Source organism: Campylobacter gracilis (assembly GCF_001190745.1).
Lineage (GTDB): Bacteria > Campylobacterota > Campylobacteria > Campylobacterales > Campylobacteraceae > Campylobacter_B > Campylobacter_B gracilis.
Genome location: NZ_CP012196.1, coordinates 1079035 through 1136256 on the forward strand (window position 1 = coordinate 1079035; position 57222 = coordinate 1136256).

The 57222-nt window shown below is 47.9% G+C and carries 55 protein-coding genes, 1 tRNA gene and 3 pseudogenes (1 of these 59 only partly in view); 36 read left to right on the forward strand and 23 right to left on the reverse strand.

The window, feature by feature from the left end; genetic code table 11:
- From CGRAC_RS05435 to CGRAC_RS05455, 5 genes are all read left to right on the forward strand, one after another.
- Nucleotides 1-898 carry the 3' portion of a diaminopimelate dehydrogenase gene (locus CGRAC_RS05435; RefSeq protein ID WP_005870674.1) on the forward strand. It extends 89 nt beyond the left edge of the window, so 898 of the gene's 987 nt are visible here — the last part of the coding sequence; its start codon lies off the left edge, out of view; it ends in the stop codon at nt 896-898.
- A 43-nt stretch (nt 899-941) separates the two neighbouring features.
- The gene (locus CGRAC_RS05440) at nt 942-1931 is read left to right on the forward strand and encodes a methionine ABC transporter ATP-binding protein (RefSeq protein ID WP_005870673.1); all 990 of its coding nucleotides are present in this window, start codon (nt 942-944) and stop codon (nt 1929-1931) included.
- A 1438-nt stretch (nt 1932-3369) separates the two neighbouring features.
- Entirely contained in the window at nt 3370-3603 is a 234-nt protein-coding gene (locus CGRAC_RS05445; RefSeq protein ID WP_005870662.1) for a hypothetical protein, read from the forward strand.
- The gene (locus tag CGRAC_RS05450) at nt 3603-4265 is read left to right on the forward strand and encodes a response regulator transcription factor (RefSeq protein ID WP_005870660.1); all 663 of its coding nucleotides are present in this window, start codon (nt 3603-3605) and stop codon (nt 4263-4265) included. Before CGRAC_RS05445 ends, CGRAC_RS05450 begins: the two co-directional genes overlap by 1 nt.
- On the forward strand, nt 4258-5430 hold the full coding sequence (locus CGRAC_RS05455; protein WP_005870658.1) for a sensor histidine kinase: 1173 nt from the start codon (nt 4258-4260) through the stop codon (nt 5428-5430). The genes CGRAC_RS05450 and CGRAC_RS05455 overlap by 8 nt, the downstream gene beginning before the upstream one ends.
- A gap of 4 nt (nt 5431-5434) precedes the next feature.
- Here the strand turns inward: CGRAC_RS05455 and CGRAC_RS05460 are convergent, their stop codons facing one another.
- Nucleotides 5435-6394: a permease gene (locus CGRAC_RS05460; protein WP_005870655.1), complete on the reverse strand. Its 960-nt coding sequence runs from the start codon at nt 6392-6394 to the stop codon at nt 5435-5437.
- 101 nt (nt 6395-6495) lie between these two features.
- On the opposite strand from CGRAC_RS05460, the gene CGRAC_RS05465 reads away from it, so the two are divergent.
- Nucleotides 6496-6831 carry an ArsR/SmtB family transcription factor gene (locus CGRAC_RS05465; RefSeq protein WP_005870653.1) on the forward strand — a complete coding sequence of 112 codons (336 nt, stop codon included), beginning with the start codon at nt 6496-6498 and terminating at the stop codon, nt 6829-6831.
- Nucleotides 6832-7076: 245 nt separating this feature from the next.
- Nucleotides 7077-7571: pseudogene (locus tag CGRAC_RS05470) on the forward strand (MetQ/NlpA family ABC transporter substrate-binding protein); the annotation flags it as partial.
- Nucleotides 7572-7656: 85 nt separating this feature from the next.
- Here CGRAC_RS05470 and CGRAC_RS05475 read toward each other — a convergent pair.
- The gene (locus CGRAC_RS05475; protein WP_005870651.1) at nt 7657-7851 is read right to left on the reverse strand and encodes a hypothetical protein; all 195 of its coding nucleotides are present in this window, start codon (nt 7849-7851) and stop codon (nt 7657-7659) included.
- A 121-nt stretch (nt 7852-7972) separates the two neighbouring features.
- Here CGRAC_RS05475 and CGRAC_RS05480 point away from each other — a divergent pair, with 121 nt between their 5' ends.
- Nucleotides 7973-8185 (forward strand): hypothetical protein, encoded by a 213-nt coding sequence (locus CGRAC_RS05480; RefSeq protein WP_005870642.1) that lies wholly within the window; start codon nt 7973-7975, stop codon nt 8183-8185.
- Nucleotides 8186-8368: 183 nt separating this feature from the next.
- On the opposite strand, the gene CGRAC_RS05485 is transcribed toward CGRAC_RS05480, so the two are convergent.
- Together CGRAC_RS05485 and pta are read right to left on the reverse strand one after the other, a co-directional pair.
- On the reverse strand, nt 8369-9601 hold the full coding sequence (locus tag CGRAC_RS05485; protein WP_005870640.1) for an acetate kinase: 1233 nt from the start codon (nt 9599-9601) through the stop codon (nt 8369-8371).
- Complete coding sequence (pta, locus tag CGRAC_RS05490; protein WP_005870637.1) at nt 9602-11200, reverse strand: phosphate acetyltransferase; 1599 nt, start codon at nt 11198-11200, stop codon at nt 9602-9604.
- 112 nt (nt 11201-11312) lie between these two features.
- Here pta and CGRAC_RS05495 point away from each other — a divergent pair, with 112 nt between their 5' ends.
- The 9 genes from CGRAC_RS05495 to CGRAC_RS11870 all read left to right on the forward strand — a co-directional run bounded on the left by CGRAC_RS05495 (nt 11313) and on the right by CGRAC_RS11870 (nt 19074).
- The gene (locus CGRAC_RS05495; RefSeq protein WP_005870635.1) at nt 11313-12050 is read left to right on the forward strand and encodes a helix-hairpin-helix domain-containing protein; all 738 of its coding nucleotides are present in this window, start codon (nt 11313-11315) and stop codon (nt 12048-12050) included.
- Between the two features lie 442 nt (nt 12051-12492).
- Nucleotides 12493-14187, forward strand: a complete 1695-nt coding sequence (locus CGRAC_RS05500) for an acetolactate synthase large subunit (protein WP_005870632.1) — start codon at nt 12493-12495, stop codon at nt 14185-14187.
- Between the two features lies 1 nt (nt 14188).
- Entirely contained in the window at nt 14189-14659 is a 471-nt protein-coding gene (ilvN, locus tag CGRAC_RS05505) for an acetolactate synthase small subunit (protein ID WP_005870631.1), read from the forward strand.
- Nucleotides 14660-14690: 31 nt separating this feature from the next.
- Complete coding sequence (gene lpxD / locus CGRAC_RS05510; protein WP_005870630.1) at nt 14691-15641, forward strand: UDP-3-O-(3-hydroxymyristoyl)glucosamine N-acyltransferase; 951 nt, start codon at nt 14691-14693, stop codon at nt 15639-15641.
- A 372-nt stretch (nt 15642-16013) separates the two neighbouring features.
- A complete protein-coding gene (locus tag CGRAC_RS05520) occupies nt 16014-16634 on the forward strand; it encodes a Type 1 glutamine amidotransferase-like domain-containing protein (protein ID WP_005870629.1) in 621 nt (206 codons plus the stop codon).
- Between the two features lie 137 nt (nt 16635-16771).
- On the forward strand, nt 16772-17350 hold the full coding sequence (locus CGRAC_RS05525) for an NAD(P)H-dependent oxidoreductase (protein ID WP_005870628.1): 579 nt from the start codon (nt 16772-16774) through the stop codon (nt 17348-17350).
- Between the two features lie 599 nt (nt 17351-17949).
- The gene (locus CGRAC_RS05535; protein ID WP_005870626.1) at nt 17950-18417 is read left to right on the forward strand and encodes a hypothetical protein; all 468 of its coding nucleotides are present in this window, start codon (nt 17950-17952) and stop codon (nt 18415-18417) included.
- 275 nt (nt 18418-18692) lie between these two features.
- Nucleotides 18693-18833: a hypothetical protein gene (locus CGRAC_RS11865; protein WP_005870624.1), complete on the forward strand. Its 141-nt coding sequence runs from the start codon at nt 18693-18695 to the stop codon at nt 18831-18833.
- Nucleotides 18805-19074 carry a hypothetical protein gene (locus CGRAC_RS11870; protein WP_143297849.1) on the forward strand — a complete coding sequence of 90 codons (270 nt, stop codon included), beginning with the start codon at nt 18805-18807 and terminating at the stop codon, nt 19072-19074. Before CGRAC_RS11865 ends, CGRAC_RS11870 begins: the two co-directional genes overlap by 29 nt.
- Nucleotides 19075-19289: 215 nt before the next feature.
- Here the strand turns inward: CGRAC_RS11870 and CGRAC_RS05540 are convergent, their stop codons facing one another.
- From CGRAC_RS05540 to CGRAC_RS05570, 7 genes are all read right to left on the reverse strand, one after another.
- The gene (locus CGRAC_RS05540) at nt 19290-19964 is read right to left on the reverse strand and encodes an alpha/beta hydrolase (RefSeq protein ID WP_005870621.1); all 675 of its coding nucleotides are present in this window, start codon (nt 19962-19964) and stop codon (nt 19290-19292) included.
- A 436-nt stretch (nt 19965-20400) separates the two neighbouring features.
- Entirely contained in the window at nt 20401-22119 is a 1719-nt protein-coding gene (locus CGRAC_RS05545; RefSeq protein ID WP_005870617.1) for a proline--tRNA ligase, read from the reverse strand.
- Nucleotides 22109-23665, reverse strand: a complete 1557-nt coding sequence (gene hemA, locus CGRAC_RS12500) for a glutamyl-tRNA reductase (RefSeq protein ID WP_050346323.1) — start codon at nt 23663-23665, stop codon at nt 22109-22111. Before hemA ends, CGRAC_RS05545 begins: the two co-directional genes overlap by 11 nt.
- Nucleotides 23665-24657 (reverse strand): polyprenyl synthetase family protein, encoded by a 993-nt coding sequence (locus CGRAC_RS05555; RefSeq protein WP_005870615.1) that lies wholly within the window; start codon nt 24655-24657, stop codon nt 23665-23667. Before CGRAC_RS05555 ends, hemA begins: the two co-directional genes overlap by 1 nt.
- The gene (locus CGRAC_RS05560) at nt 24657-24902 is read right to left on the reverse strand and encodes a DUF2018 family protein (RefSeq protein WP_005870614.1); all 246 of its coding nucleotides are present in this window, start codon (nt 24900-24902) and stop codon (nt 24657-24659) included. Before CGRAC_RS05560 ends, CGRAC_RS05555 begins: the two co-directional genes overlap by 1 nt.
- A 932-nt stretch (nt 24903-25834) precedes the next feature.
- Nucleotides 25835-26749, reverse strand: coding sequence for an HAD family hydrolase (locus tag CGRAC_RS05565; protein ID WP_005870607.1), 915 nt, complete (start codon nt 26747-26749; stop codon nt 25835-25837).
- Entirely contained in the window at nt 26750-27106 is a 357-nt protein-coding gene (locus tag CGRAC_RS05570; RefSeq protein ID WP_005870606.1) for a hypothetical protein, read from the reverse strand. It abuts the gene before it with no gap.
- Nucleotides 27107-27300: 194 nt separating this feature from the next.
- Between CGRAC_RS05570 and CGRAC_RS05575 the strand changes: the two genes are divergently transcribed.
- The 5 genes from CGRAC_RS05575 (at nt 27301) to CGRAC_RS05595 (ending at nt 32910) form a co-directional block, all read left to right on the forward strand.
- The gene (locus CGRAC_RS05575) at nt 27301-28572 is read left to right on the forward strand and encodes an O-acetylhomoserine aminocarboxypropyltransferase/cysteine synthase family protein (protein WP_005870605.1); all 1272 of its coding nucleotides are present in this window, start codon (nt 27301-27303) and stop codon (nt 28570-28572) included.
- A complete protein-coding gene (locus tag CGRAC_RS05580; protein ID WP_005870604.1) occupies nt 28572-28985 on the forward strand; it encodes an RrF2 family transcriptional regulator in 414 nt (137 codons plus the stop codon). Before CGRAC_RS05575 ends, CGRAC_RS05580 begins: the two co-directional genes overlap by 1 nt.
- Nucleotides 28986-28994: 9 nt before the next feature.
- A complete protein-coding gene (gene cysK, locus CGRAC_RS05585) occupies nt 28995-29909 on the forward strand; it encodes a cysteine synthase A (protein WP_005870603.1) in 915 nt (304 codons plus the stop codon).
- Between the two features lie 702 nt (nt 29910-30611).
- The gene (locus CGRAC_RS05590; RefSeq protein WP_005870600.1) at nt 30612-31799 is read left to right on the forward strand and encodes a replication-associated recombination protein A; all 1188 of its coding nucleotides are present in this window, start codon (nt 30612-30614) and stop codon (nt 31797-31799) included.
- 94 nt (nt 31800-31893) lie between these two features.
- Entirely contained in the window at nt 31894-32910 is a 1017-nt protein-coding gene (locus CGRAC_RS05595) for a hypothetical protein (RefSeq protein WP_005870599.1), read from the forward strand.
- Nucleotides 32911-33174: 264 nt separating this feature from the next.
- On the opposite strand, the gene CGRAC_RS05600 is transcribed toward CGRAC_RS05595, so the two are convergent.
- From CGRAC_RS05600 to lolA, 5 genes are all read right to left on the reverse strand, one after another.
- Nucleotides 33175-33939 (reverse strand): hypothetical protein, encoded by a 765-nt coding sequence (locus CGRAC_RS05600; protein WP_005870588.1) that lies wholly within the window; start codon nt 33937-33939, stop codon nt 33175-33177.
- A 96-nt stretch (nt 33940-34035) separates the two neighbouring features.
- Nucleotides 34036-34965 (reverse strand): hydroxymethylbilane synthase, encoded by a 930-nt coding sequence (hemC, locus tag CGRAC_RS05605; protein WP_005870584.1) that lies wholly within the window; start codon nt 34963-34965, stop codon nt 34036-34038.
- Nucleotides 34962-35414, reverse strand: coding sequence for an FxsA family protein (locus CGRAC_RS05610; RefSeq protein WP_005870582.1), 453 nt, complete (start codon nt 35412-35414; stop codon nt 34962-34964). Before CGRAC_RS05610 ends, hemC begins: the two co-directional genes overlap by 4 nt.
- A 65-nt stretch (nt 35415-35479) precedes the next feature.
- Nucleotides 35480-36040 (reverse strand): low molecular weight protein-tyrosine-phosphatase, encoded by a 561-nt coding sequence (locus CGRAC_RS11875; RefSeq protein ID WP_005870581.1) that lies wholly within the window; start codon nt 36038-36040, stop codon nt 35480-35482.
- Between the two features lie 6 nt (nt 36041-36046).
- Nucleotides 36047-36559, reverse strand: coding sequence for a LolA-like outer membrane lipoprotein chaperone (gene lolA / locus CGRAC_RS11880; RefSeq protein ID WP_005870579.1), 513 nt, complete (start codon nt 36557-36559; stop codon nt 36047-36049).
- A 120-nt stretch (nt 36560-36679) separates the two neighbouring features.
- Between lolA and secA the strand changes: the two genes are divergently transcribed.
- From secA to CGRAC_RS05680, 14 genes and pseudogenes are all read left to right on the forward strand, one after another.
- A complete protein-coding gene (gene secA, locus CGRAC_RS05625; RefSeq protein ID WP_040303709.1) occupies nt 36680-39298 on the forward strand; it encodes a preprotein translocase subunit SecA in 2619 nt (872 codons plus the stop codon).
- Between the two features lie 760 nt (nt 39299-40058).
- Nucleotides 40059-41249, forward strand: a complete 1191-nt coding sequence (locus CGRAC_RS05630) for an ABC transporter permease (RefSeq protein ID WP_040303707.1) — start codon at nt 40059-40061, stop codon at nt 41247-41249.
- Nucleotides 41250-41589: 340 nt separating this feature from the next.
- Nucleotides 41590-41724 (forward strand): hypothetical protein, encoded by a 135-nt coding sequence (locus CGRAC_RS12735; protein WP_005870571.1) that lies wholly within the window; start codon nt 41590-41592, stop codon nt 41722-41724.
- A 301-nt stretch (nt 41725-42025) separates the two neighbouring features.
- Nucleotides 42026-42883, forward strand: a complete 858-nt coding sequence (folD, locus tag CGRAC_RS05635) for a bifunctional methylenetetrahydrofolate dehydrogenase/methenyltetrahydrofolate cyclohydrolase FolD (protein ID WP_005870570.1) — start codon at nt 42026-42028, stop codon at nt 42881-42883.
- A complete protein-coding gene (gene lepB, locus CGRAC_RS05640; protein ID WP_005870569.1) occupies nt 42884-43729 on the forward strand; it encodes a signal peptidase I in 846 nt (281 codons plus the stop codon).
- 9 nt (nt 43730-43738) lie between these two features.
- A pseudogene (locus tag CGRAC_RS11525) lies at nt 43739-43906 on the forward strand (RpiB/LacA/LacB family sugar-phosphate isomerase); the annotation flags it as partial.
- 294 nt (nt 43907-44200) lie between these two features.
- Nucleotides 44201-44455, forward strand: a pseudogene (locus CGRAC_RS12505) (RpiB/LacA/LacB family sugar-phosphate isomerase); the annotation flags it as partial.
- 653 nt (nt 44456-45108) lie between these two features.
- Nucleotides 45109-45351: a hypothetical protein gene (locus tag CGRAC_RS05650; protein WP_005870567.1), complete on the forward strand. Its 243-nt coding sequence runs from the start codon at nt 45109-45111 to the stop codon at nt 45349-45351.
- Nucleotides 45348-45896, forward strand: coding sequence for an adenine phosphoribosyltransferase (locus CGRAC_RS05655; RefSeq protein WP_005870566.1), 549 nt, complete (start codon nt 45348-45350; stop codon nt 45894-45896). Before CGRAC_RS05650 ends, CGRAC_RS05655 begins: the two co-directional genes overlap by 4 nt.
- Before the next feature lie 2 nt (nt 45897-45898).
- Nucleotides 45899-46516 (forward strand): DedA family protein, encoded by a 618-nt coding sequence (locus tag CGRAC_RS05660; RefSeq protein WP_005870565.1) that lies wholly within the window; start codon nt 45899-45901, stop codon nt 46514-46516.
- Nucleotides 46491-47951: a leucyl aminopeptidase gene (locus CGRAC_RS05665; protein ID WP_005870564.1), complete on the forward strand. Its 1461-nt coding sequence runs from the start codon at nt 46491-46493 to the stop codon at nt 47949-47951. Before CGRAC_RS05660 ends, CGRAC_RS05665 begins: the two co-directional genes overlap by 26 nt.
- Nucleotides 47952-49055 carry a redox-regulated ATPase YchF gene (gene ychF / locus CGRAC_RS05670; RefSeq protein WP_005870563.1) on the forward strand — a complete coding sequence of 368 codons (1104 nt, stop codon included), beginning with the start codon at nt 47952-47954 and terminating at the stop codon, nt 49053-49055.
- A gap of 1066 nt (nt 49056-50121) precedes the next feature.
- A complete protein-coding gene (locus CGRAC_RS05675) occupies nt 50122-50328 on the forward strand; it encodes a hypothetical protein (RefSeq protein ID WP_005870556.1) in 207 nt (68 codons plus the stop codon).
- A gap of 95 nt (nt 50329-50423) precedes the next feature.
- Entirely contained in the window at nt 50424-50867 is a 444-nt protein-coding gene (locus CGRAC_RS05680; protein ID WP_005870553.1) for a hypothetical protein, read from the forward strand.
- Nucleotides 50868-51138: 271 nt separating this feature from the next.
- Here the strand turns inward: CGRAC_RS05680 and CGRAC_RS05685 are convergent, their stop codons facing one another.
- The 7 genes from CGRAC_RS05685 to CGRAC_RS05715 all read right to left on the reverse strand — a co-directional run bounded on the left by CGRAC_RS05685 (nt 51139) and on the right by CGRAC_RS05715 (nt 57091).
- Nucleotides 51139-51726: a hypothetical protein gene (locus CGRAC_RS05685; protein WP_005870551.1), complete on the reverse strand. Its 588-nt coding sequence runs from the start codon at nt 51724-51726 to the stop codon at nt 51139-51141.
- A gap of 316 nt (nt 51727-52042) precedes the next feature.
- On the reverse strand, nt 52043-52669 hold the full coding sequence (gene tmk / locus CGRAC_RS05690; protein WP_005870549.1) for a dTMP kinase: 627 nt from the start codon (nt 52667-52669) through the stop codon (nt 52043-52045).
- A gap of 842 nt (nt 52670-53511) precedes the next feature.
- On the reverse strand, nt 53512-54594 hold the full coding sequence (locus CGRAC_RS05695; protein WP_005870547.1) for a hypothetical protein: 1083 nt from the start codon (nt 54592-54594) through the stop codon (nt 53512-53514).
- Nucleotides 54595-54666: 72 nt separating this feature from the next.
- Nucleotides 54667-55143, reverse strand: coding sequence for a pantetheine-phosphate adenylyltransferase (gene coaD, locus CGRAC_RS05700; protein ID WP_005870546.1), 477 nt, complete (start codon nt 55141-55143; stop codon nt 54667-54669).
- Nucleotides 55143-55697, reverse strand: coding sequence for a UbiX family flavin prenyltransferase (locus tag CGRAC_RS05705; RefSeq protein WP_005870545.1), 555 nt, complete (start codon nt 55695-55697; stop codon nt 55143-55145). The genes coaD and CGRAC_RS05705 overlap by 1 nt, the downstream gene beginning before the upstream one ends.
- 76 nt (nt 55698-55773) lie before the next feature.
- A tRNA-Gly gene (locus CGRAC_RS05710) sits at nt 55774-55848 on the reverse strand.
- Nucleotides 55849-55909: 61 nt separating this feature from the next.
- Nucleotides 55910-57091, reverse strand: a complete 1182-nt coding sequence (locus tag CGRAC_RS05715) for a molybdopterin molybdotransferase MoeA (RefSeq protein WP_005870544.1) — start codon at nt 57089-57091, stop codon at nt 55910-55912.
- Nucleotides 57092-57222 lie beyond the last annotated feature (131 nt).

A 57222-nucleotide genomic window follows, 5' to 3' on the forward strand; every position in this document is an offset into this window, starting at 1 on the left:
GCTTTCGGCAGTGTTTTCTCGCCGCGAGCCGCACAGCGTGCAAACGTACGGCGCTCCGGTATTTAGCGCGGATGAAATTTTATCGCACAAGGGCAAATTTGACGTTTTGGTGCTTTGCGGCGGTAGTGCGACGGATCTACCGACTCAGACGCCAGAGTTTGCAAAAGAATTTAATGTAGTTGATAGCTTCGATACGCACGCAAAAATCCCTGAGCACTTCGCCGCGGTAGACGCCGCAGCCAAAAAGGGCGGAAATGTAGGCATCATCGCCGTTGGCTGGGATCCGGGGCTATTTTCGTTAAATAGACTGTTCGGCGAGAGCGTGCTGGAAAACGGCAGCAGTTATACGTTTTGGGGCAAAGGCGTGAGCCAAGGCCACTCAGACGCTATCCGCAGGATCGAGGGCGTCGTGGATGCGCGCCAATACACCGTGCCGATAGAAAGCGCCTTAGAGCGAGTCCGCACGGGCGAAAATCCGAAACTTAGCACGCGCGAAAAACACTTGCGCGAGTGCTACGTCGTGGCCGAGGACGGCGCCGATAAAGCACGCATAGAAAAAGAGATAAAAACGATGCCCAATTACTTCGCCGACTACGACACGAGCGTGCATTTTATAGATCTTGCGACGCTTAAAAAAGAGCACGGCGGCATCCCTCACGGAGGATTCGTCCTGCGAAGCGGAGCGACTGGCGAGCACGGAGAAAATAAACACTTGATCGAGTTTTCGCTAAAGCTTGACTCAAATCCGGAATTTACCGCAAGCGTGCTCGTAGCCTACGCCCGCGCGGCGTATCGTTTGGCGCAAAAGGGCGAACGCGGCGCATTTAGCGTGTTTGACATCGCTCCGGCGCTTCTTTCGCCAAAGAGCACAGATGAGCTAAGGCGCGAAATTTTATAAATTTTAGTAGCGCTTCGGCGGAATTACGAACGAGGAAATTTGAGTGATAAAGATAGAAAATTTAAAGAAATTTTACGGAGCGACGCAGATCATAGACGGCGTCAGCCTAACCGTAGAAAAAGGCGAAATTTTCGCCATCGTAGGTCACAGCGGTGCGGGTAAATCTACCATGCTTCGCTGCATAAACGGCCTAGAGGACTATCAAGAAGGAAGCCTTAAGGTGGAGGGCAGGGAGGTAAGAGAGCTAAGCGGCGCTCAGATCCGCGAGCTGCGCAAAAATATCGGTATGATTTTTCAGCACTTCGCGCTTATGAGCCGCCGCAGCGTCGCGCAAAACGTCGCCACGCCGCTTGCGTTTTGGGGCCATCCCGAGGACCACACGAAGCGCCGCGTAGCCGAACTTTTGGAGCTCGTGGGGCTTGCGGATAAAGCAAACGCCTATCCCAGCGAGCTTAGCGGCGGACAGAAGCAGCGCGTGGCGATTGCGCGTGCGCTTGCATTAAGCCCTAAAATTTTGCTTTCCGACGAGGCAACCTCGGCGCTTGATCCCAATACTACCGCTCAAATTTTATCACTTCTGCGCCGTATCAATCGCGAGCTAGGCATCACGATCGTGCTCGTTACGCACGAGATGGAGGTCGTAAAGGGCATCGCGCAGCGCGCGATCCTGCTTAAGGGCGGGCGCGTGAGCAACTCGGGCGATATCGTCTCGCTGTTTTTGCACCCGGATGAGAATATGAAGGAGTTTTTGGGCGAGGAGGAGGTACTGCCTGCAAGCGGCGTGAATATCAGGCTCTTTTTTCCGCCCGCGGTCGCGTTTGACAGCGTGATCACGCACATGGCACGCGCTTTGGAGATAAATTTTAACATCGTCTGGGGCAAGCTCGAGCGGCTTGATAAAAATGTCGTCGGAAGCCTCGTGATCAACGTAAAGCCCGCACACGTCGCGCGCGTGGAGGAGTTTATCAAAAACGCGGGCGTAATCTATGAGATCGTAAACGAGGACGAGATCAAAGATTATGCTCTTTCGTAAGCGTTAAATTTTATCTTTTTGCTATCGCCTAAGGGGTATCGGGCAGTGCGGCATTGTCGCCTTTTTCGGCCGTTAAATTTTACTTTTTTGCGCGCTTTTTGCGCGCTTGCGCCGGATAAAATTTATATGGGCGGTATCTGAAATTTAAATTTATAAGAGCGCCGAAGAGCATGAGCGATGCGCGCGGGCGTTAAAATTCCTCGTGTTCGCATTAAATTTTGCCGTGCGGACGGCGGCGGGAGTACGGATAGCGCGAAGCGGCGAGAGAAATTTTATCTAAGACGCCGGCGCGGCCGTCGTATCTTGGGGCGTTAAATTTTTTGGCTCAGAATTTTAAAGCGCGAAATTTTAAAATTTGAAATTTTACGGCACGCCGTTTAGAAGAAGATTGCGTGTGCAGGGGCTCGGAATTCTGCGGCATGCCGTTTCGGAGTGCAAAATTTTAGCGCAGGATTTAGGGCGCGGGTTTGCGGTGCAGAAATTCGAAGCGTGAAATTTCAAAAGGCTACCTCAGGCTCGCGCTGAAGTAAAATGACGACGCATAGAAGTCTGAAGCATAAAATCTCGAAGTGCTTTGATTTACAGCTTAGAGTAAGAATATGCGTAGGTGCAAATTCCCAGCATCAAATTTCAAAATGCGGTGCGAAATTTATTTTTTGACTCTGCGTAGGCGTAGCGCGAAATCTGCTTTTGATTTAGTGCGAGTGCGGTGCTTCGGCATGTAAAATTTTGCCGTCTTGCGGGGCTTTAAAGCGTATAATTTTATCGCCGTACAAGTAATTTTACTATCGGTGAGGCTTTAAAGCGTGAAATTTTAATTTCGCATCTCTGCGTGGCGCGTTGAAGCATGAAATTTTAAATTGCTTCGCCGTGCGTGGAATTTCAAAGCGCAAGATTTTGCTTTGGTGCGGTCGCGACTTTAAAATTTAAAATTTTGCTTTATTTTATCGGCAGCAATGCCTGCGGCGAAGGGCGATTTGGAATTATTAACCGCCGTGGTTAGTGGATTTAAAAATTTACGCGCCGCAGTAAACGCGCCGCACTAAATTTAAGGGCTTATGCGGCATGGCTAATTTAAAAGCTCGGGCGAGATCGCGGACTCAAAGGCTGGCTCGGCGTTTTTGATTTGACGTGCGCGTCGTGGCATTATAAATTTAATTAGTTTCGCCGGCGGTTTAAATTTCTATTTTGCCTCGATTAAAGTAAGCTCGGCAATGCGCTGTTGGTGTGCGCCCGCTAGCTTTGATTTGCGTTTAGAATTTGACTAGCCGTAGCGAGCGATTTAAATTTCAGAGATCGCGACCGACCGAGCGCATTTAAGCCGCGCCGCGTTTGAAATTACAGGCGTTTAAATTTAAATTTGAATTTTTTCGGAATTTCACACATACTTCACTTTTACGGAAGTATAATTCCGCTAATTTCTTTTAAGGAGTACGTAATGAAAAAACTTACTTTGTTTGCGCTTAGTGCGCTATTTGCTGGCACTTTTGCCGTAGCTGCCGACATGGGCATGAAAGATGAGATGAAGGACGCCAATACATCAATGCATAATAGTGCGAAAGAGATGAAAGGCGATATGAAGGATATGCACAAGGATGCTATGAAAGAGGGTAAACATATGAAGGATGAGATGAAAGGCGAAATGAAAAAAGAGATGAAAAAAGAGATGTAGTGAGTAAAATTTTACTCGTAGAGGACGATGAGACGCTTTGCGATCTCATCGGTGAATATCTAAAAGACGCGGGCTTTGACGTATGCGTTTGCAGCGACGCTCAAAGCGCCGCGGATCTTGCTTATGAGCAAAAATTCGATCTTTTTATCTTTGACGTAAAAATCCCCAAAGGTGACGGATTCTCACTTTTAAAAGAGCTGCGCAAGAGCGGCGATCGCACCCCCGCGATATTTGCCACGTCGCTAAATACGCTCGATGATCTTGAGGTCGGTTTTAAAAGCGGCTGCGACGACTATCTCAAAAAACCGTATGAACTAAAAGAGCTGCTGCTGCGCGTTAATTCGCTCATAAAGCGAAGCTTCAGCCACAATTTTGATGAATTCGTAACTATTGACGACGAGTTTAAATTTTACTTTGCAAGCAAAGAGCTACGCAGATCGGGCGTGCCCGTCGCGCTTTCAAACAAAGAACGTGAGCTGCTGGCGCTTTTTTTGCAAAATAAAAACAGACTTTTGAGCAAGGATGAAATTTTCTCCGCCATCTACGCTTTTGACGAGACACCGAGCGAAGAGGCGCTGCGAACTTATATCAAAAATTTGCGCCGCGTCCTAGGCGAAGAGCACATCATAAACCGCCGCAACGCAGGGTATCTGTATGTCTGAAAAGACCGCTTTAACGCTTAAAATTCTATCTTTATATCTCATTTCAAGTGCATTGTTTTTAGGATATTTTTTCAAAATAAATTACAGGATGAACGAAGCCGCGCTACTTTCGCACAGGATAAAAGAGCTAAAAGAGATCAAAATGATGATCTATATGAAAGCAAGCATGGACGGGCTGGAATCGCTAGCGGACTTTGAGCGCGAAAAGGGCGTGAGTGCGTGTATATTTAAGCCAAACTCTGATGAAATTTACGGCTGCGGCGGTGAGCTCGGAGCACTTGATAAAGCGAAGCTAAAGGCGGAATTTATAAGTGGCGGAAGGCTAGGAATTTATGAGAATCTGCAAAATATGGAGGAGCGAAATGCCTTTTCCAAGGCTAAAATCATTCTGCTTGGAAGTAGCGTGCAGGGCGAAATTTTAACGCTTCGTATCAAAACCGCAGCGATGATGACAGCGCTTTTGGGCGTGATATTAGCCGTGGCGTTTTATCTGGTGCGGCTAGGCACCAAGCCGCTTTACGATAAGATCGACACACTAAATCGCTTCATCAAAGATAGCACCCACGAGATCAATACTCCGCTTAGCATCATCTCGATGAGCGTTGAGACGATGCGGCACGCAGAGCTTGGAGAATACAACGCCAAGCGCGTCGCTAATATCGATCTTGCCGCTAAGACGCTTTCGCGCATCTACGAGGATCTCGTGTTTTTAACCTTCGGTATGAATAAGGAGGGCGAGATTAGCTCGATCGATCTAAAGAGCCTCGTCGCTTCGCGCTGCGAATACTTCGCGCCGTTTATCCAAAAACGCAGACTAAGCCTTAAAACCGATCTTTCGGATGCGAGCATGAGCGCAAACGTCTATGAAATTTCGCGCCTGATCGACAATCTGCTAAGCAACGCCGTAAAATACGCCGACGCAGGCGGCTACGTGGATGTGCGGCTAAGGCGCGGCGAGCTGGCGATCTCAAACAGCGGCGAGGGGATCGATAAGAAAAAAGGCGACGAAATTTTTAGGCGTTTTGCGCGCTTTAACTCGAGCGAAGGCGGTTTTGGCATCGGGCTTAGCATCGTAAGCGAGGTCTGCAAAAAATACTCCTTTTCTATCTCCTACGACAGCGTGCCGGGCGAAGTAACGACCTTCCGCCTTACGTGGCGCGAATAAAATTTCAAAAAAATGATTTTAAAAACATTGCAAATGCTAATGCCACACATAAGATAAAAGCGATAAAAATTGCCATAAATTTTGGCCTAAAAAACCTATTAAGAAGTATGATTTCCGGTAGGCTAACCCCTGCCGCCGTTATTACAAACGCTCCAAATGCGGCCGCACTAGCACCCGACGCAAGAAGCGCTAAGCCAATTGGCACTAACGCTTCTACTCTAACATAGAGTAAAATTCCAAAAAATGCCGAAATAAGTATCGAGGTGATGTCGCTAGAACCAAGATAGTTTGAGATAAGCTTTTGCGGAACAAATCCGTGTATAGCGGCGCCGATAAACATCGCAAGCAGTATGTAATAAAATAGCTTTTTATACTCTTTTACTGAGTTTAAAAGTGCCATTTTGTAAATATTTTTATTATTTTTTATATCCTTGCAAGAACAAGCTCGCGTCTGATTAACGGGCGTAAAAACAAAGCTTTTAGTTGGATTGTTTGGGCTAAATTTTGGTTTTAAAAAATCATCTTTTAAAAATAGATTTTGATCTGCTTTTGATAACAAAAGACCAAAAGCAAGCGATGAGATGAAAATGACCGTAAAATAAATAATGCCAAATTTAAACCCAAAGCTCATAAAAAGAAGCGTTAAAATTACAGGATTAACAAGCGGAGAGCTTAACAAAAATACGCTACTAACGCCAAGTGATACGCCGCTTTTTAAAAACCCATTTAAAAGCGGTATAGTAGAGCACGAACAAAACGGCGTAATAGCGCCAACCAAAAACGCCTTGATAAAGCTTGAAATTTTTGTGCTTATAAGGTGTTTTTTGAGTTTTTGACTAAATTTTTCAGATACGATAAACACCAAAAAAGAGACACAAAAAAATAGTAGTGAAATCTCTGTAAAATAAAGTATGAAAAATTTGATAAACTCAAATATATTGTGTTGATTAAAAAGATCGAGCATTTTTTACCTTTAAATTTTTTATATGATTATATACTAATATAGGAATATAGTCAAGTGTAAATTTAGTTCTTTTAAGTTAAAATCATAAAAAAGGTATAAAAATGCAATATGTTGATATTCTTGCGCTAAAAAGCGAATTTATGAGAGTTTTGGCTCATCCTATTAGGATTGGGATAGTTGAGATTTTAGGTGATAAAAAGATGAGCGTAGGTGAAATTTGTGAGCTTTTAAACAAAGAACAAGCAACGGTTTCAAAGCATCTTGGGGTATTAAAAAATGGGGGAATTTTAAAAAGCGAGAAGTCCGGACTTAATGTTTTTTACTCGGTTGATATTTGCTGTTTGCCAAATTTTTTGGAATGTTTAAAAAATATTTTAGAGGAAAAAGCAGCCAAAAACTCAAAAAATGCAAGAGGTGTCATAAAAAGTCTAAGATAAATTTCTAAAGTTTATTTTTTTAAACTTTTTTTATTTACAATGCGCGAAATTAATTTAACCGAAAGGATCTAAAATGAAATCAGATATGTGCGAAATGCGCCGTTATGAAACCAAGTCGTCGAAAGACTAACGCTAAGCACAAATTTCTTTTTAAGCGCTTAGTTTCGCTAAGCATTTAAAAATAAATTTAAGCCTCCGCTCATATCCTTTTTTAAATGCTAGCCAAATTTTAAAAAGGATATAAAATGAAAAATCTACTCAAATATTCTCTAGTCGCTCTAAGCCTAACAGTCGCAGCAAATGCAGCCGAGAAAATCGTCGTAGGCGCTACGCCAGTTCCGCACGCTGAAATTTTAGAGGTCGTTAAGCCGATACTTGCCAAAGACGGTTTTACTCTTGAGATCAAAGAATTTAACGACTACTCTACTCCAAATTTAGCCACCGAGGACGGCGATCTAGACGCTAACTACTTCCAGCACCTACCGTATCTTGAGGAATTTAACAAAAACAAAGGCACTCATCTAGTTAAAACAGTTGGCGTTCACCTCGAGCCTATGGGCGTTTACTCTAAAAAGATAAAAGATATCAAAGAGCTAAAAGACGGTAGCACCGTAGCGATACCAAACGACCCTACAAACGAGAGCCGAGCGCTTGACGTGCTAGCTAGCGCAGGCCTGATCAAACTAAACGACAACCCTTTAAAAACTCCGCTTGATATCACGGAAAACCCCGCGAGGCTGATCCATAATGCCGCGACGTAAAATTCCGCAAGCTGCGTGTGCGGGCTTATTTTGCCGATCGCGGCGATGTTTGGAAAAAACTGCTTCATAATTTAACGAAGTCCGCGCATGCCGCGCTTGCGTCTAAAATATTTTCGGGCAGCACGAATACGCTAAGCGCCGTGATCGCAAACAGCACAAAAACCGCCGCGTAAAGTCGCCCGAAAAATTTAGTAAATTTCGTATCGGGATACGGCGCCTCTTGCTCTTGCGCGCCTTGAGAATTTAGCAAATCGCTCATAGTTCGCTCCTTTAATAAATCTTTACGGCAAAACCCGGCTTGTGCTAAATTTTAAAATTTTATGCCTTATTATCCGGTAAATTTCACAATAAGGACCTGTTTTGGAATTTTACGGTCTAATTTGAAACCAAATTTATTAAATTTAACCGAGCAAAGCTTTTTTAAAAACAAAGTCTCGCTGCTTCTAACGCGCAGTGATCTAGGCGGGGTTTGGGCGGCAGACCTGCTTGCGGTTGCTGGCCGAAGCAAAGTAAAAGGGAGCTTCGCAAGTATAGCCCCCTCCGCTCCGCCTCTTCCGAGAAAGAATTTAAGCCTTATAGGAAGCGACAAATAAAATTTAAACCCGCGCGTAGCATAGCAACTTCTCGTGTCGTCTTAGCCAGAAAGCCACTAAAATAAAGAAAGCCCTTTCATTTCACGCAAGCTCACAGCCAAAGCTTAAAATTTAATTGCCTAACGAAAAAGGCAGTTGGTATCGCTACTCGCAAAATAACCGCGGAGTCCCACTAGATCAAATTTAAAATTCCGAGTATTTCTGATAGTCGATCTGCGCGGAGTTTTTGTTGATCGTATCGACCGTAGCTTCGGCGATCGCCAGCTCCTCGTTGGTAGGGATTACGAGCGTTTTGATTTTGCTATCTACCGCGCTTAAATTTCTAATCGAGCCGGTATTTTTTGCGTTTTTTGTTGCATCGATTTCGATGCCGATATGTGCGAGCTTCTCGCAGACATTTTGCCTAAAATGCGGCGCATTTTCGCCGATACCTCCGGTAAAGATCAAAGCGTCCACTCGCCCGAGCACGGCATAATACGCCCCGATCATCTTAACGACGCTGTAAACGAGCATCTCAAACGCGAGTTTCGCGCGTGGCTCGCCGCCTTCCATCTTTTCATATACTTTTCGCAGATCGCTTGCGCCGCAGATGCCCAAAAGTCCGCTTTTTTTGTTCATTATGACGTCCATATCCTGCGCGTTGTAGCCCGCGACGCGCTCGATGTATGGGATGATCGCAGGATCGATCGAGCCGCATCTGGTGCCCATGATGATCCCCTCAAGCGGCGTTAGCCCCATTGAGGTGTCGATGCACTTGCCGTTTTCTATGGCGCTCACGCTCGAGCCGTTGCCAAGATGCAGCGTAATGGCGTTGAAGTTTTCGTATTTCTTACGTAAAAATTTCGCTCCCATCGTCGAGACGAACCAATGCGATGTGCCGTGCGCGCCGTAGCGACGAACCTTATATTTTTCGTAGAATTCATACGGCAGCGCGTACATATACGCATACGGAGGAATGCTTTGATGAAATATCGTATCGAAAACCGCGACGTTTGGAATTTTAGGAGCGATCTTCAGGCAGGATTTGATGCCCGCTAAATTTGCGGGATTGTGTAGCGGCGCAAGCGGCGCAAGCTCGGCGATTTTAGCCATTACGTCCTCATCTATGAGTGCAGGAGCGTCGAAATAATCCGCACCTTGGACTATTCTATGCCCGATGCCGCCTACTTGAGTTAGATCGTTGATTACTCCGCTTTGTTTTAAAAGATCAATCGCAATCGCAATCGCGGTTTCGTGATTTGGAATTTGCTCGTTTTCAACCTTTATGCCTCGTCCATTGGCGCAATTGATACTTCCGCTTGCGTGCGTCGAGCCGATCTCCTCGATGAGTCCGCTTGCGATGCAGGCGTGATTTAGCATATCGTGGAATTTAAATTTAACCGAGCTCGAGCCGGAATTTATGACTAGGATATCCATTTAATTCTCTCCTGCTTGAATCGCGCTGATAAGTATCGTGTTTACGATGTCGGCGACCTTGCAGCCGCGGCTTAGATCGTTTACCGGCTTTTTTAAGCCCTGCAGAATCGGCCCGATCGCCACGGCGCCTGCGGTGCGCTGAACGGCCTTATAACAGATATTTCCGCAATTAAGATCGGGGAAGATAAATACGTTCGCGCGCCCTGCGACCGCGGAGCCCGGCATTTTTTTCTTAGCAACCGCCGCATCGACTGCGGCGTCGAATTGCAGCGGTCCGTCGATTGTGAGATCAGGCGCCTTTTCGCGCGCTTTTTGCGTCGCCGTTTTGATAAATTCTACGCTCTCTCCGCTGCCGCTGTCGCCGCTGGAGTAGCTTAGCATCGCCACGCGCGGCTCAAGCCCGAACGCCTTTGCGGTCGCGGCGCTTGAAATCGCGATACCTGCCAGATACTCTGCGCTCGGGCTCGGCGCTACGGCGCAGTCGGCAAAAAGCAGAGCCTGCGTATCCAGGCACATTATAAACGCGCCGCTAACGGTCGCGATGCCCGGTTTTGTCTTAATGATCTGAAGCGCGGGGCGGATCGTCTCCGCAGTAGTCGTGCCGGCACCGCTTACCATCGCATCGGATAGCCCTTCATACACGAGCATCGTGCCGAAGTAGGTGCGATCGCGCACTAAATCGCGCGCCTGCGCCTCGCTCATACCCTTTGCCTTGCGAAGCTCATAAAGATCGCGCGCAAATTTTTCTAAGCTCGCATCCGTCTGCGGATCTAAAATTTTAACGCCGCTTAGATCGAGACCTAGCTTGTTTGCGCTTTTTTGCACTTCGTCTTGCCGCCCTAAAAGGATCAAATTTGCAGCACCGCTTTGCTTTATAATCGCGGCCGCGCGCAGAATTCTCTCATCGTCGCTTTCGGGCAGTACGACGGTTTTAACGTTCGCGCGAGCCTTGGCGTAGAGCTTGCTTTCAAATTTCAATGGGGTTAGAATTTCACAGCGCGTGGAGTTTGCGGCGTCCGTGAAGTAGCTTTTGTCGGCAATGACTTTATCAAGCTCTATCGCACCGCTTTGGCAAGCGGAATTTTCGTCGTGAAATTTTGCACCCTTTTCGCAAGCGGAATTTTTGCCGCAAAGCTCCGATTTTTTAGAATTTGCACCCTCTTGTGCAGATCTTAGCGCGGAAAATGAAATTTTATCCTCATATACGCTGGCAAAGCTTATCGCTTTTGCTGCGGCGATCAAGCGCGTGCCGATGCGCGCAGCAATTTCGTTAGGATAAAATCCGCAAACGGGGATATTTAGATCCTTTGCGATTTGTAAATTTAGCTCGCGCAGATCGGCTCCCGCTACGCCGTGAACCAGTACAAAATTACACTGCTCTAAAATCTGCGTAAAGCGCTCTATCGCCGCCTTTCGCACACGCTCATCCTGCCCATCTGCAAGCGCTTTTTCAAGCTCGCTCCTGCTAAAAAGGGCATTGTCGCCAGCGATGCAAAGTTGCAAAACGTTGTGAAAGCTCATGGATAAAATTTTATCTAGTTTTTTTAGCTCGGATTGGTAGGCGGCAGGCTCGTCGCATAGGAGCAAAATTCCGTTCATCGGCTGATCCTTTGAAATAAGATAGTCAATTGTAGCAAAATTTTGCTTGCGTGTTAATCAAAGATTTATCGTGAGGGTTTAAAATTTGGTAACTTCCAACAAAGGAGCGCACATGAAAAATTTAGTGATTTTGGCTCTTTTAGTGAGCCTCGCCGCGGCGAAAATCAACATAAACGAAGCTAGTCGCTACGAGCTGATGACGATCGGTGGGCTTGATGCGGGTAGGGCGGATATGCTTATGCAATACCGCCAAAAGCGCGAAATTTCAAGTGCAGATGAGCTAAAGGGCATCAACGGCTTTGCAAGTTACGATACTGCTAAACTGCAGAAGAGCTTTGAAATATCGCCTAGAGCTAACGTGCAGCAGCCGGTGCAGCCTGATCGCGATATAGTCGTGGTCGAAAAGACCCGCACCCGCACGGTTTACGGAGGCTCTACTTACAGACGCGTGGAAAATTACGGAAACGGCATCACGATCACAGAGACTGGCACTTTACCGCCTCCTCTTCCGCGAGGATATGGTAGGCACGGCGGCATGATGTCGCCTCCTCCCCCACCTCCTGGCGGCATGCCACCACCTCCGGGAGGCATGCCACCACCTCCGGGAGGTATAAAACCGCCTCCTCCGCCACCGCCACCTCCATCAAGTGACTATTACCACAGAAGTTCTAACCGTATGAGCGATAGTGAAATTGGCGGAAGCTCGCGCCGTAACATGCCGGTGCCTATGCATATGGGAACGATCCGCTCGAAAAGATCCAGTAGCGTCACAAGCTTCGGCGACTGCGATCCACAAAGCGGCAACTGCGCTAGCGTGGGCGTAGGCGTGCAGGTAGATAGAGGGTTTTAAAATTTAATTTTACGCAGGCGGAATTTTTAGAATTTACAATCGAGATTCCGCCCGCCTTAAATTTACGGCTAAATTTTAAAATTTTGGTAGTGTAGAATTTAAAATTTATGCAGGTATCGCTCCACGCTACAATAAAATTTCAAAAAATTTTATAAATTTAATCGAGCCTCGCGTGGTAAAATTTCAAGCTAAAATTTTATGTTAAAACTGCTGCGCCGCGTTTTATCAAGATAAAATTTGCACCTTAAAATTTTAAATCCGAAATCCAGCCACATGATAAATTTTAAATTTGCCTTTTCCACTCTTTCTAAATTCCGAAATTTTGCCCCGTCTTGCTGCTATTAAATTTTAAATTCGACCCGATTTAACGCCTTAAATTCGTGAAATTTAATTTACAAAATAATATAATCACAAAATTATTCCAATGAAACAGGATGGGCGTATGAAAGAAATTAGCGGATCGCAGATGATCGTGGAGGCGTTGCGGCAGGAGGGGGTCGAGGTGGTTTTCGGCTACCCGGGCGGCGCGGCGCTAAACATTTATGATGAAATTTACAAACAAAAATACTTCAGACACATTTTGGTGCGCCACGAGCAGGCCGCAGCGATGGCTGCGGACGGATATGCGCGCGCTAGCGGCAAGGTCGGCGTGGCTGTCGTCACGAGCGGACCAGGCTTTACCAACGCGCTTACGGGGCTTGCTACGGCGTATAGCGATAGCATCCCGATCGTGCTTATCAGCGGTCAGGTGGCGACCTCGCTCATTGGCACCGACGCCTTTCAGGAGATCGATGCGATTGGAATTTCGCGCCCTTGCGTTAAGCACAACTATCTGGTTAAAACGATTGAAGAGCTGCCTAGAATTTTAAAAGAGGCCTTTTACATCGCTCGCAGCGGCAGACCTGGACCCGTGCACGTCGATATTCCCAAAGACGTAACGGCGAAGCTTGGCGTTTTTGAATATCCTAGCGAAATCAAGATGCAGACTTACAAGCCTAATTATAAGGGCAACGCTAAACAGATCAAAAAAGCCGTCGAGCTAATCGCTAATTCCAAAAAACCTATCCTCTACATCGGAGGCGGCGTCATCAGCGCGGGCGCAAGCGAGCTGGTACGCGAGCTTAGCGAGTTTGCGCAGATCCCAGTCGTTGAAACCCTTATGGCGCTAGGAGCCGTGCGAAGCGACGATAAAAACTGCCTCGGCATGGTAGGAATGCATGGCAGCTACGCCGCAAATATGGCGCTTAGCGAGTCGGATCTGATAATCTGCTTGGGCGCGAGATTTGACGATCGTGTCACGGGCAAACTTAGTGAATTCGGCAAAAACGCAAAGATCATCCACGTCGATATCGATCCTAGCTCGATCTCAAAAATAATAAACGCCGATTATCCGATCGTGGGCGATGTAAAATCGGTGCTAGAGGAGATGCTGCCGCGCATTAAAAGCGAGGTCAGCCCTGCAAATTTCGAGCAGTGGCGCGAGCTCATCCGCAAATACGATGAAATTCACCCGCTTAAATTTAACGACAGCGATGAAATTTTAAAGCCGCAGTGGGTTATCCAAAGTACCGCAAAAATCGCTGGCGAGGATGCTATCATCGCTACGGACGTGGGGCAGCATCAGATGTGGGTCGCGCAATTTTATCCGTTTTGCAAGCCGCGCACTCTGCTAAGTAGCGGTGGACAGGGCACGATGGGATACGGCCTTCCTGCGGCATTGGGCGCGAAGGCCTATGCGGGAGATAGGCCGGTTATAAATTTCAGCGGCGACGGCTCGATTTTGATGAATATCCAAGAGCTGATGACGGCTAGCGCGAGCGGTCTAAACGTCGTAAATATTGTATTAAACAACAATTTCTTAGGCATGGTGCGGCAGTGGCAGAGCCTATTTTACGGGCAGCGTTTCTCATCGACCGATCTTAGCTCGCAGCCAGATTTCATAAAAATTGTCGAGGGCTTCGGCGGCGTGGGCTTTAGCGTTAGCACCAAAGCGGAATTCGAAGACGCGCTGAAGCAGGCTCTTGCTAGCAAAAAGGTAAGCGTCATCGAGGCTAAGATCGATCGCTTCGAAAACGTCTGGCCGATGGTGCCCGCAGGCGGCGCGCTTTATAATATGATTTTTGAGCAGGAGTCTTAGGATGAATAGCATAAGAAGAGTAATCTCGGTCGTCGTTACCGATGAGCACGGCGTTTTATCGCGGATCTCGGGGCTTTTTGCGGGGCGCGGCTATAATATCGACAGCCTCACCGTTGCACCGATCCCAAATACAGGTCTATCGCGCCTTAGCATCGTTACTTCGGGCGACGAGCGCGTCATAGAGCAGATCACTAAGCAGCTTCATAAGCTGATCCCCGTCTACAAGGTTATCGAGGATGCAAAATTCGTCGAAAAGGAGATGGTTTTGGTAAAAATCGCACTGGGCGAAAATTTAGCGGGGCTTGATGCCGTTTTAAAAGCCTACAACGGCAGCATCGCAAATAGCGACGACAGCAAGATCGTCATCATGGCGTGCGACGACGCAGACCGCATCGACGGCTTTTTAAAGACGATAAAAAAATACAATCCGATCGACATCGTCCGAGGCGGCAGCGTCGCGCTGGATATGTAAGCGGCGATAAAATTTAATCAAAGGAGCGCAAATGAAATTATCTAAAATTGCCGAAATTTTAAACATAGAGCTTAACGGAGCGGACGCGGAGATCACCGCGATAAATTCGCTTCAAAACGCAAGGCAAAGCGAGCTGAGCTACTGCGACAGCGACAAAAACGAGAAATTTTTATCCGCTACCAAAGCAGCCGCCGTGCTGGTAAAGTGCGGCACCGCGGTTCCAAACGGCGTGCGAGCGCTGGAGTGCGAAAATCCGCACCTAGCCTTTGCGATCCTAAGCGCGCATTTTGCTAAGCCGCTCATTCGCAGCGGCGTGCCCGCAAAGATCGCCGCCAGCGCGCAGATCGGGCAGAACGTGCATATCGGCGTAAATTCCACGATCGGTGAGAACTGCGTCATTTTAAGCGGCGCGTATATCGGCGATGACGTGCATATCGGAAGCGACTGCGTGATCCACGCAAACGCCGTCATCTATAACGACGCGATCATCGGCGAGCGCTGCATAATCCACGCAAATGCCGTTATCGGAAGCGACGGCTTCGGCTACGCGCATACCAAAACGGGCGAGCACGTTAAAATTTATCACAACGGCAACGTCGTGCTGCAAGACGAGGTAGAGATCGGCGCGTGCACGACGATCGACCGCGCGGTATTCGGCTCGACGATCGTTAAGCGCGGCAGCAAGATCGACAATCTCGTTCAGATCGGGCACAACTGCGAGCTTGGGCAAAACTGCCTCATCGTCTCTCAAGTTGGGCTTGCGGGCTCGACGACGCTTGGACGCAACGTCGTGATGGGCGGACAGAGCGGCAGCGGCGGGCACGTAAGCGTGGGCGATTTCGCTCAGATCGCGGCGCGCGGCGGTATAAGCAAGGATCTAGCGGGCGGCAAAAACTACGCAGGGCATCCTATAATGGAGCTTAGCGAGTGGTTCAAGCTGCAGGCCAAGATCGTTAGATTTTTTAAAGATAAAAAGCACTAGCCGTTTTGCCTTGGCTGATTAGATCGATCGGCTTAATTTGATCGTTTTGATCGTTCGCTCTGGTGGACTCCTCTAGCCAGCTCGATTTGATAGGTTCGCGTCGTTTTAGTGAAGTTTGAAACCGCCAGGCAGTTGGTGATTGTGGAGTAGTTTGCGCTGCCGTTTTGGCTTTAGTGTATTTTGTAATCGCTGCGGCGATAAATTTTGCCCTTTTATCGGCAAAATTCTGTCCGCGCCATTTTTTATCGTGCGCTTGCTTTGTGGGCGCGGTAGAATTTGCTCTGCTAGTTTGAGCTGCGTTTGCTCGCAGTCATTGCGGCCGAGCTTTACGAGCGCTTTTAAATCAGTAAAAATTTAATTAAAGGAAAAACGATGATAGAGATGTTTTTATGCTCCTATTTTGCGGGCGCAGCGACGCTTTTTGAGGATTTCGCCGGGCAAAATATCCGCGCTAAAGAGGTGCTTTTTATCCCGACCGCCGCAAACGTAGAGGAGTACCGAGACTACGTGGACGAGGCGAAAGAGGCGTTTGCCAAAATGGGCTTTACGCTTCAAATTTTAGACGTTTCCAAAACAAGCGAGGCCGAAGCGAAGGCAAAGATCAGCGCGGCGCGGGTGCTTTACGTAAGCGGCGGCAACACCTTTTATCTTTTGCGCGAGCTTAAAAAGAAAGGTCTTGCTGACCTCATCGCAGATCGCGTCCGAAGCGGCGAGCTCGTGTACGTGGGCGAGTCGGCGGGCGCGATGATCGCGGCTCCCAGCGTGGAGTATGCGAGCGCGATGGACGATGCGAGTGGTAGTGAAGCAGTAGCAGCGCAAACTGGGCTTGATCTGGTGAAATTTTACCCCGTGCCGCACTACGGCGAGGAGCCCTTCGTGCAAAGCACGGCTAAAATTTTAAAAGCTTACGGCGGCAAGTTAAAATTGACGCCGATAAATAACGCCGAAGCGATCGCGGTGCACGGCGATAAATTTGAAATTTTAGGGCGATAAACTGCGGCGTGAAAGTAAAATTTAGTAATTAAACGCTTCGTAAAATTTATGCTTACATTTGCGCATAGGGCTGCGAAGTGAAATTTTAACTTAGGTGCAGCGAGTTGCTAACGAATAAATTTAATCAAAGGATCAAAATGAAAATATTACTTATCAATGGTGGGGCGCCGTTTAATGGCAAAGGCGGCAAGCTAAGCAAGACGCTGCACGAGCTAGCCAAAAAGACGCTACAAGCCCTAGGGCACGAAACGCGCGAGACCACGATATTTGAGGGCTACGATATAGAGGGCGAGGTAGAAAAATTTCTATGGATGAATGCCGTGATCTGGCAGATGCCCGCGTGGTGGATGGGCGAGCCTTGGCTAGTCAAAAAATACGTGGACGAGGTGTTTATGGGCGGCATAGGCAAGATAGTGGCAAACGACGGGCGGCACAGCGCGAGCCCAAACGACGGCTACGGCACGGGTGGGCTAATAAAGGGCAAATCGCACATGTTAAGCGTCACTTGGAATGCGCCGCTTCAGGCGTTTGACAAGCCGGGCGATTTTTTTGAAGGCGTAGGTGTAGACGGCGTTTATCTGCATTTTCATAAAGCCAACGAGTTTTTAGGCACGAAAAGGCTGCCTACTTTTATGTGTAACGATGTCGTTAAAAATCCTGATGTGGAGCGTTTTATGAGAGATTACGAGGCGCATCTAAAAAAGGTTTTCGGCTAGCCTTAACGGACTCGAACGAGTTTATTTGCTCTTAATACAGCGCCAGATGAGCTAAAGCGGATTTATAAGATCGCTTCTTAAGTTCGGATATTACGACGCTTGTGAAATTTTAAAATAATGCCAAAGCAGTAATATTTGTTCGAGCGCGGCTTGCGACGCGCGAGGTTTTCGTAAATCGCGAGATTCGAGCTTTGCTCGGCTGACTGACACTGCGTGATGTGCAGGAGGTGTGAAATTTGCGGCGTTGCGGCGTGAAATTTCGAGTCTTGCGGCGCGCGATTTATGCAGTCACTATATAAAATTTCATACGGCTGTCGCAGCTTTTAAGTCTGTGCGAAATAAAACTTGCAAAACGACGTGGCATTTTGCGATCGTTTTAAATTTTGCAAATGCGCTGTATTTTAGCTCGGTGCGAGATAAAATTTTACGCGGCGCACTTTTATGTGATGTACGCGTCTGGCTTGCCGTTGCTCGTTAGTGCCATGTCAGCGAGCGCCTAAGCATGGATGAGCGCGATGGCTGGCTCGTGTAACTATTAGCGTGCCGTTCAGTGCTGCTAGTGGCTTTAAGAGACGCGATGTGTATTTGCAGGGGAAGAGATGCTAAAAATCGATATGCTTAAATTCTTTCGCTCGGGCGAGTTTGCTGACGTAAGAAGAGGCTTGAGCTGCGCGCAGATCATTGTGATGTTCGGCTCTGCGGATGCGAGCTTTAAGAGCGCTGAAGCTGAAATTTTAAGATACGGCGCCTTTGAGTTTCACTTTTTTCGGGGCGAAATTTTTATGATTTTTTCGGATCATTTTAGAAGCGAGCCTCTTGATTTAGGCGGCGTAAGGGCGGGGCAAATCGAAATAGAGCCTTGGATATTATCGGGCTGTCCTGCCCCCATCGATCTTGTGGCGGCAAAAGACGCTTTAGATCGCGAGCAGATCGAGTATCGCGAGCGCGCAAGGGATGATGGTTTTGAGCTAGACCTAAACAGCGGCGTTACGCTTGCGTTTGAAAGCTTGAGCGGGTTGGGCGAGTCGCGTAGTTACGAGCTTACCGCATTTTGGATAAAATTTTAGCGGAATTTAAAAAGAGAAATATTTCTTTCGTGCGCTTTTTAAATTTAGCTTTTAAATTTATTCTTTGTCGAATGAAAATGAATGAAGATCCAAGACGAACTTCGGCAGAAGCGGCGCCTTGTATCGCGCACGGCGCTGGAAAAAACCGAGCCGTATTAGCTGCAGAAGTGCGGATTTAAAGATCGCGATAGCTTATAGCGACGTAGCTCTGCTTTTATGCCGCTACGGCGCGCCAGGATGAAGCGCCGAAATAAAATTTAAACAAAAGAGATTTTATGCTTTTTGATACAAAATACGATGAAAAAAAGATCGCTAGCTTTAATCAGATGAATACGCTTTTAAGATGCGTGCTGCTGTTTTTTATCCTTGGCGCGGGTGCGGCGCTATATGTCCTACACCGCAGCGCTACCGTCTAGCCCAGAGGATTTGCAGACCATAGAGGGGCGCGTCATATATGTGCAAACGAATAAGAGCAGAGGGGCTAGTTACTATAGGTTAAATTTAGTGGATAGCGCGCTTAAGCAGAGGCGTTTTTCTTTAGATGTTTACGGTACACAGATAGATGGATACAGGGCCGCAATATACGACAAGGACGTAAAAATTTGGTACCAAAGGATCGGGGTCGATACCGACTTTGCACGGGCAGATCGCCCTTAAAGACGGGCAAATGGTTTTAAAATACGATTATGCTTTTGCAGCCAGGTTTTATTACAATGCCATATCTGATTCCTACAGAATCACATATTTAAAATGGGGCGGCGGTGCGCTGTCGTATCATACGACAAAGATTGCCTAAATACAAATAACGAACCATATAATAGGCAGGTTATTTTATATTTTACAACGCGATTAGATTTCGAATCGCTTTTTTTTTAAATCGATGTCACAATCTCCGCAATCCACGCAGCAACGGCGTTAGGATTAGAGATCATAGACAAATGTCCGCTGTGGATTTTTCGCGTTTTTGCGCCAATCTGTTCGGCGAAGCGCTGCTGCACGGCAAACGGTAGGGCGTTGTCGTTTTCGGTGAGTAGATAATAAGACGGTTTGTAGCACCACGCCGCCGCGCCGATTTTATCTGCAAATGCAGCAGCATTCATCGGCGTTTGTACGGCGGCAAGCACGCGACTTTGCTCTGCGGGTAGGTCATTTGCCATCATGTGAGCGAAAGCTTCAGCACTCAGGACGATTTCGCCGTTAGCATCGGGGCTTAGTCCTTCCATCGGCGCATTTTGGCGAGTGAGCGCGTCCGCTGCGGATTCTCTGCTATCTGGGACGATGGCAGATAGATACAGCAGCGCGGCGACGTTTACATGTCTGCCCACATGCGTAATCGGAACGCCTCCCCAAGAATGCCCTACTAATAGGGCTCTACCTCGCAACCTATCTAGCTTGCGGCTAATGCTTTGAGCGTCGGCAGCAAGCGACGTGAGCGGATTTTGTACGGCGAGCGCATTTAAGCCCGTGGCTTGTAAGCGACGTATTACTTCGGCATAGCATGAGCCATCGGCGAATGCGCCGTGAACGAGGATGATATTTTTAATCATATTTTCTCCTCTAAAGCTAGATTTTGATTATAGAACTCGGCGGGTGAGGCACAGCCCAAAATCGGAAAAGCAGCGTTCGCAGCGAGCGCGGCAGTAAGGCAAGGAAGTGTCGCCTAAAAAATTTGTTTAGAAACAAATACTCCTTTTTTGGTTAAATAAAAATTTTAATCTATGATGACGGCAAGTCATTAGAAGCCCCCGACACGAAGCGACGCAGCTTGATAATCGGTCACCCGATTGCCACCTAGTACGTCGTATCTAAGCGATAATGCCCGCTTACCTACGTTGCTAAAAATAGTACCTTTGTTGCTCGTTTCGTGCTATAAAGAGTGCGCTAGCTCTGCGCGGTTATGGCAGAGCACGGCTACAGCGGTAAATTTTAAAGAGCTAATTCTATTTTTTGTTACAAAATTTAGGGTCAAATTTCACACGCTTCCTAATTTTTCTCGATTAATTTCCTCTCGATAAAGCTTAAAATTTCATCCGCGCTTACGCTCTGCCGCTTTAGGCCTGCGCGGGTGATGAACTCGACGCTTCTCTCCGCTAGGGCTTTGCCTACGAGCACGGCGTACGGAAAGCCCATCAGCTCAAAGTCGTTCATCTTCACGCCGAAGCGCTCCGCGCGATCATCAAGTAGCACGCGAATTCCGCGCTCGCGGCACTGCTCGTACAGTTTCTCGGCAAATTCTACCGCCGCCGCGTCTTTGTGATTTGAGATGATGATCTCAAGCTCAAAAGGCGCCAGCTCACGCGGCCACACGCAGCCTCGCTCGTCGTGGCTGCTTTCGATCGCTACGGCGATAAGGCGGCTTGCACCGATACCGTAGCAGCCCATGTAAAACGCACGAGCCTTGCCGTTTGCATCCAAAAATCGCGCTCCCATCGGCTCGGAATATCGCGTGCCGAGCTGAAAGATATGGCCCACTTCGATGCCTTTTGTAATGCTAAGCTCGCCGCCGCAGCATGGACACGCGTCGCCTACGCCCACGGCGGCAAGATCTGCAAAGCGCGATTCGTTAAAATTTATCACGCTAGCGCCCACGTAGTGGTAATCCGGCTCGTTCGCGCCCGCGATCATCTCGCGCGCTCCTTTTAGCTCGGCATCGATGTAAAATTTAGCTCCCTCGCCGAGCCCGAAAGGTCCGCAAAAGCCCGCCGTAAAGCCTGCTCGCGCGATCTCCTCCTCGCTAGCATCGACTAGCTCAAGCGCGCCGCAGGCGTTTTGCGCCTTGGTCTCTTGCAGCTCGTCGCAGCCGCGGATAAAAAACGCTACGATCTCGCTGCGATCCTCGTATAGCGCTTTTTTGATCACCGCCTTGATGGTGTAGAATTTATCTACTTTGAAAAATTCCGCCACCGCGTCGATCGTTTTCATCGCGGGGGTTTTAAATTTCATCATGCCGTCGGTTTCGGGTGCTGCGGCGTTCGTGGTTTTGGGCGCACGGCGCGCAGCCTCGATGTTTGCGGCATACTCGCAGCGCTTGCACACGACGATATCATCCTCGCCGTTATCCGCTAGCACCATAAACTCCTTGCTGCCGCTGCCGCCGATCGCGCCGCTGTCCGCATCGACCGTGCGAAAATTTAATCCCAGTCGCGTAAAAATCCGCGAATACGCCTGCCTCATCACCTCAAACTCACGCTTCATATCTGCAGCATCCGCGTGGAAGCTATAAGCGTCCTTCATCGTAAACTCGCGTCCGCGCAGAAGCCCGAAGCGAGGGCGTGCCTCGTCGCGGAATTTCGTATTGATCTGATAGATATTTAGCGGCAGCTGCTTGTAGCTCGTGATCTTATCCGCTACCATCAAAACCGCCGCCTCCTCGTTAGTTGGGCTTAGCACGAAGTCGTTATCCTTGCGATCTTTGAAGCGCAACAGCTCCTTGCCGTATTTGGCGTAGCGGCCACTTTTTTTCCATGCATCCGCGGACGTCACGACGCTAAAAGAGACCTCTTGCGCGCCCGCAGCGTCCATCTCCTGCCTGATGACGGCGCAGATCCGCTCTAGCACTATCTTTCCTAGCGGCAAAAAATTATAAAGCCCGCTGCCCAGCTGCTCGATAAATCCCGCGCGGATCAAAAGCGCGTGGCTAGGTAGTACCGCGTCTCTGGGGGCCTCTTTTAGGCTTGGAGCGAAAAGCTTACTAAATTTCATTCTGTTTGTCCTTTTTCTCATTTTCTTGATTTAAAAATTTTTCGTAGTTTTCTTGCAGTTCAAAAATTTCGACCAGCGCATTTACCGCGTTATCGGCATTATCCGCGTCGCCAAGGTTTTTTAAATTTACCGTCGGAGCGTGCAGAAACGCTTTAAAAACCTGATGAATTAACTTGCGCGCCTCCTCTGCATCGCTGTGCTTTAGATAGCCCTTTTTAAGCGCCTTGGCTAGCTCTAGCTCGGCTACTTGCTTCGCGCTTTGGCGCAAAGCCTTGATGATCGGCGTAGATGCCGCCGCTTTGAGCCATTTGAAAAATTCATTCGTGCATTTCGCCACGATCGAGTAAGCGATCTGCGCCTGCTCCTCGCGAAGCAGCAAATTTTTCTTTACGATCTCCTCCAGATCATCGACGCTATAAACCTCGACGTCCTCGCTTTGGCTAAGCTCTACGTCGCGCGGCACGGCTATATCGAAAAAATATCGCTTAAAGCTTTTGGGCTCAAGCAAGCTATCGGTAATGATCGGCTCCTGCGAGCCCGTAGCGCTGAAAAATAGGCTATTTACGTTCAGATATTTTTTGAGATTATCAAGGCCATCGATTTTAATGCGGGATTGCGCCTGCGCAGAGGAATTCGCGAAGGGGGCAGAATTTTTATCACCTTTGGAATTTCCGCCTGCTATGCGAGATTCATTGCCGTCTGCGAAAATATCTTTATTAAAATTTACGCCGTCTTTGGAATTTTGTTTTTGCGCGACATTTTCGCCCGCGAAATTCGCGACATTTCCGGAATTTAAGTCGTCTGAGTTATTTCCTGCGCCGGGATTTTCATCCGCGCAATCTTTCGCATCTAAGGAATTCTCGCCAAGTAGTGAGGCGGCTAGCCTCTGCGCGCCGGCTAAATTTCGATTTAAGATTGTGATATTCGCGCCGTTTGCGAGTAGGTGCTTGCACGCCAGCTCGCTCATCTCTCCTGCGCCCACTACCACGGCGTCCGCGCCTTGCAAGGAGCCCAGCCTGTCTTTTGCCATCGCCACGGCGACGCTTGAGACCGAGATCGGGTTTTTTGAAATTTCGGTTTGATTGCGGATACGCGCCGCGCACTTTAGCGCTTCATCTATGGCTCTTGCGATCTGCGCGCCCGCGTAGGAGTTTTGTTTGGCAAATTTAAAGGCATCTTTGAGCTGGCCTACGATCTGTGTTTCGCCCACTACGAGGCTGTCAAGAGATGCTGCGACGGCGAAAAGATGGTGTATCGCACCGTAATCCTCGTAAATATCGGCGCGCTCGGCTAGCTCGTCGTAGCTCACGCCGCTTACGCGTGAAAGCGCCAAAAGCACGAATTTGCTGGCTGCTTTGAAGTCGCTTACGGCGGTAAAAATTTCAACGCGGTTGCAGGTGCTAAGCACCAAACACTCCTCTATCGCGGAGTTTGAAGCTAAAAGGCGCAAAATTTCTTTCTTGCGCACGTCGTTTGAAAACGACAGCTTCTCGCGCACTGTGATGTCCGTGTTTTTGTGGGTGAAGCTCACGCTCATATACGCCATCAAAACTCCCTATCTATCATATCTCGCACGATTTGTTCCAGCTTGTCGTTTTTAAATTCCGCCACGGCTTCAAGCGCCTTTTGCCCGTAGGCGCGAGCTTCGTTTATACAGCGCTCGATGATGCCGTGCTCGCTAAGCTTTGCCTTGATCCATGAAATTTCGCTCTCGCACAGCTGTTTTTTAAAAAACGATCTCAGCTTTTGTCGCTGCGCATCATCTAAATTTCCATACAAATAGATGTAGGGCAGGGTGGTTTTGCCCTCTGCAAAATCGCTCAGGCTTGGCTTGCCTAGCGCTTCTGAGCTTTGCGTGACGTCTAAGATGTCGTCGATGATCTGAAAGGCAAGCCCAAGATTTTTGCCGTATTTGCCGAATTTTGCGCTCGCGCTTGAAATTTTATTATGATCTTTCGCGGCGCTTGGAATTTCGCCCTCGTTTTTTTTGCCGCTCATATCTGAAATTTCGCCGCGATTTTCCGCGCTGCCGAATTTCAAAAACGCCCCGCAGCGCGCGACTTCCTCTATGAGAGCCGAGGTTTTTAGATAGATCATCTGTAGATATTTGCTCGCATCGTCGTTGAAATCGTCGCTTAAGCTCACGTCCATCAGCTCGCCCACTGCGAGCTTCGTGACGGCGAGCGAAAGCGCGGCGGCGATGCGGCTTTCAAATTTGCTAAGCTCGAAATATGCCTTGGAATAGAGTATGTCGCCTAGCATCACGGCGTTTTTGGAGCCGTAGGTGGCATTGATCGAGGGCTTGCCGCGGCGCACCGAGCTTTCGTCGATGACGTCGTCGTGCAGCAGGCTTGCGGCTTGAATGAGCTCGATGATCGCGCACAGACGCAGTGATTTTTCATCTTTTCGCGCGATGTTTAACAGCAGCTTAGAGCGCAGTTTTTTGCCGGGGCTTAGCCTATCAAACATCTCGCTAGCGGGCTCATATCCGCAGTCTGCGATGAAGCTTTTCATAATTAAATCAATTTGATCTTGCATTATTCGTTATTGCTTAGGATATTTCCGCTCATTTGCAAAAATTTGTCGTTTAGCTCGTCTTGTAGATCCTGCTGCGCTATGAAGCTTTTGATCTCGCGCTCGCTAATGCCGCGCGCTTCGCAGAGTCGCTCACAGGCGATTAGGCGGATTAGAGCTTCTTCGATTTCGTTTTGCACTAAAGTAGGGCTTGCAGCGGATAAAATTTCAAAAAATTTCTCTCTTGGGCTGCTTTCAAAAATATCCATTTACCTTCCTTAAAATTTCGCGATTATAGCAAATGTAAAATTTAATTTAGGTTAGGACGCGGCAAACTATCGGGGCTTTTAAACAGGAGCGATTGCACAGATTTTGCGCTTGCGTGCGGTAAATTTTAAGCTTAAGCGCGGGATTTTGGGCTTTGAATCTCATAAATTTTAAAATTTTACTTGTTTGCGAGATAGGCAGAGCGAGCGAAATTTAAAAATTTAATCTTGGTCGCGTGGCGGATTAAACGCGAAGCTTTTCAAATAGGCGGAATTTTAAATTTACGGATAAACAGCTTGATTTTGCGGAAATTTTAAACTTCTGTGGTGCGGGTAAAATTTTAGATTTCACGTGAGTGGATAGAATTCTGCTTTGTTTGAGCGCTAAAATTCTTGGATTTCGCGCAGGCGGAGAAAGTTTTTGCTTTGCTTGTTCGGTAAATTTTGATTTCTGCGTGGCGGATAAATTCTATTCTCACAAAATCTAATCGCGTGCATAACACAGATCGGGCGTTTTTAAATTTTAAAATTCCGCCGCTTTGCGAGAATTTGAAATTTCATGGACACAGTAGAATGCTAAAATCGCGTTTGGCATTAAATTTTAAGCCTGGCTTTCGAGGCAAATTTTAAATTAAGCCGCGAGATGGCGTCTTTAAATTTTAAAATTTCGCCACCTTTTACAGATAGAATTTCATTTTTCGCGCAGATAAAATACCGCATTGCAAAAGATACTTTAAAATTTTAAATTCCACTCGCGCAGATGAAATTTCTGTTTTTGTGCTGGCGGAATTTTCTGCGCAAGGATTATTTTTAAATTTTAATTTCGCTTGCGTTGCGCGCAAGGACGGAATTTACTCCGTTTTAAGGGCCTAAGCGTGATTTTATCCTGCTGCAATACTACTTTTAATTTAGCTATGCCTAAAAAGCCAGGCTGCTTAAATTCCGCCGATAATTTCGCGCGCTTGTGCGATGCTTAGGGCATTGCGACTTAGTTCGCTAGGCTCGCCAAACCCCCAGCATACCTGCAAATACTCAAGTTTCGCACCTTTTAGATCTGCCAAGTTTGCCTGAAAGCATCGCGCTGCCGCAGCTTGCGCGTCTTCCGTCGCTTCTGCTTTTGCGGAAATTCTGGCGCCTTTAAAGCTTAGCGTTGCCGCCCCGCCAGCGTCCGAGTCGTTAGAGCGGAATTTTTCATCCGCGTTAAGATTTTTGCTGCAAGAGCTTAAGCTTCCGCTACTAGCGCTGAAATTCTTTCTACTCGTATCGCGGCTGGCGTTTAAGCTCTCGCCGTCATTGCCGCCTTGAAATTCTAAATTTTGTAAAAATTCTGCGCCGCGGAGTGCAGCTAGCTCATCCTTTTTGCTATCACCTAAAAAAATCGCGTTTTTGTGCGGCGAGCGCGAGATTACGTGTAGCAGCATCGCAGGGTTGGGCTTTGAGGGCATCTGCTCGTCCGCGCCTACGACCAGATCAAATAGCCTGCGCACGCCCGTTTTTTCTAAGATCGCGCTTAGGGTATAGGAAGGTGCATTGGAAGCGACTGCGAGAAAAAATCCTGCTTTTTTGCACGAGTGCAAAAGATCTTCGATACCCTCGTAAAGCACGGCAAAATCGCGGTAATTGCTTACAAATTCCTTCTCGAAAAAAGCAAGCTCTTCGGCGCTCGCTTCGGTTTTGCCGTAAAATTCCAAAAAGGCGTTTTTGCTTGGATCGTTGATGGTGTGGACGATGAAATTCTTTTGTAGCGGCGCTAGGCCGTAGAGCTCGCGGCGAGTGTTATTGACGCTGATTTCGATCGCGCTCGAGGAGTCAAGCAGCGTGCCATCCATATCAAAAATCACGGTTTTCATCTAATAATCCTTTAAAAAATCGATTTTATGCTTGTCTTTTTTGTAACTTTTATTGTTTTTGAGCTTTTGCAAGGCGTTTGCTTCATGCTGCAGCGCCGATCTAAACACGGCATCGCTGGTCTGTCCTGCCTCGCTAGCATCAAGGACGTTTTTGGCAAAGCTTTCAAGCGCTTTGGTGTAGGGACTATCGAGATTCGTAGCGGCCGCTTTAGATAAAATTTCGTAGTTTTTAGCTATTCGCTTCGCAAAAAGCTCTGCGTCGAAATCCTCGCGCTTTAGCAGCACTACGGCGGATTTTACAAAGCGTTCTAATGCGCGGATATATTTAACGCGCTCATCTTTTTCTCTGATTTGCATGATCTTTCCTTAATTAAAGCGCGCATTATAGCAAAATTCGAAATTTTGGCAAAATTGCGCATATTGTAAAACTATATTTTAATAATGTTTTTTCTATAAATCCCTTGTTATAGGCATTTTAAAATCATATAAAAATACTTGACTTTATTTTAAAATTTCGATATTATTCGCCAAATTTTTTACAAAGGACAAAAATGCAAAAAGAAACCCTCGCAACTCATTTTGGTTACGACTCCGTCGCAGGCTACGGCACGATGGCAGTCCCCATTTATCAAAGCACCGCGTTTAACTTCGGTTCTAGCAAAAAGGCTGCTGATCGCTTCGCGCTGCGTGATCTAGGACCAATTTATGGGCGTTTGACAAATCCTACTACTGATGTTTTTGAGGCGCGACTTGCGGCGCTGGAAAACGGCAAAGCCGCAATCGCGGTCTCTAGCGGGCAGGCGGCAATATTTTTTGCGGTGGCAAATTTAGCCGCAGCGGGCGAAAATATCATCATCGCCGAGAAAATTTACGGCGGCGCGACCACGCTTTTGGCGCACACGATCAAGCGTTTCGGCATCGAGGCTAGGATTTTTGACTCCGAAACGGCAGATAATTTGGAAGGTTTAATCGATGATAAAACTAGAGCGATCTTTTTCGAGACGCTTTCAAATCCTCAAATTTCAGTTGCAAATACCGCTAAAATAGCTACAATCGCAAATAAGCACGGCGTAGTAACGATTGCTGATAACACGATCCCAAGCCCTGCGCTTTACAATCCGCTTGATGACGGCGCCGATGTCGTAATCCACAGCGCTAGCAAATACATAAGTGGGCAAGGTCTTAGCATCGCAGGCGCGATCGTTTCGGGCAAGGGATTAAATTCCAAACTCAAAGGCAATCCGCGTTACGCACATTTTAACGAACCTGATGAGAGCTACCACGGCTTAGTTTATGCGGATTTGGTAGATAATTTCGACATTTATACGCTTAGAATTCGCTTGTCCCTGCTTCGCGATATTGGTGCGACTCTATCGCCGTTTAACGCGTTTCAGCTCATCCAGGGGCTTGAAACACTGCCGCTTCGCATGCAAAAACACTCGCAAAACGCGCTAAAGATAGCAGAATTTTTGCAAAATCATCCGAAGGTAAAGCAGGTCAATTATCCGGGGCTACCTAGTTCGCCGTTTAATGCCGCGATCAAAGCGAAATTTAAAAACGGCTATGCAAGCAGTCTGATGAGTTTCATCGTAGATAGCGAAGAAACAGCGCTAAAGGTGGTTAGTAAGGTTAAAATTTTCTCCGTCGTAGCAAATATCGGCGATACGAAGTCGATCATCACTCATCCTGCGAGCACGACGCATTCGCAGCTAAACGAGGAGCAGCTAAACCGCGCTGGCGTACCTGCGAGCTTAATCCGCCTAAGCGTGGGTATAGAGGACGCGAATGATTTGATTTCCGATCTTAGTGAGGCACTGAAATAATGGCACTTTTAAGCACAAAGGGCGTCTATGGGCTTGCTGCAATTTTGCAGATCGCCAAAGCTAGCGAAGTAGCGCCGATAAGTATAAAAGAGATCGCCGAGCGTACGGGAGTTTCTAAGAATTATTTGGAGCAAATTCTAAATACCCTTAGAAACGAAAAGCTAGTGTGTAGTATCAAAGGTAAAAACGGCGGTTATCACCTAGCTAGAGATGCTAGCGAGATTTCTTTCGGTGAAATTTTTACTGCGCTTGAAAAGGATCTGCGGATGACTAGCATTCAGATGAGCGATCCTGGACTGCGGGCATTTTTTGAGAAATTTGACGTCAAGCTGGCAGAGATATTTAACGAGCCTCTAAGCAGCTACGAGGAGATGATGGCGCGAAGCGTCCAGTATTTAAATTTCAGCATTTAAAGGAAAAATATGAAAATAGCAAACGATGTTACGGAGCTCATCGGCAATACTCCATTAGTCAGAATCAATACGTTTGGCAAAAATGCCCTCATCCTAGCCAAGGCGGAATTTTTAAATCCAAGCCACTCGGTCAAGGATCGCATCGCATGGCAGATCGTAAAAGACGCGCTAAGCTCAGGCAAAATCGATAAAAATAGCGTTTTGATAGAGCCTACCAGCGGAAACACGGGCGTGGGGCTTGCGATGATCGCGGCAAAGCTCGGTATGAAGCTCATCCTAACGATGCCAAGCTCGATGAGTATCGAGCGCCAAAAGCTCATCGCCGCATTCGGCGCTAAAATCGAGCTGACCGATCCGAAATTTGGAATGAAAGGCGCGGTAGATAGGGCGAACGAGCTAGCGGCGAGTACTCCAAATAGCTTCATCCCGAGTCAATTTGACAACCCGAGCAATCCAAAGGCGCATTTTCAAAGTACAGGACCTGAAATTTGGGAGCAAAGCGGCGGCAAAGTAGATATTTTAGTCGCGGGATTTGGCACAGGTGGCACGCTTAGCGGCACGGCGAAATTTTTAAAATCTAAAAATCCAAACCTCAAAGCCTACGGCGTGGAGCCTGCTAGCTCACCGCTTCTTACGTGCGGTAGTGCGGGCGGGCATAAAATACAGGGCATCGGCGCAAATTTTATTCCTGCTAATCTTGATAGGAGCGTCATCGACGGCTTTTTGAGCGTTGAGAACGACGATGCGTTCGCCGCAGCTAGACAGCTGGCACAAAAAGAGGGCTTGCTGGTGGGTATCTCAAGCGGTGCGAACGTTTATGCTGCCGCTCAGATCGCTGCCAAGCCCGAAAACAGGGGCAAAGTGATCGTTACGGTCCTCTGCGATACCGGCGAGAGGTATCTTTCTACCGAGCTTTTCAAATAGGCGGCGGTTTTGTGCGAGCGGGGCGGTTAGCGCGGTAATTTTTACGCATTTTACGCGGGCGCGCAACTTCGCGAGATTAAATTTTACGCTGGCGCCGGAATTGGCGCGATGAGTTTGCGCGATCGCGCGGGTTATTGCGACAATGCGCGATTATGTTTTACATTTTTCGCGTTACGTAGGCGCGAGAATTAATACGATAGTTTCTGCGCGGGCGAGGTGATAGTCGCGATGGTTACGCGATGACTTTATGAGAGTGAAACTATTTTTAGCTTTGCTGATTTTGTGTTTATTGATTTGCTAATTTAGCGGCTCGCCGAGAGATAAAATTTAACTCCAAAATAGGGCTAAATTTTAAAATTTTATCTTGCGCGCCTAGCTGATTTCGGGCGCGCTATGTATGGCTGCGTTACCGCGCAGCGCAAGGCATTAAATTTTAAAACCGCTAGACCTACCAAATCTGCGCGATCTGTTCTTGCCGCAAAATTTTATATCGCCGTTCACACGCACGCGAGATAAAAATTTAAAATCCTATCTGAAATTTTAAAGCTTCCTTTCGCGGCGCAAATTTCAAGTCCGCGCCGTGCTTAAATTTCAAAACCTCGCCGTATAAAAAATCTAAAAATCCGCTCTTTAAATTTAGTCGAATTTCAAAATTTAATCATAAAAACGCTATCATCGGGGCAAAATTTTTAAGGTTGCAAAATGAGTTTGAGCTTGAAATTTCGCCCCAAAAGCCTTGATCAAATCGCGGGGCAGGGCAAGATCGTAGCGGTTTTTAAAAAATTCGTCGCCGCAGGCAGCATCCCGCACAGCATATTTTTCGGCGCCGCAGGCAGCGGTAAAACGACGATGGCGCGCGTGATCGCAAGCGAGCTGAACTATGATTTTTACGAGCTTGACGCTACGAGCCTGAAGGTCGAGGATATCCGCAAAATTCTATCCTCGCACGCCGGCTCGCTCATCAAGCCGCTCATTTTTATCGACGAGATCCACCGCCTTAGCAAGACGCAGCAGGAGGTGCTGCTCATCCCGATGGAGAACTACGCCGCGATCATCATCGGCGCGACGACGGAAAATCCGCAGTTCGTGCTAAGCAGCGGCATCCGCTCGCGCTCGATGATCTTTGAGTTTGAGCCGCTTAGCTACGAGGATTTGGAGGCGCTTTTGGCGCGGGTGCAGGGCGAGATCGGCTTTGAGATGGACGAGGAAGCGCGAAAATACCTACTAAACTCCAGCAGCGGCGATGCAAGGAGTATGTTGAACCTGCTGGAATTTGCGCTTTTGGCAGACAGCGCCATTACGCTGGATACGCTTCGCACGCTGCGTGCAAATGCCGTCGCTGCGGGCGTTAGCAGCGACGATCTGCATTACGAGCTTGCCAGCGCGATGATAAAAAGCCTGCGCGGCAGCGACGCCGACGCCGCGCTGTATTATGTCGCGAGGCTGATAGATGCGGGCGAGAGCGCGGATTTTATCGCGCGCAGGATGGTGATCCTAGCTAGCGAGGACATCGGCAATGCCAATCCAAACGCCCTAAATATCGCGGTTAGTACGCTAACTGCCGTCAGCAAGATCGGCTATCCCGAAGCTCGCATTATTTTAGGGCAATGCGCGATCTATCTGGCGCACAGCCCCAAATCAAACGCCGCGTATTTGGGCATCAACGCCGCTTTGAAGTTTGTCCGCTCCGCTGCACCGCTACCTACGCCACGCTATCTCATCAACTCCGACAAGCAGATAGCGGACTACAAATACCCACACGACTTCGGCGGCTGGGTAGAGCAGGCCTATATGAGCGAGGCGGCGAAATTTTACGAAAGCAAGGGGATCGGCTTTGAAAAGACGCTGGATGATTGGCTGGCAAAGATCAAGGCCAAGGGCTCGGTTTAAATTTACGTGCGGCGAAGAGCTTAAATTTGAACCGAGAGCGTAGATTTTAGCGGCTCGCGAGACTTAAATTTAAAAATATTCGCAAGGAGCGCGAATGAATGAGCAAAATTTGAATTATATCGCAAATTTAAAAGTGCAGGACGTACCGTGGAGCAGGCTCACGACCGCTTACGGCAGGGCGAGCGGATTTGCTGAAATTTTTGAGAAACTCGCGCGGGCAATAGAAGCTTGTGATGCGGCGCGCGGCTTGGGCGGCGAGCAAAATTTAAAAAGCGGGCCCGGCGCAGGGCAAAATTTAAAAAGCGGATCCGATTGCGGGCAAAATTCTACGGACGCGACAAGATGCGGCGCGGCGCAAAATTCCATAAATTTAACGCAAAAGAGCGAGTCTAAATTTAAAAAGGCAGATAACGAGGCGGCGAAATTTAAAAAGGGCGGAGAGACGGAGCTTAAAACGGATACGGCGAAGTGCGGCAAGGCGGAATTTAAGAGTGCGGATAGCGTGGCGATAAAATTTAAAGCGAGCCAGGCGAGTAAATTTAAAACGAGCGCGGTGGATAAGAGCTCGGATGCGAGCGAGCGGGATAAATTTGACGCCAAGGTCCTCCAGGATGCGCTTAGTAAGATTTTTAACGAGATAGAGCATCAAAGTACGCTTTGGCACGCAACCCCTTTTGCGCTGCTGTTTTTGACGCGCATCTTTATACGGGCGCGCGCCGCGGCGGGCAAAAACGCGAATAAAAATAATCAAAACGCCGTGGCAGATAAAAAGCGAAACTATGCGGCGGACATAAACAGCAAAGACGAAAACTGCGAAAACGAAGCGGCAGGCTTTATCGTAGCTCGGCTCGGCAGGTTTTTTGCGTTTATGATTGAGATTTGCGATGATACCGACAAGATCTCGCACGCAGCGCCGCTGGCGAACTTTTCGGATATGCTTGCGGAAAAATATTTGTGGCCGCAGAGCGATGAGAATGACGAGGAGCGCTGGGAGGAGCATTTTTACGACGATGAGCTATTTTACAGCCTCTATTTTTATTCGCGGGCGGTTTTGGACGCGACGGGAGTGGACTTTGCGCAGTTTAAGCCTGGGCCAGGCCGGCGTTTTTAAGCGTATTGCTTGTGAGCGCTATGTTTAAGCCTCTTTCGCCGCCATGTTCAAATTTATCGCGGCGCGCTTTGGCGATGCTTTGTTTAAATTTAGACTTCAAAAATTTTTAAAATTATTTAAAAATTTACGGTGTGCGGAATTTGCAGATCGTCTTCTTAAATTTAAAATTCGCGCGATTTTTGATCGGCGGTGTGGTTAAGCTGCGGGTAGCGCTTTTAAATTTAGATCGCCGCGAAGCCTTAAACCCGCTTGCGGCGCAGCTTTTTATGTGGTTTTAAAAAGATACCAATTCGGCGCAATTTTTTCTATCATTATAAACTCGCTAGGACTCATTTGCGGCAGATCCGCCTCGTCTTGCACCCGCAAAAAGCCCACGGAGTTATCGGTGATCCCACCGATAAGCAGCATAAATTTTTTGCCGCTCGTCTCGGCGTGAGAGAGATGCAGGCTTTTGATCTCCGCCTTTGCGCGCTCGGGCTCGCCGCCTGCGTAAAGCTCGTAAATTTTTTCAAATGCCGCTAGGTTTTGTTTCCCAAACTCCATAAGCTCTTTATCGGGCGCTAAGATTAGCTTTAAATTTATGATATCCGCATCGGTTCTTTGCTCAAACTCCCGTTTTTGCGCCTCGTTAAATTTTTCATATTCGCTTACGATAGCCTCAATAATAGCGGTTTGCGCCAAAACTCGCACGGCGTAGATCCCGTCATCCTTAGTATAGACGTAAAGATCGAAGTACTTCTCTTTAGAGCCCAAAAATACGTGAAAAATCTCGCTAAATTCGCTGCTGCGTCCAAGTGGAGCAACCGTGATTTCGCTATAATTATCTGCCGCGTAGAATTTACGCTTTAAATAGCTTCTCATCTCGCCTTTAAAATGAAGATTTTTATCGAAGTTTGCGTCGCTAAATAGCGAGCGGACGAGCTCTTCGTTAGAGCTAGCGTTTAGACCTAGCGCGCAGCTTGCACAAAATATGAGCGAGGCAAAAATTTTTGAAAATCCCGCTGTTTTAAAAAATCTAAATAAGCTCAAAATTTAACCTTTTAAAATTTTATAAATTTAAAAAGTCCATAAATTCTGGAAGTTTTAAAATTTTGCAAATTTTTAAACTCCGCAAATTTTCGCCTTTTATAGGCTCGCCATCGCTTCAGCGCGCGCAAGAAGCTGCTTTGCGCCCTTTTCGATAAAAACGCGCGCGAGCTCCGCACCCACGCTTTGGTATTGAGATTTTTGCGCGACGATGCTTTGACGGATACTCTCGCTGCCGTCGGGCAGGCCAACTATCGCGCTGATGTGGATATTTTCGCCCTCAAGGCGCGCGTTTATGCCGATCGGCACCTGGCAGCCGCCCTCCAAAACTCTGACAAAATCCCGCTCCACGGTCGTTTCGATGATCGCGCGTTCGTCTTTTAGAAATTCTATAGCGCGCAGGATTTGCGGCTCGTCCACCGCCTCGATGCCGAGCGCTCCTTGCCCCATCGCAGGGATCATCTGCGAGATTTCAAAGGGCGCTACGTGCTTTACCTCGGCGCGTAAATTTAATCGGTTGATGCCCGCCATCGCCAAGATGATCGCGTCGAATTCCCCGTCTTTGAGCTTTCGCAAGCGGGTTTGGACGTTGCCGCGCAAGGAGATCACCTCTAAATCAGGCCGCATGCTAAGCAGCTGCATCTTGCGGCGAAGGCTCGTGGTGCCGACTTTTGCGCCGCGGGGCAGCTCGTCAAATTTAGAGTATTTTTCGCTGATCATCGCATCGCGCACATCCTCGCGCGCGCAGATCGCTGCTAGCACGAGCCCCTGTGGAAACTCCACGGGCACGTCTTTTAGGCTATGCACGGCGATATGTGATTCGCCGCGAAGCATGCTCTCCTCAAGCTCCTTCGTAAAAAGCCCCTTGCCGCCGATTTTTGCAAGCGGCGTATCTAAAATTTTATCGCCTTTGGTTTTCATACTTTTTAGCTGCGCTTGGATGCCGCGGGCATTAAGTAGCGATGCGATATGTTTGCTCTGCCACAGCGCAAGCACGCTGCCGCGAGTAGCGATGATCAAATTTTTCATTTTTCCTCTCCTATGCTTTTTCGAATTTCGATTTCGTTCTCTTCGATCACCTCTACGTCGATTACATCGTCGCTTGCGCGGCTGCGTCGCCAAAATTTTCGCTCTCTTTTTTCGGAATTTTCGCTGCCGGTGTTAAATTTAGGCACGTCGCTGGTGACGCAGTAAAACGACGCAGTGATTATGCAAACGCCTAAAATATCGCCGAAAATGCCCGGTGCAATGAGAAAAACGCCGCCTACGACGAATCCCACGCCGCTTAAAATTTCTTTCGGCGAGATTTTCATTAGGTTAAAAAAGCCCATCCACGAGCGGTTTGCTACGACGTAACCGCCTAAAATCGCGCTTATGACGATCTCCACAGCGTACGCAGCAAAGCCGTTTGCGCTTACGAAATAATAGGTCGTAAATGCCTCAATTATCAGATATGGAACGATCAAAAGCCTAAACATATTTTTCCTTGAATTATCGCTTTAAGCCGCGCCTCTTTAATGACGCTAAAATTTAATCGCGGATTTTAGCAAATTCCGTCTGAATTTTTAATGTATCGCAAGAGCCCCTCGCAGCCGCGCTTGATATCTGCGTAGCAGCGCTCAAAATCGCGCGTGTAGTAGGGATCGGCGATTTGTAGGCGTTCGGAGGCGGTTAAATTTGAACCGCCGCTCTTTAAATTTAAGGCGGTTTGTTTTAGCGCGCCTTTAAAATTTAGCGCATCGCAGTCTGCAAAATTCCCCTCTTCAAATTCCAAAAGAAATTTTACCTTAGCCATATCCTTGCCGCGAAAAATTCGCCCCAGCGAGCGCATATTTTCATCATCCATGCAAAGAATTAGATCGTAGCGCTCGTAGTCTGCGGGCGTGACCTGCACGGCGCGATGCGCTACGAGCGGCACCTTTTGCTCTTTTAGCACGCGCTGCGTTTCGTAATAGGGCGGCGAGCCGATTTCATCGGTGTGCGTCGCCGCAGAATCTACGCTCGCTCGCTCGCTTAGGCCGCTTTGATTAATGAAATTTTGCATCACGGACTGCGCCATCGGCGAGCGGCAGATGTTACCGTGACAGACGAAAAGTAGCCTCACGCGCGCCTACTGCGTGATGATGTCGTAGTTTTTGGGGATTGTGGGCTTGAAGATCGCCTCATTCACCGGCGCGTTTTTGCGGACGTTGCTTAGATTTATGACTACTTTATTATCCATTTTGTCGGTGTAGCTGATCTTACTCGGCAGATCGCCCTTCATCTCGATGAGATATTTTACGTCGTCGAAGCTCGCCTCATAAACGCCCTTTTTATTGGGTTTTGCGTTCGCCAAGATCGCGGTTAAATTCGGCGTTTCTTTTATATTTGTGATGATGGCTTGCTCGAGTTCGGGCTCGATTACGACGACCTTTGTGAAGCTAAAAAATATATTTTTTATCGTAGGGGTCTTGTAATGCCACACGGCGTGCTCTTTTGTGGCGCTAAAATCGCCGCCGTAGCTGATTTTCGCATCGTCGCTCTGCACGGTTTGCGAAAAATTTGCGCTTAGCGTGTCGAATTCTATCCCGCTTGCGAATGCAAAAATGCAGCTTGCCGCTAAAGAAATAAGAGTTTTTTTCATAAATTTTGCCTTTATTTTTGAAAATTTGCGCGTATTATAGCCGTTTTTCTAGGATTTAATTAAATAGAAACTAAAAATATGTTAATATGCGCGGTTAAAATTTTAAAACTAAGGTTTGAGATGTTTAAAAAGGTCATCCACGGGATTTTCGGTACTAAAAACGATAGGATCGTCAAACAATACGCCAAGCGCGCGGCGCAGATCAGTGCACTTGAAGAAAACTACGCGTCGATGGACGATGCGACACTTAAGGCGGAATTTGAAGCGTTAAGAGCGCAAGTTCGCGCGGGCGAAAAGAGCACGGATGACGTGCTTAACGAAGTGTTTGCTATCGTGCGAGAGGCGGGCAAAAGAGTGCTAAATATGCGCCACTTCGACGTTCAGCTGATAGGCGGTTTGGTGCTAAACGACGGCGCGATTGCCGAGATGAAAACGGGCGAAGGAAAGACCCTTGTAGCGACCTTGGCAGTAGTGCTAAATGCGATGGAGGGCAAGGGCGTGCATGTCGTGACCGTAAACGACTACTTAGCTAAGCGCGATGCCGCGCAGATGGGCGAGCTATATGAATTTTTAGGGCTTAGCACCGGCGTGATCGTAGGCGGAGAATACGACGACGCCAAGCGCAAGGCTGCATACGCGTGCGACATCACCTACGGCACAAACAACGAGTTCGGCTTTGATTACCTGCGCGATAATATGAAATTTAGCGCGGATGAAAAGGTGCAGCGCGGGCATCATTTCGTAATCGTCGATGAAGTAGATAGCATCCTGATCGATGAAGCTAGGACGCCGCTAATCATCTCGGGTCCTACGAACCGCACTCTAGATGGCTACATCAAGGCAAACGAAGTAGCGCGCGCGATGATCCGCGGCGAGGCGCCAGCCGATCCGAAAGGCAAGGCGACGGGCGATTTTACCGTAGATGAGAAAAACCGCGCCGTTTTGATTACAGAGGCAGGAATCTCAAAAGCCGAGAAGCTTTTTGGCGTCGATAACCTCTATAGTCTCGAAAATGCCGTGCTTAGCCACTACCTTGATCAAGCACTTAAGGCGAATTATCTATTTGAAAAGGACGTGCACTACGTCGTGCGCGACGGGCAGGTCATAATCGTGGATGAATTTACGGGTCGTCTTAGCGAGGGTCGCAGATTCAGCGAAGGGCTCCATCAGGCTCTTGAAGCTAAAGAGGGCGTGCAGATCCAAGAGGAGAGCCAAACTCTTGCCGACATTACCTTTCAAAACTACTTCCGCCTTTACGAAAAGCTCGCCGGTATGACGGGTACGGCGCAGACGGAGGCGACGGAATTTTCTCAAATTTACAAACTCGAAGTGGTCTCGATCCCTACGAACGTGCCGGTTATCAGAAAGGATCAAAACGATCTTATCTACAAGACCGAGCGCGAGAAATTTGACGCCGTCATAAATGAGATCAAGCGGCTAAATTCCAAAGGTCAGCCCGTGCTAGTGGGTACGGCGTCGATTGAAAAGAGCGAGAAGCTGCACGAGCTTTTAGTCAAAGAAAACATCGCGCACTCCGTGCTAAATGCCAAAAATCACGAGCGCGAGGCGCAGATCATCAAAGACGCAGGCGTAAAGGGTGCCGTAACGATCGCTACGAATATGGCGGGACGTGGCGTAGATATCCGTATAGACGATGAAGTGCGCGCTTTGGGCGGGCTGTATATTTTAGGTACCGAGCGCCACGAAAGCCGCCGCATTGATAATCAGCTCCGCGGACGAAGCGGGCGACAGGGCGATCCGGGCGAGAGTAGATTTTTCTTAAGCTTGGAGGATAATCTACTTAGAATTTTTGGTAGCGACAAGATTAAAAATATCATGGATCGCTTAGGGCTAAAAGATGGCGAACATATCGAATCAGGCATGGTTTCGCGCGCAGTAGAGAACGCGCAGAAAAAAGTCGAGAGCTTGCATTTTGAAGCGCGTAAAAATATCCTAGAATACGACGACGTCGCAAACGAGCAGCGCAAGACGATCTATAAATATCGCAACGAGCTTTTGGATCCCGACTACGATCTGAAAGATAAAATCATTCAAAACCGCGAGGAGTACATCTCTAGCGTGCTTGAGGAGCTTGAAATTTTCGACGGCGTAAATATCAAAGAGGTCGATAAATTCCCGATCGTCGCCAAAATCGCTCAAGAAACGGGCGAGGTGCTCGAAAACAGCGAGCTTGAGAAGGTCGATGATTTCAAAGAGCTGAAAGAAAAGATCATCGGTGCGCTTGCCGTTTCGTATGAAAACAAGATGGCGCCGATCGATCCGCAGCAACGCAAAAGTATCGAAAAGATGCTTTATCTGCAGATCGTCGATCGCGACTGGAGAGAGCATCTGTATCAGATGGATATCCTAAAGGCGGGCATCGGACTTCGCGGCTACAACCACAAAGACCCGCTTACGGAGTATAAAAAGGAGAGCTACAATCTCTTTATGGAGCTTGTAATGCGCCTCAAATCCGACAGCATCCGCTTGCTGCATTCGATCCAGTTCAAATCACAGGAGGAGATCGAAGCCGAGCAGCGCGCGATGCAGGAGCGCATGGAGAGCTCAAACGCCAAAGAGCTCGCCGCCGCAAGCACGAATGAAGCGCAGCTAAAGGGTCCCGATGAGTTCGGCGACAAAAAGCCTAAACGAAACGATCCTTGCCCTTGCGGTAGCGGCAAAAAATACAAAGACTGCCACGGTAAGGGCGGTCCGAAAAAGGGCGGCTTTGCGAGGTAGGCGCGGCGATCGGTCGTAAGTATCGCGCGATCGGTGATCTCGATTGCGAGCATTGCGCGATCGGCGCTTTTCAATCTTGCTTTTGTATTTAGCGGATCGGTCGAGGGCGAAAGGCGTCATAAAATTTTAAAGGGGAGTTTGATCGCGAGGCGGCGCGGACGGAAATTTAAAAAGAGCTTATTCGCGAGGCGGCACGAACGGTGAGCAAAGCTGCGCGATGGGGCGGAATTTTGGTTTTGAAATTTTAAAATTTCAAAGCGCGCCCGATGCTTTGCCGCATATTTTCATGGCGCTGTTGCGGCGCACCGTGCGGTAAAATGTGAACGGCACACGGTGCTTAAATTTAGCGTGCGGCTAGGATACTGCGCGCGTTTGAAATTTTAAATTTATGCGATTGCGGGCAAGCTTTTAAGCGAAATCCGCTTTTTAAATTTTAAGAATTTTAAAATTATAAAAGATTTGGAATTTCTAAAATTTTAAAATTTCGAGTCGTTTGAAATTTTAAAATTTAGAATTCGGGTTTAAAATTTCAAAGTTTTGGCAAAGAGGTCTGTTCGGTTTGTCGTATCCGATATCTCTTGGGGGCGAATTTCACTGCGTATAAGAGATTTCGGCGCGATTTTAAATTTTTAAAACCCGCTGGAGCTTTTATATTTGACGCCGTAAAACCTGTTTTTGGAATTTTAAAATTCCAAAATACCTAAAATTCCACATAGAATTTAGCGTTAAATTTTATGTGAAATTTTACAAGGACAGCTTTTTGGTAAAGTATTTATTATTCAAATATCTCAGATTCGACCGCTCTCAGCCCTTTATTACGCTTTCAGCGCTGCTTGCGTTCTTGGGCGTCGGCGTGGGGCTTACGGTGCTCATTGTTGCGATGGCGATAATGAACGGCTTTGATAAAGAATTTGAGCGCAAGCTCTTTACGATGAACTACCCGATCACGATCCACAGCCACTTTCGCGGCGGTATTTCAAAAGACGACGTGGAGGGACTGCGGGCGGACTTTCCCGATCTGATCTTTAGCCCCTACATCAGCTCTCAAGTCATCGCTAAGGGCGGCGACAGGCTCGAGGGCGGGCTGATTTTCGGCGTAAATTTAAACGACGAAAAGCGCATCAACTCCGTCGTCGCAGCAGGCGCCAAAGACGCCAATCTAACGGACTACGGCATCATGATAGGACGCGGGATCAAGGACGAGTTTATGCTGGATGAGGGCAGCAAGATCACGATGATCTTTACGAAGAGCGATCCGGGCGGCTTTGCGCTGATCCCCAAGATGAAGCGCTTTGATGTGCGCGCGGATTTTAGCTCTGGACTGATCGCCTACGACAAGGCGTATTCCTACGCGGACGCGAGCGATCTAGCCAAAATTTTGGGCTACGACGAGGGGACATTCGACGGCGTGCATGTTTTTTCAAACGATCCGTTTAAAGACCTGGAGCGCATCAAAAAAAGCCTTCCTGGCGGTGCTAGTGCCGTGGGCTGGTGGCAGCAAAACGGCAATTTTTTCAGCGCCCTTGCGCTTGAAAAGCGCGCGCTTTTCATCGTGCTGATGCTAATAATCCTGGTTGCGAGCCTAAATATCGTAAGCTCGCTTCTGATGACCGTGATGAACCGTCGCCAAGAGATCGCGCTTTTACTTAGTCTGGGCGCTAGCAAAAAAGAGGTTAAAAGGACCTTTTTTGCGCTCGGAGCCACGATCGGCGGCGGCGGCATCATATTCGGGCTGATTTTGGGCTTATTCGGAGTGTGGCTGCTCGGAAGCTTCGACATCGTAAATCTGCCCGCCGACGTTTACGGAAGCTCGAAGCTGCCGATGGAGCTCTCGCTAGGCGATTTGGCGATGATTTTAATCGGCGCGGTGCTTATCGTGGCGCTATCGTCGTGGTATCCGGCCAAAAAAGCCACGCAGATCGACGTGCTGCAAACGTTGCGCAACGAGTAAATTTAAACGCGGCGCCTTTAAAATTCGGCAAATTTTGAAATTTAGAGCGGCGCGACTGTGTTTTGCGCGGTATTTCGGCGCGCAAGACAGAAGCTACGCGATCTTGCACGACGCGCATCGTGTAAAATTGCACTAAATACGATTTGGGTCGCCAGAATTTTGATTCTTTCGTGAGATTGTAAGCTACATGGAGCCTAAATTTTGAATAAATTTGGTCGTTCAAATTTATTCAAAATTTTAAATTCCAAAGTGGAGCAAATTTTTAGAGCGCTTTTCTAAATTTTGTAAAATTTTGAAACCACTCAAAGATAAAATCATAAAGATTTTGAAAGGATCTATGGTGCAAAAGATCGTTTTATTTCTGTGTGCGGCGCTGTTTCTATGCGGCTGCTCTAGGAGCGGACCGCAAGATGTCCCAAAGCCAGAGCAAAATAAGGCACCTAGCCACCATTATACAGGCTACTATTACGCATAGCGTATATTGCGCGGCGGGCGACGATACGAGACGTTTAACGGCGAGAAAATGGAAACATTGTAGTTCTTGCTCATTCGTGGACAAAAGCTCTCAAGCCTGCAATACGAGCCTTAGCAGCGTTGCAGCCTGAATGTAGCGGCGCCAAGGTGTCCATCCGTATATAATGACGATAAAATTTAGGCTTATTTAAGCAGGACGAAATTCTTTTTAAAATTCCTTCAAATTCCCATAAATCCAGCTGAATAAATCTAAATTTTATAAATTTTAGGGTAACATTCCCTATTTTTCAAAAAGGCTTTAAATGACTTTAATTGACGGCAAAAGCATAAGCGCGAAGGTAAAAGATGAGATCAAAGCGGCCGCTTCGGATCTTGCCGCAAAGGGCGTAGAGCCTGCGCTGGCGGTGATTTTGGTAGGCGAGGACGCGGCTAGTAAGACCTATGTCGCGAGTAAGGAAAAAGCCTGCGCCACCTGTGGGATCCGATCCGTAGCGCACCGCTTGAGCTCCGACGTGAGCGAGGCGGCGCTTTTAGAACTGATAGAAAATTTAAACGATGACGAAAGCATCGACGGCATCTTGGTGCAGCTGCCGCTTCCAAAGCATATTGATACGAATAAAATTTTAGAAAAAATAAGCCCGCAAAAGGACGTGGACGGATTTAGTGCGATAAACGTAGGCAAGCTTACTAGCGGGCTTTCGGACGGTTTTGTGCCTTGCACTCCGCTTGGCGTGATGCGTCTGCTTGAGGAATACGGCGTGCAGATCGCGGGCAAAAACGCCGTCGTGCTGGGTCGCAGTAATATCGTCGGAAAGCCGATGGCGAGCCTGCTGTTAAATGCCGACGCCACTGTTACTATCGCTCATAGCAAGACGAAAGACTTAAAGCGGCTTTGCGCAGATGCCGACATTTTGGTCGCGGCGGTCGGTAGGGCGCATTTTGTGGGCGCCGATATGGTAAAACAAGGCGCGGTGGTAATCGACGTGGGGATCAATCGCGGCGGCGACGGCAAACTAAGAGGCGACGTCGATTTTGATGCGGTAGCGCCAAAATGCTCGTTCATCACGCCCGTGCCCGGAGGCGTGGGGCCGATGACGATTGCGATGCTTTTGAGCAATACGATAAAATCGGCGAAAAATCGCTTAAGACAAAGAGCCTAAATGAAAATACTAAGCAAAATTTATCACTTTTTATCAAGTTGGACGGGGACGGTCATCGTCGTTTTATTCGTCATTCTTTTTGTTGCGCAAGCCTTCGTGATCCCCAGCGGATCGATGCGCACTACGCTTTTGGAGGGCGATTTTTTATTCGTTAAAAAATTTAGCTACGGCATCCCGACCCCGCATATTCCCTTTGTGGAGTGGCAGGTGGCTCCTGATAGCGACGGCGACGGGCATATCATCCGCGGCGAGGGTCCGAAGCGCGGTGATATCGTGGTTTTTCGCTATCCGCTTAATGAAAAAATGCACTTTGTAAAGCGAAATTTTGCCGTAGGCGGCGACGAGGTGATATTTGATCTGAATAATTTCTACCTTCGTCCGCATGAAGGAGATGAGTTCATTGCCGCGAACTATGATGCTCGCGACATTGTGATTTTGGGCGGCGAAAAATATGTTAAAGAGCCGTATAAGTTCAAAGGCATCCACTACGACACTAATGCTAGGAACTCGATGCTAACAAATGTCAAAATCGCACTTGAGAAAGGTGAGCTTTCTATGAAGCCCATTAGTTTAAGTGAAATTCCTCATAGCTTCGAAGCTGCGGGGATAAGCTTCAATGCCTTTTACATCAAAGTGCCGCAGGATGAGTATTTTATGATAGGCGATAATCGAAATAATTCCGCCGATAGCCGCTTTTGGGGTCCGGTACCTTATCGTCTGATCGTTGGCAAGCCGTGGTTTACATATTTTAGTATCGATGCCGATCGCAAGATCCGCTGGGAGCGAATCGGACGCTTCGTCGATACCTTGCAAAACGACGAAAGCCTAATCTATGAGCAAAAATAAGGAGCGGCAATGCAAATAAATAAAATTTTCATAGCGAGCGATCATGCGGGCTTTCGTGCCAAAGAACAAGCTAAAAAAGCGCTCGCCGCTTTAGGTTACGAAGCGGTCGACCTTGGCACGCATAGTGCCGAAGTGAGCGTGGACTATCCCGATTTTGCGGGCACGTTGGCGGATAAAATTTTAGCCGAATGTGAAGCCTGCGCGCGAAGTAGAAATTTTAAAGAAAATAACGACAAAAATTCCGCTGCAGCCGCGGAAAATTCTGAAGCGGGCGGCAGTGAAAATTTCGGCGCAAGTATAAACGGCTGCGGAAATTTTAACGACGCCGTACAATGTAGCGAGAAAAATGAAAATTTTAACGTTATAAAAAACGCTAGTCGTCAAAATTTTAACGCTAGCGGAAGCATGACTACCTGCGTAAATGCAGCCGTAAGCCAGAATGCAAACAAAGATAAAATTTTAAATTCCACCGACTACGGCATTTACGGCGTTTTGATTTGCGGTACGGGTATCGGCATCAGCATCGCCGCAAATCGCCACGCTCACATCCGCTGCGCGTTGTGTCATGACGCGACTAGCGCTAGATTAGCCAGAGAGCACAACGACGCCAACGTCCTAGCCTTCGGCGAGCGATTAATGGGCGCGCTGGTGATCGAAGATATGATTAGGGCGTTTTTCGGCACTGATTTTGCGGGCGGCAGGCACATTAAGCGCGTCGCAAAGCTAGGCGCTTGCGGTAGTGCGAATTGCGCGCATGGATTTGATGGGGAGAATTTCACGCAGAACTCCGCTCAAAATTTTGCGGAACAAAGCTGTAGCATTAATTTAAACGGACGAAATTCCAAATCAAGCTTCGGTGGCAAAACCCTTTCTTGCAAAAATCCCATTGGCACAGATTCTGCATCAAATTTTGCGCGGAGCTTTAACGATAAAAATTCCTTATTTACCGGTGAGAATTCCTTGATAAGCTTTGGTGGTGCACATCATATAAATTTAAATTCTGCGCACGCAAAGATAATCTTTAATGAGAAAAATTCGCTAGATAAAAATTCCACTAGCGCAAATTCTACGTTGAATTTTATGCGCGAGAGCGTTTGCGAGAAAAATTTCGCTCAAAAAGCTAGCTGCAAATATTTTGTCAGTTTGAACCCAGCAATTATAAATTTCAAGGCTACAAATTCCGTTTGCATGAGCGTTAAGCCAAAAAACGTAAATTGCGCTAGTGCGGGTTTAACAGATGCGAATTCTGATATTGCGAGCGTAAATTTAAAGGGAGCAAATCTTTCTAACGCGTATTTTAGGAGCATAAATTCTGCCTATTTTAACGCAGCACCCGCTACTATGCGCCGCTTTGCAAATCCAAATGAAGGAGGCGAGCAATGAGCGTAGTATTAGGCGTTTTAGCGCTATTTTTTGCAGCACTACTTATTTTATCGATCCGAAAAAATTCTAAAATTTACGCCTTACTTCGAAAGAGCGAAGAAAGAATTTCAAAGCTTAAAAGCGATAACGAAAAGCTCAAAACTGCCCTTCGCTTCGGCATTGAGGCCCTGCAAAATGAGGAGAGCGAAAACTGCAGCTTAAAAATCCAAAACGCAAGATTGAAAAGAGGTAAGCTATGAAAAGTCTAAGCAACGAGCAAAAAAGCTATTTATTTCGCTCGATCCGCACCGTGCGCGACTTCCCAAAGCCCGGTATTTTGTTTTATGATATCACGACGCTCGTAGGCGATCGCGAGGCGTTTAATTTCCTGCTTGATCATCTAGCCGAGCGCTACGCCGATTACGGACTTGATTACATAGTAGGCATAGAAAGTCGCGGATTTATTTTTGCAGCGGCACTTGCTGCGAGGTTGAGGGTTGCTTTTGTGCCAATTAGAAAGCCAAAGAAGCTTCCTTATATCACGATTTCGCAAAAATACAGCCTTGAATACGGCTTCGATCAGGTCGAGATGCATGTGGATGCATTCTCTGGCGTGCAAGATGCCAAGGTGCTGCTAATCGACGATCTTATCGCCACCGGAGGCACCGCACGAGCGGCATTAGATCTCATCGCGCAGACGCAGGCTAAGTGCGTCGAAGCCTGCTTTTTGCTAAATTTACGTGAGTTAAACGATCTAGGCGAGTTTTCGCGACGCACAAATGTTTATTGCGTTTTAGAGGCGTGATTTTGGAAGAGCTACTTAAAAATTTATTACAAGAATACCACCAATACGCCTATATAGTGCTTTTTGTTTGGTGTATTTTAGAAGGCGAAATCGCACTGATTTTAGGCGGCATAATGGCGCACGAGGGACATATAAATTTGCCGCTAGGTATCTTTGTTGCGGGGCTTGGGGCATTTTGTGGCGATCAGTTTTATTTTTATATCGGGCGCTACAACAAAAAATATATCAGTAAAAAACTCGCGGCACAGCGCCGAAAATTTGCGATCGCACACCTGCTTTTGCAACGCTACGGCTGGCCGATAATTTTAATGCAGCGCTATATGTATGGCTTTCGCGTCATCATCCCGATGAGTATCGGCATCACTCGCTACAGCGCAAAGAAATTTGCGATTATCAATCTTTTTAGCGCTTGGTGCTGGTCGGGTGCGACGATGATTTTGGCGTGGTATTTTGGCGAGGAGATCTGGAGCGGGCTGCGGCTAATCGAGCAACACTGGTATTTTGCGATACCTATCATAGGCGGAATTTTATATCTATTTTTTAGGCTATTTAAACGTATGGAAAATCACTTTATGAACTCACGAAAGGAACGAGATGAAAGTAAAACTGCTAGATCGTAAAATTAACGAGATAGAGGCGGATTTTGAAGTTATTTTAGTTGTGGATAAAAATTTAAATCACGAATTTATTAAAGACACGGATAAGTTTGCGCTTTTTAATTACAAAGGCGAGGGCAATCTACTCCTTGCCGAGAGCGGGCGGCTGTACATCGGCGTCAAGGCGCTAGAATATGACCGCGTTCGCACAGCACTTGCAAGCGCATACAACGCGCTTAAGGGCTACGCGATCAAAAATTTTAAAATCGCCTTTTACAAATGCGGCTGCGACCGCAGAAGCACGATGGCGATGGTCGAGGGCGTGCTTTTGGGCGGCTATGAGTTTAATAAATACAAAAGCGATAAAAAAAGCTCTAGCTTGAATGAAATTTTAATCTCGACGCAAGAGTATAGCGGTGAGCAGATCGATTTGCAAAAGGCAAACTTTGGTATAGAACAAGGCGCCATCACTGCGAGCGCCGCAAATTTTGCGCGCGACGGCGTCAATGAGATACCTGAAATTTACACGCCCGAAAAGATGGCGAGCGAGGCTGAAATTTTAGCCTCGAACTACGACGACGTGAGCGTTAAAATTTACGACGAGGACTTTTTGCGCGAGCAGAATATGAATGCGTTTTTGGCAGTCAATCGCTCCAGCGCTCATCCGCCTCGCCTCATCCATCTGATCTATAAGCCGCAGCGCTGCCTAAAGCGCGTTGTTTTCGTCGGCAAAGGGCTTACTTACGACAGCGGCGGGCTGAGTTTGAAGCCTGCCGATTATATGCTTACGATGAAAAGCGACAAAAGCGGCGCGCTTGCTGCGATGGGTATCATCAAGGGCGCTGCCGAGCTCGAGCTGCCGTTTGAGATACACGCGGTTATCGGCGCCACCGAAAATATGATCGGCGGCGATTCGTATAAACCCGACGACGTACTGCTTAGCCGCAGCGGCGTGAGTATCGAGGTGCGAAACACCGACGCGGAGGGCAGGCTCGTGCTTGCCGACTGCCTAAGCTACGCGCAGGATCTTGAGCCAGATCTGCTAATTGATATGGCGACGCTTACCGGCGCTTGCGTCGTGGGGCTTGGCGAATACACTAGCGGCATTATGGGAAACAGCGAGGAGCTAAAGCGTAAATTTAAAGATCTTAGCGGATCAAGCGGCGAGCTATTTAGTATTTTGGAATTTAACGATTATCTGCGCGAGCTAATCAAAAGCAGTATCGCGGACGTCTCTAACTGCGCTTCCAGTAGATACGGCGGCGCGATAACCGCGGGACTATTTTTGGATAAATTTATAAAAGACGAGTATAAAGGCAAGTGGCTGCACCTTGATATCGCGGGGCCTGCGTATCTGGAAAAGGCGTGGGGCTATTACGCGGCAGGCGCGACTGGCGCGGGAGTGAGAGCCAGCCTGTACTTTTTACAGGCTCTAGCCAAAGAGTTGAAGGACGCGTAGATGGGGCTTTCAGTAGGGATCGTAGGGCTTCCGAACGTCGGCAAATCCACCACATTTAACGCGCTTAGCGGCGCGCAAAACGCACAGGCGCAGAATTATCCATTCTGCACGATTGAGCCCAATAAGGCGGTCGTGCCCGTGCCAGATGCCAGGCTCGGCAAGCTAGCACAGATCGTTAAGCCCGGTCGCATCGTGCATTCGACCATCGAGTTCGTCGATATCGCGGGCCTCGTGCGCGGAGCTAGCAAGGGCGAGGGGCTGGGGAATAAATTTCTTTCAAATATCCGCGAGTGCGAGATCATCCTTCATATCGTGCGCTGCTTCGAAAGCGGTGACATAACCCACGTCGAAGGCTGCGTCGATCCTATCCGCGATATCGAGATCATCGAAACCGAGCTTATTTTAGCAGACATCGAGCAGCTTGGCCGCAAGATCGAGCGCCTCGGTAAGGAAGCCAAAGCAAATCAAAAAGGCGCTAAAGAGGCGCTAGCCGTGGCAAACGAGCTTTTAGCGCATCTAAACGACGGCAAGCCCGCTTCAAATTTTGCGCTCAAAGAGGACGAAAGCTACATCGCTTTAAATCGTGAGCTGCGCCTGCTTAGCGCCAAAGATGTAATCTACGGCGCAAATGTGGACGAAGACGGCATCGCGCAGGATAACGAATATGTCGCGCGCGTAAGAGAATACGCAAATGCCCGCGGCGCCGAGGTGATCAAGCTCTGCGCCAAGATCGAAGAGGAACTCATAGGGCTAAGCGACGAGGAGACGCACGAGATGCTGCAAAGCCTGGGCGCGCAGCAAAGCGGGCTGGAGCTCATCATCAAGCGCTCCTTTGCGAAGCTTAGCCTCATCAGCTACTTTACCGCAGGTGAGATGGAGGTGCGCGCGTGGACGATCACGAAGGGCTGGAAGGCTCCAAAGGCCGCGAGCGTGATCCACAACGACTTTGAGCGCGGATTTATCAGAGCCGAGGTGATCGGATTTGATGATTTCATCGCGTGCGGCGGCGAGAGTAGGGCGAAAGAAGCGGGCAAAATGCGCCTTGAGGGCAAGGACTACGTCGTGCAAGACGGCGACGTGATGCATTTTAGATTTAATGTTTAAATTTGTTTTTTAGATCGTCGAAATTCGGTCTGTGCTAGCTTTAAAATTTTGTAAATTTTAGCTCAAACGCGGATTTAATAAATTTTGATTTTCGCGAGCAGCAGCTTTTGGCTGAAATTTGTATCGCTAGAACAAAACGAGATGCGCGCTAAAGCCACGTTAAATTTGATAGCGAAATTTAATCGGCTCGGCTTGGTTAAAATTTTAGCTACACCGCGCTGGATTTGCGCTTAAAACTGCTTAGCAAAATATGTCTAAGAATACTTCCAAAATCGCGCCAAAATTTATATACGGCAAAAACTGCGTGTAAATTTAAAGGGCAAATTTTACTAAAGATCGCAATAGCTTGTATATGCGCGCGATAATACTTGAGCTTTGCATTCAAATTTATGGCTTGTAAATTTTGTATCTAGCGATTTTTAAATTTTAATCCCCGAATTTAAATGTCTCGTTTTAACGCGCGCAGTGCGAATACCGCATGAGTAAAATTTATTAAAAGCGCGCGCGGCGCTTAATTGCAGCGATTTACTCGTCTGCGACATTGCTTACCGCGGTGCGCGTTTTTTTTGACGCAGTGCAAGACGCGCACAGAAACCGTACTTATAAGGCGACTGCATCAAATTTACCGTCGATAGGCGCGGGTGCGGTAGAATTGAGCGGAAAATTTTAAAACCGAGCTCGAGATCCGCTCTATCATGTTGTGTTATAATCGTAGCAGTGATCCTGCCAGTCGGGATTGAGCTTTTTCAAATTTAAATTATGCGTACTGCAAATGCCTAGGCGGCAGTCGCCGTGCGAAATTTTACGCGATAGAATTTATCGTCGTGAAAATTTTTGCACGAAATTCCGATTCGCGGAATTTCACAATACAAATTCTGCACCATGAAAATTCATGCGACGGAATTTGTATTGTGAAAGCTTACCGCATCAAATTTAGAAGCTAGAATTTTGCCGCGCAGAATTCCGTTGCGTCGTGGAGCTTTTTGGAATAAATAAGCAGGCTTTTTAGCGCTACGCAAACAGCGCCGGGCAAGCGGCTCTAAATTTAACTTAATTTTGGAGGATTATGCGAAATAAGCAGCCTTATATCGAAGATAGGATAGAAAACTTGCGTATCCGCGTCCTTAGGCAGGAGATCGAGACGCTCGTGCTTTTTGAGATCGACGGCGTTCGCTTTCGCATGTGTTGCAGGGCATTCTCGTTTAAGCAGGGCGATTTAGTGCGCGTAAAATACTGCAAGCAGGGATATTTAGGCAGCCTCGTCGCCTTGTAGGTCGAGCGTCGCAGAACGCCTTTGGAATATGCCCGCGATTTTGAATTGAGCGTCTGGACGCCGCAAGACGCGCGCTATATTTAGTTTGGGACATTTTGATTACATTCGGTCTGATTTTTTTCGTCACGGCAGTGTTTTACGCGATCTACCTTGCGTCCAAAAAAGACGCATTCCCAAACCTAGGCGATTTTTTCTACACTTGCGCGGCGCTTGCGCTTGTTGCGATGATAATTATGGTATACATTTACGCAGCCGCCTGCGCTATTAAGAGCCGCACGCCTCGTTTGACACAACTGGTGTTTAACCTTGCCAAGCGACTACTTGGCTTAGCGCGACTATTTTGGGCGGTATTGATTGCTTGTGCTGCTGCGATTGCGGTGCTGCTTTGGATTTATATGACATTTATTAAGGATAAAACGGCAAGCCTGAGCGATTTTTTCTATTCTTGCGTAGTGCTTACGCCAGTGTGTGTGATATGCCTAGTTTGTTCTACTTGCATGCAAAAACTCTCATCATGGCGCAAGCGTCGTAAAAAATAGCGCTACTGCTCCGCATAAACACACAGCGTGGAATTTTATAATTCCGTCGCTTCAAATTTTGCCGGGTAGAATTTCGCGCCATGCTATAAATTTTATGCGCCGCGAAATCACAAATTCCGTTTCATATAAATACGGCGAGCGGCAAAATTCTATCTCACAAATAAACCATACCGCGTTGCGGGCATTGATAATCTACTCGTTTATTCAGCCAAATTAACCCATGCTGCCGTAAATTTTATGTTTTTAAAATTTCACGCCGAATATTTCGCAGCTAAAAAATACCCCGTAGAGCCGCTGTGCCCTCTACATGTTTGTACGGCAAGAAATAATGCACGAAGTTTGTGCAAGTGCCTCCAGACACGCATATTTCGGCGCTCAGTCTGTGTTTGACATGCGCAGAATCGAGATCAGGTATCTCTAATCCGCCGCTTTTGTAACCGCTGTAACCCATCTCTATCGGCACCTCTAGCTCATCTTTTTCAAAAACGACGCGTCCGCTTTGCACCTGCTCGAGCTTGATGTTGTTCAGCACGATCCCTGGCGCACTCACGTGGTCAAAATTTATACTTAGTTCATACGGGGCGCCGGTGGAGTTGTCGTCCGAGAAGTCGGGCTTCGACTCGCGCTCGTCGCGCCATAATCGTCCGCCGATAGTGGTAGCTCTTAAGCGGGCGCTGACGCTAAAATCCTTCAGATCCAGCGAAGCGCTGCTAAAATCACGGATGAGCGTCCAGGCTACGACGGTACGGCCGAAAAATTTATCGGCGATCATATATGTGCCGAAAAGCGAGCTTATGACTACCCAAAACAGAAATATAAATTTAAAAATCTTACGTAAAACGAATTTTAACGTCTTCATCGCTATCCTTTCAATCTAAAGCTTAAGCGGAATTCCGCCCGCAAATCCGCGGATTAAAATTCCGTGTGCGGATTTCGCTTATGAAATTTTGCGCTTTTTCAGTCTGCGGCGGAATTTTAAGACAGAATTCCGTGGCTAAATTTTACTGCGAAATTATAAAACAAATTTCGCCCATGAAATTTTCCCTAGAACTGCGCCTGTAAAATTCCATAAACGAAATTTGGAGATGAAATTCTATGGGCGGAATTCCATAGTTAAAATTTCACGGCAAGGCTCAGAAATCAATTATCGCGGCAAAATTCCACGCCTTAAAATTTTAAGAAAGTATGAAATTTTTTATCTGATCGCAGATCACCTCTTCGGACTGTGCGGCGTCGATTTGCAGGGTCTCGACGCCGCACGCCGCGCATGCCTGCGCCATAAGATCTTGCACACGCATTAGGTATTTTAGCCCGCGAGCCTCGATTATATCGCTGCTAGCGCGCGTTTTGAGCCGATGCCTGATGAGCTGTTCGTCCGCCGAAAACAGCACGATTTTATCTGCAAATTTGCCCCCAAGCGCAAATTTGTTAAGCGCGATAAGCTCGCTAATATCTGCGCCCTCGTCGTTTGCCAGCGCATAGGCAAGCCCCGAGATGAAGCCACGATCGCTTAGCACGAGCCCGCCTGCGCCGCCCTTTATCACGCGCTCGTAGTGCTCGGCGCGGTCTGCGAGAAATAAAAGCAGCTCGGCGCGCTTTGAAATTTCGCCGCAGACCTCGCGCAGATTTACGCTGCCGCGACGCCACTTAAAATCCTCGCCCAAAACGAGGCTTCGCACCGCCTCGCCGAGCTTCGTGCCGCCCGGCTCCTTGGTCACGATCGCCTGCGGAAAAGCTGCCGCTAGCCGCGCTATCTGCGTGCTTTTGCCCACGCCGTCGATACCTTCGAATATTACATACATTTTTCGCCTTTAAATTTGTGCGCTATTTTACAAGCTTATAGCTAAATAGCGGCTTTTTTTAACAGCGAGGCGTAAAATTTCGCCTTAAAATCGGACTTTTGCGCGAGCTTGTACGAGCTGCTTTTGATCTTTAGGCGTAAAATTTTATCGGGCGCTCTGCCTTACTCGGCTCTTGCTTTTTGCGGCACGGCACGCGGTTAAATTTAGCGCTCGTACGGATGCGCCGAATAAACAACGAGCGAGTAAATTTTACGCTTACGGACATGTACCGAGCGGAGAAGGGCGCCGGTCGATAAAGACGGTGCGCGTAGATGGGGCGGACAGCGCGTCGAGCGACGCATAGGGTATGTATCAGACGAAGCGAGACGACGTATCGGGCAAATTGGGTCGGCGTATCGAACCGAGCAAAGCAATGCGCCACGCAGTAGGGCGAGAGAGTATATGTCGGCGGAGCGGCGTGCCGAGCGAAGTAGGGCGTTAGACGGGACATGGCGCGCGTCATGCGAGGTGGAAACGGAGCGGGGTATGCGCCTGGCAGAACAACGGGCACTAGATAAACGAAAGGCGGCGCGTCGGTGAAGAACGCGGTGCGAGGTATCGTATGTTTTTTAGTAAAAACAGATAGCGCGTCTGGAAGGCATCGGGCGCCGTATAAAGCATGGTATATTGTCCGATAACGCAGTAGATGCGGCGACGGGCGGACGCCGCGTGCGATGACAAAATATAAAATCGTGGCGCCGATAAAATTTTTAGCCGCCGCAGATCATGAAATTTTGCCGCAATGAGCGAAGGCGCAAAGCTCGTCCTGCGCGCCGAAAGATGAAATTTTAAATTTTATCCTTTTACGCTAGCTCGGGATTTATCGCTATGAAATCTTTCCTCAGATTGCCAAGATCGCAATCGGTAGCCGTGATCGTAAAATCATCCGTCATATCAAGCGCAAATTCGCCAAGACCTGCTTTGAGCTGCTTCACGCACTCCCAAATGAGCTTTTTAGCCTGTGCATATTTATCATTTAGCTGCGTTTCTTGATTGAAAAGATCAAAAATTTTCGCCGTTTCGTAGTCTACTTCGACCTCGGCTCGAAACTCGTAATCAGGAACAAGCCAAAGAAGCCAACCGTCCTTTCGTGCAAGCCACTGCGCGCGCTGTTCTTGCGAGCCGAATCCGATGATCGGCGGCAAACTCCTATTGTCGCAAGCTAAATTTATGCAGTAGAGTTTACAGGCGGGCGCGTGCTTTTTGATCGTCTCTTTAATCGCGGGCAGCAGCCTTTGCGCGGCGAGCTCATAAAGCTTTTTGTAACTCATATCCTTATCGGGCTTTTGATAGCGCACATAACCATTTTCGGTTATTAAGCTCAGTTCGCCCATTGCGTTAAATTCATAGTTTATTACGTCATTCCTTCTGCCTGCGCGAGGGTGCTCTACATACTCCCGTCTTTGTGCGAGCTTGCCGCCTTCGTAAGTAAAATTTTCTATCCCATAGGCGTTGTTGTCAAAGGCCGAGTAGATGGACTTTAGCACGCCACCCTCATAGATAAATCTTTTTATATTGAAGCATCCTACGCATCTTTTGTTATAGCAACCAAATTCGTATTTTAAAACTTCGTCCCGCCCCCAAAAATAAAGGTTTTCAAAGAAATGTTTTTTGCCATCATGTTGTCTTTCAAAAACGACGCGATCTTGCGCGTCAAAGCCGTATTCGTAGGCGTTTACGATCTTTTTTGGTTTAGCTTTTAAAATTTTGCCCTTAAAGAAGCGGTTATATTCGAAATAAAACGGCTCTAAATTAATATACTCGTCCGACGCCCAGCGCCTGCTTACGGCCTGCGCTTCGGCTATTTTATTTAAGGCTTTGTATTCATATCTCACGCTTTTTAAAAACGTTCGCAGTCTTTCTATCTCATCCATTTGCTTATTCATTTTTATCTCCGTGCGGCTTGCAAATTTTAAATTTAGCTGCGCCTGCGGGCTAAATTTCAGTAACTTGCGAGCTCATTTTTTCAAAAATTCTAAAATTTCGCTCGGCACGAGGTGCGAAACGTCGCCGCCGTGGCTCAAAACGGAGCGGACGATCGAGCTTGAGATGAAGGCGTTTTTGAGCGTCGGCATCAAATACACGCTCTCAAATTCCTCCCATAGCGAGGCGTTTGCATAGCCTATCTGCAGCTCGTACTCAAAGTCACTGACCGCGCGCAGTCCGCGGATAACGAAGCGCACGCCACAGGATTTGGCGAAATCCACGAGTAGATTATCAAAGCTTTGCACGCTCACGCCGCGAAGTCCGCGTGTCGCGGCTCGCGCCATTTCTAGTCTGGATTGTAGGCTGAAGTAGGGTTTTTTGCTCTCGTTTAGCGCGACTGCGACGATAACCTCATCAAAAAGCCCTAGCGCGCGCTTGATGACGTCCAGATGACCGTTCGTGATAGGATCGAAGGTGCCCGGATAGATACATTTTCTTGAGTTTTGCATTATTGCCACCTCTTAAACAGCTCGTTTTGCACGCCTAGCGCGTCGCACCACTTGCCGATTATGAAATTTTTTAAATTTTGCACGCCGCAGTAGCCCGCGATCACGGGCGGAGCGATGATGACGCCGAGCGCGGCTAGCTCGCTCATCTGGCGCAGGCTGATCGCAGAAAGCGGCATCTCACGCACGCCAAGAACCAGCCGCTTGTGCTCTTTTAGCGCGACTGCGGCGGCGCGAGTGCTTAAGCTGTCGCAAAGCCCGCCGTAAATTTTAGCCAAAGAGCCAACAGAGCAGGGCGCAAAGATTGTGGCGTCAATGCCGAATGAGCCCGAAGCGGGCGGCGCACTAAGATCGTCGTCGAGATGAAATTTTACGCTCTTAAATTCCGTAGATTTTAAAGCCTCGTCCGCGTCTATGCCGTTTTCGGCGCGCAGTACGCGGCGCGCGCCCTGCGTAAGCACGGCGTGAATTTCATGCGGCGAGCTGGCAAGAAATTTAAGCAGATCAAACCCGATCTCGCAAAAACTCGCGCCACTTACACAAACTAGAATTTTCATTTCAAGGCTTTCATATCGAAATTTTGTGCTTTAAAAGCGAGTGGAACGGAAGGAATTTTAAAATTTGAAGTTAAGATGGAGCGGGAAACGAGAGTCGAACTCGCGACATCAACCATGGCAAGGTTGCGCTCTACCACTGAGCTATTCCCGCATGCGGTAAAAATAAAGCGCGATTGTAGCCTATAAATTTTCATTTGTCAATAATTTCTCGCTTAAATTTCATAAATTTTTACGATTTCTCCAGCGCGAACTTTGTCGCATTCGGGATCAGCCAAGAAAAAATGCGATGCCGCAGCCAGCGGTCTGATGCGCCCAGAAGGCGACGGCATAGGCGTAAAAACTCCGCCTTCATATGCGCCTACGGTTAAATTTACTCTGCCGCTTTTTAGCTTCAGATCGCTTGCGAGCTTGGCATAGATCGCCGCTTCTGCGCTAAAAGCCTCGCTTGCGCCGCTAAGCTTAAATAGGATCGGTAGTATGACTGCGCGCGTAAGCACGAAAGCAGCCATCGGATTGCCCGCCATTGCAAAGACGAATTTGCCGTCTTTTGCGAAGCACTTGCTGGGGCGGCCGGGCTTGATATCGATGTGATCGAAAACCTGCAAAAATCCAAGTTCGCTCATAGCGCTTTGCATAAAATCCGCCTCCCCGGCACTTGCTCCACCGCTGGTAATTAGCACGTCAAATTTACGCGTAGCAGCGTCTAGCGCCTCGCACACCTCGCTAAAATCATCCTTTAAAATCCCTAAATACTCATTTTTAAAGCCGTATTTTTGTAGCAATGCAGCAATGCCACTAGAGTTAGCGTTATAAATTTCGCGCTCACTTGCGCTCTGCCACGGCTCTTTTAGCTCGTTTCCACTGGAAAATAGAGCGATTTTAGGACGCGCGTAAATGTCCACTTCGTAAATTCCTTGCGCGGCAAGAAGCATGATTTTAGCAGGGTTTAAAATTTCGCCACGGCGCAATAAAAGCTCGCCCGCGCGCACCTCCTCGCCTTTTTTACGAAAGCCGTCGTGGGCATGAACGGAAGCAGGGATTTTTAGAGTTCCGCCTTGCGCGTTTACATCTTCTAGCCTCGCGACAGAGTCCGCGCCTGCAGGCATTGGCGCGCCGGTCATTATCTTTTGCGCCTGCCCGGCCTTGATTTCGTAGAATTTCTCGTCTCCTGCAAAAATCGTAGGCTCTACGATCTTTAGCTCTTCGTCTTTGAATTCTGCCGCGTAGGCATAGCCGTCAAGCGCCGAATTATCGAAGCAGGGTAGGTTTTTAATCGCTGAAATATCACTAAAAAGAATGCGACCTAGGGCGCTGGGAAGAGGCACCTTTTCGCTTTGCTTGCTTGATGTGATTCTGGCCGTAGCCAAATCTATAGCCTCATTTATTCCTATCATTTTAAGTCCTTTTTATCATTTTTTACATTTAAAATTCGCACAGTTAAGACCTCGCGTAGCCTCGAATTCTGTATTGCACCGGAACTTGCAAGGCTAAATTTTGCCCAAATAAATGCGCGAAATTTCACGGG

Bases quoted from the DNA above. Each gene is read 5' to 3' on its own strand.
- CGRAC_RS05445 (WP_005870662.1), top strand. From the start codon at position 3,370: ATGAAAAAACTTACTTTGTTTGCGCTTAGTGCGCTATTTGCTGGCACT.
- CGRAC_RS05455 (WP_005870658.1), top strand. From the start codon at position 4,258: ATGTCTGAAAAGACCGCTTTAACGCTTAAAATTCTATCTTTATATCTC.
- CGRAC_RS05460 (WP_005870655.1), bottom strand. From the start codon at position 6,394: ATGCTCGATCTTTTTAATCAACACAATATATTTGAGTTTATCAAATTT.
- CGRAC_RS05465 (WP_005870653.1), top strand. From the start codon at position 6,496: ATGCAATATGTTGATATTCTTGCGCTAAAAAGCGAATTTATGAGAGTT.
- CGRAC_RS05475 (WP_005870651.1), bottom strand. From the start codon at position 7,851: ATGAGCGATTTGCTAAATTCTCAAGGCGCGCAAGAGCAAGAGGCGCCG.
- CGRAC_RS05485 (WP_005870640.1), bottom strand. From the start codon at position 9,601: ATGGATATCCTAGTCATAAATTCCGGCTCGAGCTCGGTTAAATTTAAA.
- pta (WP_005870637.1), bottom strand. From the start codon at position 11,200: ATGAACGGAATTTTGCTCCTATGCGACGAGCCTGCCGCCTACCAATCC.
- CGRAC_RS05495 (WP_005870635.1), top strand. From the start codon at position 11,313: ATGAAAAATTTAGTGATTTTGGCTCTTTTAGTGAGCCTCGCCGCGGCG.
- CGRAC_RS05500 (WP_005870632.1), top strand. From the start codon at position 12,493: ATGAAAGAAATTAGCGGATCGCAGATGATCGTGGAGGCGTTGCGGCAG.
- ilvN (WP_005870631.1), top strand. From the start codon at position 14,189: ATGAATAGCATAAGAAGAGTAATCTCGGTCGTCGTTACCGATGAGCAC.
- lpxD (WP_005870630.1), top strand. From the start codon at position 14,691: ATGAAATTATCTAAAATTGCCGAAATTTTAAACATAGAGCTTAACGGA.
- CGRAC_RS05520 (WP_005870629.1), top strand. From the start codon at position 16,014: ATGATAGAGATGTTTTTATGCTCCTATTTTGCGGGCGCAGCGACGCTT.
- CGRAC_RS05525 (WP_005870628.1), top strand. From the start codon at position 16,772: ATGAAAATATTACTTATCAATGGTGGGGCGCCGTTTAATGGCAAAGGC.
- CGRAC_RS05535 (WP_005870626.1), top strand. From the start codon at position 17,950: ATGCTAAAAATCGATATGCTTAAATTCTTTCGCTCGGGCGAGTTTGCT.
- CGRAC_RS11865 (WP_005870624.1), top strand. From the start codon at position 18,693: ATGCTTTTTGATACAAAATACGATGAAAAAAAGATCGCTAGCTTTAAT.
- CGRAC_RS11870 (WP_143297849.1), top strand. From the start codon at position 18,805: ATGTCCTACACCGCAGCGCTACCGTCTAGCCCAGAGGATTTGCAGACC.
- CGRAC_RS05540 (WP_005870621.1), bottom strand. From the start codon at position 19,964: ATGATTAAAAATATCATCCTCGTTCACGGCGCATTCGCCGATGGCTCA.
- CGRAC_RS05545 (WP_005870617.1), bottom strand. From the start codon at position 22,119: ATGAAATTTAGTAAGCTTTTCGCTCCAAGCCTAAAAGAGGCCCCCAGA.
- hemA (WP_050346323.1), bottom strand. From the start codon at position 23,665: ATGGCGTATATGAGCGTGAGCTTCACCCACAAAAACACGGACATCACA.
- CGRAC_RS05555 (WP_005870615.1), bottom strand. From the start codon at position 24,657: ATGCAAGATCAAATTGATTTAATTATGAAAAGCTTCATCGCAGACTGC.
- CGRAC_RS05560 (WP_005870614.1), bottom strand. From the start codon at position 24,902: ATGGATATTTTTGAAAGCAGCCCAAGAGAGAAATTTTTTGAAATTTTA.
- CGRAC_RS05565 (WP_005870607.1), bottom strand. From the start codon at position 26,749: ATGAAAACCGTGATTTTTGATATGGATGGCACGCTGCTTGACTCCTCG.
- CGRAC_RS05570 (WP_005870606.1), bottom strand. From the start codon at position 27,106: ATGCAAATCAGAGAAAAAGATGAGCGCGTTAAATATATCCGCGCATTA.
- CGRAC_RS05575 (WP_005870605.1), top strand. From the start codon at position 27,301: ATGCAAAAAGAAACCCTCGCAACTCATTTTGGTTACGACTCCGTCGCA.
- CGRAC_RS05580 (WP_005870604.1), top strand. From the start codon at position 28,572: ATGGCACTTTTAAGCACAAAGGGCGTCTATGGGCTTGCTGCAATTTTG.
- cysK (WP_005870603.1), top strand. From the start codon at position 28,995: ATGAAAATAGCAAACGATGTTACGGAGCTCATCGGCAATACTCCATTA.
- CGRAC_RS05590 (WP_005870600.1), top strand. From the start codon at position 30,612: ATGAGTTTGAGCTTGAAATTTCGCCCCAAAAGCCTTGATCAAATCGCG.
- CGRAC_RS05595 (WP_005870599.1), top strand. From the start codon at position 31,894: ATGAATGAGCAAAATTTGAATTATATCGCAAATTTAAAAGTGCAGGAC.
- hemC (WP_005870584.1), bottom strand. From the start codon at position 34,965: ATGAAAAATTTGATCATCGCTACTCGCGGCAGCGTGCTTGCGCTGTGG.
- CGRAC_RS05610 (WP_005870582.1), bottom strand. From the start codon at position 35,414: ATGTTTAGGCTTTTGATCGTTCCATATCTGATAATTGAGGCATTTACG.
- lolA (WP_005870579.1), bottom strand. From the start codon at position 36,559: ATGAAAAAAACTCTTATTTCTTTAGCGGCAAGCTGCATTTTTGCATTC.
- secA (WP_040303709.1), top strand. From the start codon at position 36,680: ATGTTTAAAAAGGTCATCCACGGGATTTTCGGTACTAAAAACGATAGG.
- folD (WP_005870570.1), top strand. From the start codon at position 42,026: ATGACTTTAATTGACGGCAAAAGCATAAGCGCGAAGGTAAAAGATGAG.
- lepB (WP_005870569.1), top strand. From the start codon at position 42,884: ATGAAAATACTAAGCAAAATTTATCACTTTTTATCAAGTTGGACGGGG.
- CGRAC_RS05650 (WP_005870567.1), top strand. From the start codon at position 45,109: ATGAGCGTAGTATTAGGCGTTTTAGCGCTATTTTTTGCAGCACTACTT.
- CGRAC_RS05655 (WP_005870566.1), top strand. From the start codon at position 45,348: ATGAAAAGTCTAAGCAACGAGCAAAAAAGCTATTTATTTCGCTCGATC.
- CGRAC_RS05665 (WP_005870564.1), top strand. From the start codon at position 46,491: ATGAAAGTAAAACTGCTAGATCGTAAAATTAACGAGATAGAGGCGGAT.
- ychF (WP_005870563.1), top strand. From the start codon at position 47,952: ATGGGGCTTTCAGTAGGGATCGTAGGGCTTCCGAACGTCGGCAAATCC.
- CGRAC_RS05675 (WP_005870556.1), top strand. From the start codon at position 50,122: ATGCGAAATAAGCAGCCTTATATCGAAGATAGGATAGAAAACTTGCGT.
- CGRAC_RS05685 (WP_005870551.1), bottom strand. From the start codon at position 51,726: ATGAAGACGTTAAAATTCGTTTTACGTAAGATTTTTAAATTTATATTT.
- tmk (WP_005870549.1), bottom strand. From the start codon at position 52,669: ATGTATGTAATATTCGAAGGTATCGACGGCGTGGGCAAAAGCACGCAG.
- CGRAC_RS05695 (WP_005870547.1), bottom strand. From the start codon at position 54,594: ATGAATAAGCAAATGGATGAGATAGAAAGACTGCGAACGTTTTTAAAA.
- coaD (WP_005870546.1), bottom strand. From the start codon at position 55,143: ATGCAAAACTCAAGAAAATGTATCTATCCGGGCACCTTCGATCCTATC.
- CGRAC_RS05705 (WP_005870545.1), bottom strand. From the start codon at position 55,697: ATGAAAATTCTAGTTTGTGTAAGTGGCGCGAGTTTTTGCGAGATCGGG.
- CGRAC_RS05715 (WP_005870544.1), bottom strand. From the start codon at position 57,091: ATGATAGGAATAAATGAGGCTATAGATTTGGCTACGGCCAGAATCACA.